Annotated in this window: 62 protein-coding genes and 1 pseudogene (2 of these 63 only partly in view); 10 read left to right on the forward strand and 53 right to left on the reverse strand. The window is 33.4% G+C overall.

Annotated elements, in window-relative coordinates; all coding sequences use genetic code 11:
• The 3 genes from ccoN to PWU04_RS04110 all read right to left on the reverse strand — a co-directional run.
• Positions 1–1,169, reverse strand: the 5' portion of a protein-coding gene (gene ccoN / locus PWU04_RS04100) for a cytochrome-c oxidase, cbb3-type subunit I (RefSeq protein ID WP_274474542.1). 1,033 nt of this gene lie to the left of the window's left edge; 1,169 of the gene's 2,202 nt are visible here — the first part of the coding sequence; its start codon is at positions 1,167–1,169; its stop codon lies beyond the left edge, outside the window.
• Between the two features lie 20 nt (positions 1,170–1,189).
• Positions 1,190–1,363 carry a cbb3-type cytochrome oxidase assembly protein CcoS gene (ccoS, locus tag PWU04_RS04105; protein WP_274474543.1) on the reverse strand — a complete coding sequence of 58 codons (174 nt, stop codon included), beginning with the start codon at positions 1,361–1,363 and terminating at the stop codon, positions 1,190–1,192.
• 79 nt (positions 1,364–1,442) lie between these two features.
• Positions 1,443–3,818 (reverse strand): heavy metal translocating P-type ATPase, encoded by a 2,376-nt coding sequence (locus PWU04_RS04110; RefSeq protein ID WP_274474544.1) that lies wholly within the window; start codon positions 3,816–3,818, stop codon positions 1,443–1,445.
• A gap of 324 nt (positions 3,819–4,142) precedes the next feature.
• Here PWU04_RS04110 and PWU04_RS04115 point away from each other — a divergent pair, with 324 nt between their 5' ends.
• Both PWU04_RS04115 and PWU04_RS04120 read left to right on the forward strand, forming a co-directional pair.
• Complete coding sequence (locus PWU04_RS04115) at positions 4,143–4,718, forward strand: pentapeptide repeat-containing protein (RefSeq protein WP_274474545.1); 576 nt, start codon at positions 4,143–4,145, stop codon at positions 4,716–4,718.
• A gap of 393 nt (positions 4,719–5,111) precedes the next feature.
• Entirely contained in the window at positions 5,112–5,663 is a 552-nt protein-coding gene (locus tag PWU04_RS04120) for a hypothetical protein (protein ID WP_274474546.1), read from the forward strand.
• A gap of 35 nt (positions 5,664–5,698) precedes the next feature.
• Here the strand turns inward: PWU04_RS04120 and PWU04_RS04125 are convergent, their stop codons facing one another.
• Together PWU04_RS04125 and PWU04_RS04130 are read right to left on the reverse strand one after the other, a co-directional pair.
• A complete protein-coding gene (locus tag PWU04_RS04125; protein WP_274474547.1) occupies positions 5,699–6,595 on the reverse strand; it encodes a cation diffusion facilitator family transporter in 897 nt (298 codons plus the stop codon).
• Positions 6,596–6,605: 10 nt separating this feature from the next.
• Positions 6,606–7,073, reverse strand: coding sequence for a hypothetical protein (locus PWU04_RS04130; RefSeq protein ID WP_274474548.1), 468 nt, complete (start codon positions 7,071–7,073; stop codon positions 6,606–6,608).
• Between the two features lie 370 nt (positions 7,074–7,443).
• On the opposite strand from PWU04_RS04130, the gene PWU04_RS04135 reads away from it, so the two are divergent.
• The 5 genes from PWU04_RS04135 (at position 7,444) to PWU04_RS04155 (ending at position 14,262) form a co-directional block, all read left to right on the forward strand.
• Positions 7,444–8,124, forward strand: a complete 681-nt coding sequence (locus tag PWU04_RS04135) for a TetR/AcrR family transcriptional regulator (RefSeq protein ID WP_274474549.1) — start codon at positions 7,444–7,446, stop codon at positions 8,122–8,124.
• Positions 8,114–9,781, forward strand: coding sequence for a peptidase domain-containing ABC transporter (locus tag PWU04_RS04140; RefSeq protein WP_274474550.1), 1,668 nt, complete (start codon positions 8,114–8,116; stop codon positions 9,779–9,781). The genes PWU04_RS04135 and PWU04_RS04140 overlap by 11 nt, the downstream gene beginning before the upstream one ends.
• 3 nt (positions 9,782–9,784) lie before the next feature.
• Positions 9,785–11,146 (forward strand): HlyD family secretion protein, encoded by a 1,362-nt coding sequence (locus PWU04_RS04145; protein ID WP_274474551.1) that lies wholly within the window; start codon positions 9,785–9,787, stop codon positions 11,144–11,146.
• Positions 11,146–12,543, forward strand: a complete 1,398-nt coding sequence (locus PWU04_RS04150) for a TolC family protein (RefSeq protein WP_274474552.1) — start codon at positions 11,146–11,148, stop codon at positions 12,541–12,543. Before PWU04_RS04145 ends, PWU04_RS04150 begins: the two co-directional genes overlap by 1 nt.
• 87 nt (positions 12,544–12,630) lie before the next feature.
• Complete coding sequence (locus PWU04_RS04155) at positions 12,631–14,262, forward strand: ABC-F family ATP-binding cassette domain-containing protein (protein ID WP_274474553.1); 1,632 nt, start codon at positions 12,631–12,633, stop codon at positions 14,260–14,262.
• A 350-nt stretch (positions 14,263–14,612) separates the two neighbouring features.
• On the opposite strand, the gene PWU04_RS04160 is transcribed toward PWU04_RS04155, so the two are convergent.
• From PWU04_RS04160 to PWU04_RS04175, 4 genes and pseudogenes are all read right to left on the reverse strand, one after another.
• Positions 14,613–15,239 carry an SGNH/GDSL hydrolase family protein gene (locus PWU04_RS04160; protein WP_274474554.1) on the reverse strand — a complete coding sequence of 209 codons (627 nt, stop codon included), beginning with the start codon at positions 15,237–15,239 and terminating at the stop codon, positions 14,613–14,615.
• A 77-nt stretch (positions 15,240–15,316) separates the two neighbouring features.
• A pseudogene (locus tag PWU04_RS04165) lies at positions 15,317–15,775 on the reverse strand (TspO/MBR family protein).
• Between the two features lie 101 nt (positions 15,776–15,876).
• On the reverse strand, positions 15,877–16,215 hold the full coding sequence (locus PWU04_RS04170; protein ID WP_274474555.1) for an MmcQ/YjbR family DNA-binding protein: 339 nt from the start codon (positions 16,213–16,215) through the stop codon (positions 15,877–15,879).
• A gap of 128 nt (positions 16,216–16,343) precedes the next feature.
• Positions 16,344–17,360 (reverse strand): Kelch repeat-containing protein, encoded by a 1,017-nt coding sequence (locus tag PWU04_RS04175; protein ID WP_455027766.1) that lies wholly within the window; start codon positions 17,358–17,360, stop codon positions 16,344–16,346.
• On the opposite strand from PWU04_RS04175, the gene PWU04_RS04180 reads away from it, so the two are divergent.
• Positions 17,314–17,520 carry a hypothetical protein gene (locus tag PWU04_RS04180; protein ID WP_274474557.1) on the forward strand — a complete coding sequence of 69 codons (207 nt, stop codon included), beginning with the start codon at positions 17,314–17,316 and terminating at the stop codon, positions 17,518–17,520. The genes PWU04_RS04175 and PWU04_RS04180 overlap by 47 nt on opposite strands.
• Here PWU04_RS04180 and PWU04_RS04185 read toward each other — a convergent pair.
• From PWU04_RS04185 to PWU04_RS04225, 9 genes are all read right to left on the reverse strand, one after another.
• Entirely contained in the window at positions 17,517–17,894 is a 378-nt protein-coding gene (locus PWU04_RS04185) for a nuclear transport factor 2 family protein (RefSeq protein ID WP_274474558.1), read from the reverse strand. The two genes, PWU04_RS04180 and PWU04_RS04185, sit on opposite strands and share 4 nt — an antisense overlap.
• A 151-nt stretch (positions 17,895–18,045) precedes the next feature.
• Positions 18,046–19,809, reverse strand: coding sequence for an amidohydrolase (locus PWU04_RS04190; protein WP_274474559.1), 1,764 nt, complete (start codon positions 19,807–19,809; stop codon positions 18,046–18,048).
• Between the two features lie 517 nt (positions 19,810–20,326).
• Positions 20,327–20,755 carry a VOC family protein gene (locus PWU04_RS04195; protein WP_274474560.1) on the reverse strand — a complete coding sequence of 143 codons (429 nt, stop codon included), beginning with the start codon at positions 20,753–20,755 and terminating at the stop codon, positions 20,327–20,329.
• Between the two features lie 69 nt (positions 20,756–20,824).
• On the reverse strand, positions 20,825–22,021 hold the full coding sequence (locus PWU04_RS04200) for an MFS transporter (protein ID WP_274474561.1): 1,197 nt from the start codon (positions 22,019–22,021) through the stop codon (positions 20,825–20,827).
• 617 nt (positions 22,022–22,638) lie between these two features.
• Positions 22,639–23,703 carry a ribosome small subunit-dependent GTPase A gene (gene rsgA, locus PWU04_RS04205; RefSeq protein WP_274474562.1) on the reverse strand — a complete coding sequence of 355 codons (1,065 nt, stop codon included), beginning with the start codon at positions 23,701–23,703 and terminating at the stop codon, positions 22,639–22,641.
• Between the two features lie 96 nt (positions 23,704–23,799).
• Complete coding sequence (locus PWU04_RS04210; RefSeq protein ID WP_274474563.1) at positions 23,800–24,126, reverse strand: DMT family transporter; 327 nt, start codon at positions 24,124–24,126, stop codon at positions 23,800–23,802.
• 70 nt (positions 24,127–24,196) lie between these two features.
• A complete protein-coding gene (locus PWU04_RS04215; protein WP_274474564.1) occupies positions 24,197–24,760 on the reverse strand; it encodes a Crp/Fnr family transcriptional regulator in 564 nt (187 codons plus the stop codon).
• 182 nt (positions 24,761–24,942) lie between these two features.
• Entirely contained in the window at positions 24,943–25,926 is a 984-nt protein-coding gene (locus PWU04_RS04220; RefSeq protein ID WP_274474565.1) for a hypothetical protein, read from the reverse strand.
• Between the two features lie 153 nt (positions 25,927–26,079).
• Positions 26,080–27,003, reverse strand: a complete 924-nt coding sequence (locus PWU04_RS04225; RefSeq protein ID WP_274474675.1) for a ClpXP adapter SpxH family protein — start codon at positions 27,001–27,003, stop codon at positions 26,080–26,082.
• A gap of 277 nt (positions 27,004–27,280) precedes the next feature.
• On the opposite strand from PWU04_RS04225, the gene PWU04_RS04230 reads away from it, so the two are divergent.
• Entirely contained in the window at positions 27,281–27,577 is a 297-nt protein-coding gene (locus tag PWU04_RS04230; protein ID WP_274474566.1) for a winged helix-turn-helix transcriptional regulator, read from the forward strand.
• Between the two features lie 182 nt (positions 27,578–27,759).
• Here the strand turns inward: PWU04_RS04230 and PWU04_RS04235 are convergent, their stop codons facing one another.
• The 35 genes from PWU04_RS04235 to xerA form a co-directional block, all read right to left on the reverse strand.
• Positions 27,760–28,776 (reverse strand): TQO small subunit DoxD, encoded by a 1,017-nt coding sequence (locus PWU04_RS04235; protein ID WP_274474567.1) that lies wholly within the window; start codon positions 28,774–28,776, stop codon positions 27,760–27,762.
• Between the two features lie 6 nt (positions 28,777–28,782).
• Positions 28,783–29,205, reverse strand: coding sequence for a sulfur reduction protein DsrE (locus tag PWU04_RS04240; protein ID WP_274474568.1), 423 nt, complete (start codon positions 29,203–29,205; stop codon positions 28,783–28,785).
• Positions 29,206–29,662: 457 nt separating this feature from the next.
• Positions 29,663–30,040 (reverse strand): hypothetical protein, encoded by a 378-nt coding sequence (locus PWU04_RS04245; protein ID WP_274474569.1) that lies wholly within the window; start codon positions 30,038–30,040, stop codon positions 29,663–29,665.
• A 1,226-nt stretch (positions 30,041–31,266) separates the two neighbouring features.
• The gene (locus tag PWU04_RS04250; protein ID WP_274474570.1) at positions 31,267–31,581 is read right to left on the reverse strand and encodes a hypothetical protein; all 315 of its coding nucleotides are present in this window, start codon (positions 31,579–31,581) and stop codon (positions 31,267–31,269) included.
• 131 nt (positions 31,582–31,712) lie between these two features.
• Positions 31,713–32,123, reverse strand: a complete 411-nt coding sequence (locus PWU04_RS04255; RefSeq protein WP_274474571.1) for a hypothetical protein — start codon at positions 32,121–32,123, stop codon at positions 31,713–31,715.
• A gap of 283 nt (positions 32,124–32,406) precedes the next feature.
• Positions 32,407–33,546, reverse strand: coding sequence for an alpha/beta hydrolase family protein (locus tag PWU04_RS04260; protein WP_274474572.1), 1,140 nt, complete (start codon positions 33,544–33,546; stop codon positions 32,407–32,409).
• Between the two features lie 63 nt (positions 33,547–33,609).
• Positions 33,610–34,458 (reverse strand): hypothetical protein, encoded by an 849-nt coding sequence (locus PWU04_RS04265; RefSeq protein WP_274474573.1) that lies wholly within the window; start codon positions 34,456–34,458, stop codon positions 33,610–33,612.
• Between the two features lie 136 nt (positions 34,459–34,594).
• The gene (locus PWU04_RS04270; RefSeq protein ID WP_274474574.1) at positions 34,595–35,143 is read right to left on the reverse strand and encodes a hypothetical protein; all 549 of its coding nucleotides are present in this window, start codon (positions 35,141–35,143) and stop codon (positions 34,595–34,597) included.
• 159 nt (positions 35,144–35,302) lie between these two features.
• Complete coding sequence (locus tag PWU04_RS04275) at positions 35,303–36,097, reverse strand: cation transporter (RefSeq protein ID WP_274474575.1); 795 nt, start codon at positions 36,095–36,097, stop codon at positions 35,303–35,305.
• A gap of 176 nt (positions 36,098–36,273) precedes the next feature.
• A complete protein-coding gene (locus tag PWU04_RS04280) occupies positions 36,274–37,317 on the reverse strand; it encodes a ligand-binding sensor domain-containing protein (RefSeq protein ID WP_274474576.1) in 1,044 nt (347 codons plus the stop codon).
• 259 nt (positions 37,318–37,576) lie between these two features.
• Entirely contained in the window at positions 37,577–38,662 is a 1,086-nt protein-coding gene (locus tag PWU04_RS04285) for a serine hydrolase domain-containing protein (RefSeq protein ID WP_274474577.1), read from the reverse strand.
• Between the two features lie 169 nt (positions 38,663–38,831).
• Positions 38,832–39,380 (reverse strand): hypothetical protein, encoded by a 549-nt coding sequence (locus PWU04_RS04290; RefSeq protein ID WP_274474578.1) that lies wholly within the window; start codon positions 39,378–39,380, stop codon positions 38,832–38,834.
• Between the two features lie 159 nt (positions 39,381–39,539).
• Complete coding sequence (locus PWU04_RS04295; RefSeq protein ID WP_274474579.1) at positions 39,540–40,016, reverse strand: hypothetical protein; 477 nt, start codon at positions 40,014–40,016, stop codon at positions 39,540–39,542.
• A gap of 137 nt (positions 40,017–40,153) precedes the next feature.
• Entirely contained in the window at positions 40,154–40,531 is a 378-nt protein-coding gene (locus PWU04_RS04300) for a hypothetical protein (protein WP_274474580.1), read from the reverse strand.
• A gap of 265 nt (positions 40,532–40,796) precedes the next feature.
• Positions 40,797–41,618, reverse strand: coding sequence for a hypothetical protein (locus PWU04_RS04305; protein WP_274474581.1), 822 nt, complete (start codon positions 41,616–41,618; stop codon positions 40,797–40,799).
• A gap of 154 nt (positions 41,619–41,772) precedes the next feature.
• A complete protein-coding gene (locus PWU04_RS04310) occupies positions 41,773–42,150 on the reverse strand; it encodes a hypothetical protein (RefSeq protein ID WP_274474580.1) in 378 nt (125 codons plus the stop codon).
• Between the two features lie 267 nt (positions 42,151–42,417).
• Complete coding sequence (locus tag PWU04_RS04315; protein WP_053989852.1) at positions 42,418–42,768, reverse strand: hypothetical protein; 351 nt, start codon at positions 42,766–42,768, stop codon at positions 42,418–42,420.
• A 159-nt stretch (positions 42,769–42,927) separates the two neighbouring features.
• The gene (locus PWU04_RS04320; protein WP_274474582.1) at positions 42,928–43,455 is read right to left on the reverse strand and encodes an STM3941 family protein; all 528 of its coding nucleotides are present in this window, start codon (positions 43,453–43,455) and stop codon (positions 42,928–42,930) included.
• 158 nt (positions 43,456–43,613) lie between these two features.
• Positions 43,614–44,447: a hypothetical protein gene (locus PWU04_RS04325; protein ID WP_274474583.1), complete on the reverse strand. Its 834-nt coding sequence runs from the start codon at positions 44,445–44,447 to the stop codon at positions 43,614–43,616.
• A 145-nt stretch (positions 44,448–44,592) separates the two neighbouring features.
• Entirely contained in the window at positions 44,593–45,063 is a 471-nt protein-coding gene (locus PWU04_RS04330) for a hypothetical protein (protein WP_274474584.1), read from the reverse strand.
• 151 nt (positions 45,064–45,214) lie between these two features.
• Positions 45,215–45,904: a toxin-antitoxin system YwqK family antitoxin gene (locus PWU04_RS04335; RefSeq protein ID WP_274474585.1), complete on the reverse strand. Its 690-nt coding sequence runs from the start codon at positions 45,902–45,904 to the stop codon at positions 45,215–45,217.
• 145 nt (positions 45,905–46,049) lie between these two features.
• On the reverse strand, positions 46,050–46,526 hold the full coding sequence (locus PWU04_RS04340; protein ID WP_274474586.1) for a hypothetical protein: 477 nt from the start codon (positions 46,524–46,526) through the stop codon (positions 46,050–46,052).
• A 269-nt stretch (positions 46,527–46,795) separates the two neighbouring features.
• Complete coding sequence (locus PWU04_RS04345) at positions 46,796–47,653, reverse strand: DUF2806 domain-containing protein (protein WP_274474587.1); 858 nt, start codon at positions 47,651–47,653, stop codon at positions 46,796–46,798.
• 158 nt (positions 47,654–47,811) lie between these two features.
• Complete coding sequence (locus PWU04_RS04350) at positions 47,812–48,507, reverse strand: hypothetical protein (RefSeq protein WP_274474588.1); 696 nt, start codon at positions 48,505–48,507, stop codon at positions 47,812–47,814.
• Between the two features lie 139 nt (positions 48,508–48,646).
• Positions 48,647–49,294 (reverse strand): SLATT domain-containing protein, encoded by a 648-nt coding sequence (locus PWU04_RS04355; protein ID WP_274474589.1) that lies wholly within the window; start codon positions 49,292–49,294, stop codon positions 48,647–48,649.
• Between the two features lie 7 nt (positions 49,295–49,301).
• Positions 49,302–49,487 (reverse strand): hypothetical protein, encoded by a 186-nt coding sequence (locus PWU04_RS04360; protein ID WP_274474590.1) that lies wholly within the window; start codon positions 49,485–49,487, stop codon positions 49,302–49,304.
• Between the two features lie 200 nt (positions 49,488–49,687).
• Positions 49,688–50,092, reverse strand: a complete 405-nt coding sequence (locus PWU04_RS04365; protein ID WP_274474591.1) for a hypothetical protein — start codon at positions 50,090–50,092, stop codon at positions 49,688–49,690.
• 165 nt (positions 50,093–50,257) lie between these two features.
• Entirely contained in the window at positions 50,258–51,028 is a 771-nt protein-coding gene (locus PWU04_RS04370) for a hypothetical protein (RefSeq protein ID WP_274474593.1), read from the reverse strand.
• Positions 51,029–51,183: 155 nt separating this feature from the next.
• Positions 51,184–51,669 (reverse strand): hypothetical protein, encoded by a 486-nt coding sequence (locus PWU04_RS04375; RefSeq protein ID WP_274474594.1) that lies wholly within the window; start codon positions 51,667–51,669, stop codon positions 51,184–51,186.
• 154 nt (positions 51,670–51,823) lie between these two features.
• Complete coding sequence (locus PWU04_RS04380; RefSeq protein WP_274474595.1) at positions 51,824–52,183, reverse strand: hypothetical protein; 360 nt, start codon at positions 52,181–52,183, stop codon at positions 51,824–51,826.
• A 153-nt stretch (positions 52,184–52,336) separates the two neighbouring features.
• Positions 52,337–52,786: an SgcJ/EcaC family oxidoreductase gene (locus tag PWU04_RS04385; RefSeq protein WP_274474596.1), complete on the reverse strand. Its 450-nt coding sequence runs from the start codon at positions 52,784–52,786 to the stop codon at positions 52,337–52,339.
• A gap of 79 nt (positions 52,787–52,865) precedes the next feature.
• Entirely contained in the window at positions 52,866–53,744 is an 879-nt protein-coding gene (locus PWU04_RS04390) for a helix-turn-helix domain-containing protein (protein WP_274474597.1), read from the reverse strand.
• A 95-nt stretch (positions 53,745–53,839) separates the two neighbouring features.
• On the reverse strand, positions 53,840–54,868 hold the full coding sequence (locus tag PWU04_RS04395; RefSeq protein WP_274474598.1) for a hypothetical protein: 1,029 nt from the start codon (positions 54,866–54,868) through the stop codon (positions 53,840–53,842).
• A 157-nt stretch (positions 54,869–55,025) separates the two neighbouring features.
• The gene (locus PWU04_RS04400; RefSeq protein ID WP_274474599.1) at positions 55,026–56,285 is read right to left on the reverse strand and encodes a TlpA disulfide reductase family protein; all 1,260 of its coding nucleotides are present in this window, start codon (positions 56,283–56,285) and stop codon (positions 55,026–55,028) included.
• A gap of 93 nt (positions 56,286–56,378) precedes the next feature.
• Positions 56,379–57,509, reverse strand: coding sequence for a site-specific tyrosine recombinase/integron integrase (gene xerA / locus PWU04_RS04405; RefSeq protein WP_274474600.1), 1,131 nt, complete (start codon positions 57,507–57,509; stop codon positions 56,379–56,381).
• 75 nt (positions 57,510–57,584) lie between these two features.
• Here xerA and PWU04_RS04410 point away from each other — a divergent pair, with 75 nt between their 5' ends.
• Positions 57,585–57,671 carry the 5' end (the start) of a hypothetical protein gene (locus tag PWU04_RS04410; protein ID WP_274474601.1) on the forward strand. The gene runs 288 nt beyond the window's last position, so only the first 87 of its 375 coding nucleotides appear in the window; its start codon is at positions 57,585–57,587; its stop codon lies beyond the right edge, outside the window.

Here is a 57,671-nt window from a genome sequence, read left to right on the forward strand (position 1 = left end):
ATACCTAATGTTCCAATCCAAAAGTGAGCGTTGGCAAGAGGTACAGAGTGTAGTTTGGATTTAAATAACCTAGGAACTAACCAATAAATCATTCCAAAGGTTAAGAAGCCGTTCCAGGCCAATGCTCCTACGTGAACGTGGGCAATAATCCAATCTGTAAAATGGGCAATTGCATTTACATTTTTTAATGATAGCATGGGGCCCTCAAAAGTGGCCATTCCGTAACCCGTTATAGCTACCACTAGAAATTTTAAAACAGGATCTGTTCTAACCTTATCCCAAGCGCCTCTTAAAGTTAACAGGCCATTAATCATCCCCCCCCAAGAAGGCATGATTAGCATGATTGAGAAGGCAACCCCAAGACTTTGAGCCCAATCTGGAAGAGCGGTATAGAGTAAGTGATGAGGGCCTGCCCAGATATAAATAAATATTAACGACCAGAAGTGAACTATAGATAATCTATAAGAGTAGATAGGTCTATTAGCTGCTTTGGGAACAAAATAATACATAAGCCCTAAGAAAGGGGTTGTTAAAAAGAAAGCCACAGCATTGTGACCATACCACCACTGTACCAGGGCATCTTGAACACCAGCATAAACAGAGTAACTTTTTAACCCACTAACAGGTAGTTCTAGACTGTTAAAAATATGTAGTACAGCAACGGTTATAAAAGTGGCAATGTAAAACCATATTGCTACATAAAGATGGCGTTGTCTCCTTTTGAATATAGTTCCTATTAAATTCCAACCGAAGGCTACCCAGATGATAGCAATTGCTATATCGATTGGCCATTCCAGTTCTGCATACTCCTTGGATGTAGTAAATCCCAAAGGAAGGGATATGGCTGCCGAAATAATAATAAGTTGCCACCCCCAAAAATTAATGTTACTCAAAGCATCGCTATACATTCTTGTTTTGAGTAAACGTTGAGTTGAGTAGTAAATACCGGCAAAAGTAGCATTTCCTACAAAAGCAAAAATCACAGCATTGGTATGAAGAGGTCTTAATCTACCAAAGCTAAGCCACGGAATTCCTTCGGTAAGGTTTGGAAAGAGGAACATGAAGGCTAGGAGCAGTCCTACCAACATACCCACTAAGCCCCAAATCATGGTAGCATAAATGAACTTCTTAACGATTTGGTTATCGTAATGAAACTGTTGTATTTCCATAGGGATTGTATTGATAAATATTAATTAGAGGTTTTGTTTTTTTTGTTTTCAACGAGTTCATCATCAAAAAGCATGCGTATAGAAGGAGTGTAACTGTCATCGTATTGGCCTTTTTTTACCGATATGATAAAGGCTACAAAAAAGATTACAGCAACCACGATACTAATACTTAATAAAACATAGATAGCGCTCATACCTATTGTATTGGTTGTCCAAATTTACATGTTCACGAAAGTGTGTAAAATGACAATTGTCAGTTTTGTTAATTAAGTGTTAATGAATTTTCTTGGCAATCATACTAGTTGCCAATGTGGTAAAAGCAACTACACTTATAGAACTTAAAGGCATAAGTATAGCAGCAATTACAGGTGATAATTGTCCTGTAACAGCAAAATAGAGTCCGATTAGGTTGTAAACAAGCGAAAGCATAAAACTCCATTTAATTATTTTAACACCCTTCTTTGAAATCTTAATGAATTCAGCCAGTTGATTCAATTGAGAAGCGTCTAAAATGGCATCGCAAGCAGGAGAAAAGACGTTAATGTTTTCTGAGATGGCAATACCAACATTACTTTGAGCCAAAGCCCCGGCATCGTTTAGTCCATCACCGACCATTGTTATGATGTCACCTTGATTTTGATGGTGCTTAATGTATTCTAATTTGTCTTCTGGTTTTTGGTTAAAAAGTAATTTGGTTATAGGCGGTAGCATTTTTTCTAAGTTTTGACGTTCACCATCATTATCACCAGAGAGTATTGTCAATTTATATTGTTTTGATAATTTATTAAACAGGTTGGTTATACCTTTTCTATAGTTGCTGTAAAAGCTAAACTTCCCCTTGTAGTCGTTGTTTGTACTAATATGGACAGAAGTGTTTCCATTAGGTTTGGTTATTTGGGTGTTAACAAAGCTTGCTGAACCAATTTTCATCTTATTGTTACCGCTTACAGCCTCAATACCTTTACCTGGAAATTCTTTAAAATCGTCTACAGTTACAATATTATTAGAATTTAAAACATTGTAAAGTGATCGACTTAAAGGATGGTTTGAGTTTTTAAGACTGGCTTTTAATAGGGATCGCTCTTCGGTGGTCAAGGTTTCACCAAAATAAGAGACTTTGGTTTTATGAGTAGTTGTGATGGTTCCTGTTTTATCGAATATAATCGAATTTACAGAGGCTAATTGTTCTATAACAGAAATGTTTTTGAGATAAAATTTTGCTTTACCAAAAATTCTAAGAATATTTCCTAAAGTAAAGGGCGCTGCCAATGCTATAGCGCAGGGGCATGCAATAATCAATACAGCTGTGAATACTTGTATAGCTTTGGAAGTGTCTACCAATATCCAATATAAGGTAGATAATATGGCAATACTTAATACTACAATTGTAAAGTGCTTACTAATGGAATTGGTTATATTGGAGAATTGGTCAGTTTTATCATTGTTAAAAATATCATTGCTCCATAACTGAGTTAAATAACTTTGCTCAACAGATTTAGTAACTTCCATTTCAATAAGCGATCCCATTTGTTTTCCACCAGCAAAAATTTTATCACCGGAATACTTATTAACAGGGTCCGACTCGCCAGTAACAAAACTATAGTCAATCTCGGCATTACCATTAATCAATATTCCGTCTACAGGGATTAGTTCTTCATTTCGAATAATAATTCTATCTCCCTTTTTTATTTCCTGTACAGCAGCGGGAGTTTCATTACCGTCATTATTCACTTTAGTTACAGCAATAGGGAAATAAGATTTGTAGTCGCGTTCAAACGATAGGAATGCATAGGTTTTTCGTTGGAAAAACTTTCCTAGTAATAAAAAGAACACCAAGCCTGTTAAGCTATCAAAAAATCCTGATCCAAGATCGAATATTATTTCAACTGTACTCCTAATGAATAGAACCAGAATTCCCAAGGCAATAGGAACATCGATGTTAAGTAGTTTAGAGCTTAGTCCCTTATATGCAGAAATAAAATAGTCGTTTGCAGCGTAAACTACAACGGGAATTGAAAAAGCAAACATAAGCCATCTAAAAAGATGCTTGTATTGTTCGAGCCAAAACTCATTAACTTCAAAATATTCAGGAAAAGAAAGGAACATAACATTACCAAAAGCAAACCCTGCTATTCCCAATTTATAAATTAAGCTTCGATCTGTTCTTTTTTTTATTTGATTGTAACTTTCCAAACTAATATACGGTTCGTAACCAATTTTGTTTAGCAGTAAAACAACTTCTTTTAAAGAGAGTTTTTCAGGTTTAAAAGTTACCCTTACAGATTTTTTATTAAAATCAACCTGAGATGAAATAATGGCATTGTTTAATCTGTTAAGGTTTTCTAATATCCAAATGCAAGAACTACAGTGAATATGTGGAATAGAAAGATTTACAATTTGAGTTGAATTATCACTAAACTCAAGTAGTTTGTCTTGAAATTCCTTTAAGTTCAAAAAATCGTATTTACCCTCAACGTGTTTTGGAGTAGCTCCTGGGGAATCTTGTAAATCGTAATAACAGGTTAATTCACTTTCAGATAGAATTTCATAAACTGTTTTACAGCCATTACAGCAAAAAGATTTGTCTTCAACGAAGTGAATTGTCGAAGTACAAACAGTGCCACAGTGATAGCAGGGAATATTGCTCATAGTTTAATTTAAACCAACGCTACAAATTTGTGTATTGTATGGAAGGTAAACCATGATAATTGTCATTCTAGAATCTTTCTTATATGATTTAAAAAGTTATTTAAAAGGTGTTTAATCATATGATATCAATAATATTTGAAGTTATATGTATCAAAAACACCAAATTGGCTTTTTGAAATTCATTTGAATTTGTATAGTGAGAATTAAATTAACTAAATATTATTTTAAAAGGGTTAAAGATTTCATGTTGGTATTTTAGTTTTATTCTTTTTAGTTTTGGTGGTGAATTAAGAGTAAATAAAACCTATAGATATAACTCTGGAAATGAAACCGCGATACTTCGAAGATCAAACCTTTAGAAACCTAGACTGTACTAAAACCCCTTTACCAATAGGTGAGTACGAGTATTGTACGTTTATGAATTGTAATTTTTCAGGAGTAAATCTTTCTAAAGTGGAATTTCTTGAAACCGAGTTCATCGATTGTAATTTCAGCAATGCCGATTTATCGCATGCAATAATACAGGAAGTCGATTTTAAAAACTGTAAAATGTTAGGCATGCGGTTCGAAAAGTGTAACGATATTGGGTTTTCTGCTAATTTTGAATCTTGCTTGTTAAGCCATAGTTCTTTTTATGGAATGCAATTAGGTAATACAACCTTTTGGGATTCGCAACTAGAAGCAGTTGATTTTGTTGAAGCAGATTTAAAGAGGGTGTCTTTAAGAAACTGTAATCTTCAAAATGCTTTATTTGAAAACACCAATCTAGAGCAAGCTGATTTAAGAGGCGCTAAAAATTACAACTTAGATCCTAATATTAATAGGTTAAGAGGAGCCAAATTTTCAATGCCGGATGTTATTCGTCTATTAGATAAATACAAACTTAAAATCGAAAAGTAGAGGTTAAGGTAGGTGGAAATTTTTTATCTAATTTAGTCCTAACTGTTAGTCATGTAGGCTGTTTCTTCTTTTTGGCTTGCCGATAATCTGCAAAATATCGGGTTGAATTGCTGTGGGTTTTGCGCTTTACCTATAAAAAAAGTGATTTTAACAAAAAATTAATTTCATGGCTGTATTCCCTACAGGCATTTTATACTATTGCATAAGAATTACATGTTTTTTTAATGTTAAAAACCAATTAAGATCTTTCATTGATTGAAGACTTAAACTATTGGGTAAAAACTAAATTTTACAATAGCAAAAGAAACCTGTTTTTTATAAAAAACCCACTGCGCCAACAGTGGGTGAGGATTCCTTGAAAAGGAACCCTAAAATTGATTAATAGCCAAATTTATGAAAAAAATGCTTATGCTATTGCTGGTGGTAACATCCACTAGCTTGGCACAACGAACCGTATTCATTGATTTTGTAAATGAAGAATATACTCAAATGTCCATTTGGACAGAACCCACAGCATGGGAGGATTCTGGAGCCCAATTTGGTGTTGAGATTAAAAAAGTAATGCTATGGGGATGGGTATCTGCTTCTTTCTCTCACTATTCGTCCTTAGATCCATCTTATACTGATCTTGTAGGGGCAGGAGGAGTCAATTTTAATATGCTCGGATATGACCAAGTGGTATATTATGCAGGAATGCGCTTGGGTCCAATGTGGCGTGAAACTAGCCCGTATCCTATGGTAGGTGGAATTGTAGGGTTTGACTGGAGGTTAAGTAGAAAGTACTCTTCGACTAAATTCCATGTAGGCATAAAGGCTTGGATTGATTACCGTGAAGATCAGAAAGAACAATTTTTTGGAGATTATCAGACCTATGAACCGGGTCTTGTGACAAACAATCCGCTTTTGGTAGAAAATGGAGCAGTTGCTTTATCTTGGAGTTGGTAGCACCAATTAAATTTTCTTTTAAAAGAAGCAAGGTTTTATTTTTTGCTTTTTATAGAAAAGAGCTCTTCTTCAGGCTCAATATGGATGATAATATGCCCTAAATTAGGGATATGCTCTAATAAGTAGTCTTCCAGATTGTGAGCAATATTATGCCCTTCGCGAACCGAAATGTCACCACTAACAACTGCATGTAAATCCACATGGTATTTAATGCCTGATTTTCTAACAAAACACTTTTCTGTACCCATAATACCGTCAACTTCAATGGCCTTTTTTCTAATCACTTCAATTAAATCATCATAAAAATGTTCATCCATGATTTCTCCCAATGCCGGTCTGAAAATTAAGTAGCTGTTATAAACAATAAAAGCAGAGGCAAATAGTGCAGCCCAATCATCTGCAGTTTCATAACCATCACCAAATATTATCGCAATTGAAATGCCTACAAAAGCCATTACAGAAGTTATGGCATCGCTGCGATGATGCCACGCGTCTGCTTTTAATGAAGAACTATTGGTTTCCTTACTTTTTTTAATAACGATTTGAAAGGAAATTTCTTTCCAAATAATGATGCCTCCGAGTACAATTAAAGTCCATGGTTTTGGCACTTTGTGCGGTGTTTGAATATGTTGTATACTTTCGTATGCAATCACGGTAGCCGAGGTAACCAAAAAGGCAACAACAATAAATGTAATTAGTGGTTCAATTTTACCATGACCGTAGGGATGATTATCATCAGCGGGGCGCTTGGCATATTTTAGTCCTAAAAGCACTAAAAAGGATGAGAATATATCTGTTGTCGACTCAATGGCATCGGCAATCAAGGCATAAGAATTGCCAAAAATACCGGCAAGCCCCTTAATAATGGCTAAGCCGGTATTTCCAACAATACTAAAATAAGCTGTTTTTATGGCTGTTTGTTCACTACTCAATATATATTAATTAGTTTTTTTCAAAAGTAAGGTAATCTGTGCCACCATTACCACCACTGATATCGATTAATTCGATTTTTGTTGGAGACTCCGATATGAAATGCCAATCATCATTAAGTTCTTCAAAGTCATTAGTCAGATCAAAAAATATATTAAAATTTACATCTAGTGGATTGTCATCATTGCTACTACTATTGGTTACGCTCCATATACCTTCATAATTAGTTGTTCCATTAGATGCACTCAATACACCGGAATTATGAAAGGTAAAATTATAGCCATTAAAATGATTTGTTTCATCATCTCCAGAGTCTATAAATTTTGTAATTCGCCATGTACCACTTTCAACATTGTCCTCTATTTGGTTAACCAAATCAGAGTCTGATGAGTTATTATCATCATCACTACTACATGAACTAAAACTTAAGATTGTGACTGAAATTATTGTTAGGGCTAATTTTAAATGATTTGATTTCATGATAATTGGTTTTATTGATTAAGGTGTTTTTTACTGCTGCTTTTGTTTACTCCTAAGTATGTGAGTAATATACGTTATTGAAAATACATAAAATTCTTTTAATATGAGTTTGTTTCAGCTAGGTTAGTCGTTAAATAATAGTAATTGTAAATTATTGTTTTTTTAATGATTTTTGGTTTTTAATAATGAAGTTATGTGAGTTGTTTTTGTTACTCTAGAATTTGATTTGTGCAAATCAAGAACGACTGACCTTTTCATGCTTCACCATTGCCTAAAGCAAAATTTCTAGGATATCTATTATATTATTTTAACGTTTATTTTATAACTGTTGATAGTTTTACTATTATTTTTGCAGGTAAATATTTCATTGATGGATAAGCTACTTTCAAATATTAAAATTCAAATCCCTGAAGGCGTTTACTTAAAGGACCCAGAATCTTCAACTCTGGGAAAGAAAATTTTAGAGAAAAGTATAGAAATGATTGCTGAAATTGGTTTCGAGGAATTCAATTTTAAAAAATTGGGATTAGCAATTTCTTCTAATGAGAGCTCCATATATCGTTATTTCGAAAATAAGCATATGCTATTGATTTATCTTGTTTCATGGTATTGGGGGTGGATAGAATACAAGTTAGTTATAGAGACTTTTAGCATAAAAGAAACAAATGCAAAATTGTTGAAGGCAATAAATATCATAACGGGCACAATAACAAATGATGGAAAGTTTGAGCATATAAACGAAGTATTGCTCAACCAAATTGTTATCCATGAGAACCCAAAATCATACTTAACAAAGGAGGTTGACTCAGAAAACGTAAAAGGTTTTTTTCTTCCCTTTAAGCGCGTAGTATTGAGGTTGAGTGAAATAATATCGGAAGGTAAGCCTGAATATAAATTCCCCGAAAGTTTAGCTAGTACAATAGTGGAGGGGTCAATACATCAGCACTACTCAAGACTTCATTTAAAATCCATTACCAGCTGTAATAATTCGGCTACTGTGAATGATTTTTTTATTGATTTAATTTTAAAAGTTATTGGCAATGAAAAATAAACCACTAACACCTTGGAAGCGTTTTTTAGGGTTACTAAAACTTGAAAGAAAAGATGTTTTTCATATAGCTTATTATGCTGTTTTTGAAGGGGTTGTTGCCTTGTCGTTACCTTTGGGAATCCAATATATTATCAATTTACTACAGAATGCACAAATTTCTACTTCTTGGATCGTTTTGGTGATTTTAGTATCTATTGGTGTTGCCTTTTCAGGCGTTTTAAAGTTTATGCAAATGCGTATTATTGAAGCTATGCAACAACGTATATTTACAAGGGCATCGTTTGAATTGACTTATCGTTTTCCTAAAATTAAAATGGATGAATTGAAGGATTACTACCTTCCCGAATTAGCAAATCGATTCTTCGATACATTAACAATTCAAAAAAGCTTATCAAAGATATTGATTGACGTTCCTTCAGCTTTTCTTCAAATTGTATTTGCTTTAGTTTTACTGTCGTTTTATCATCCATTCTTTATAGTTTTTGGTATTCTTCTATTGTTACTTGTCTTTACCTTATTTAGGTTTACTGCTCAAGAGGGACTAAATACCAGTTTAAAAGAATCTAAATACAAGTATAAAGTTGCACATTGGCTTCAGGAAATAGCTCGTTCCGTAATAAGTTTTAAAGCTTCCGGAAAAACAACATTAGCCCTTGAAAAAAATGATGAGTTGGTAGGAGAGTACCTTAAATCAAGGGAGAGTCATTTTAAAGTATTAACTACCCAATTTGGACTAATGATAGGGTTCAAGGTGCTTGTTACTGCTGGGCTTTTAGTTGTTGGTGGAGTTTTGGTTTTTAATCAGCAAATGAATATTGGTCAATTTGTCGCTTCAGAGATTATTATACTTCTTGTTATTGCTTCTGTTGAAAAGCTAATTAGTGGTCTGCAATGGTTTTACGATGTATTGACAGCCATAGAAAAGTTAGGATTGGTAGTTGATAATTCTCTGGAATCCCAAGAAGGTGAGACTTTACCAAAGGATTTACCGCTTAAATTAGAGTTAAATAATGTAGGGTATTCAGTGGATAGTCAAAGTCCCCCTATCCTAAGTAACATCAGTTTTAGCATTTTACCCAAAGATAGAGTTTTAATAACAGGTGAAAGCGGGGCAGGGAAGTCTAGCTTATTGCAGATACTTGCGGGGATTTTAGAACCAACATTAGGACGGATAAATGTAAATAATCTAGATCTAAAAAGTTTTCTCATTAACGACTATAGGTCGAATTTAGGGCTGTCACTTTCAGAAGAAAGTCCTTTTGAAGGGACCATTAGAGAAAATGTCACTTTTGGAAATTCAGAAGTTACAGATGGACAGATCTATAAGGTGTTCGATCAAATTAATTTAACGGGTTTTTTAAGAGAGCAAACTAAGGGATTAAATACATTTTTAAAACCTGAAGGAAAGCAAATACCATTTACAATAGCCAAAAAGCTGGTTCTAGCAAGATCCATTATAAAACAACCTAAACTATTAATTCTCGAAGATCCATTAGACCAATTTAATAATGAAGAAACCCAGAAAATAATAAGCTTCCTAGCTAGTCCCGAACAACCTTGGAGTTTAGTTGTGGTAAGCAACAATCCTATATGGAAGCAAAAATGTAATAAACATATTTCATTAGTTAACGGTAAAATAGATAAAATCACTCAATAAACGATGTTGAATATCTCAAATAATAGTATTTCAAAATATCTGGATGTAAAGTCATTTAAATCTGGAGAATATGTAATGTCTAAAACATATTATCCATGGTTTAAACGCTTTTTATTGGCGATTTTCATTGTGTTGCTTGTTGCATTGTTTTTACCATGGACTCAAAATGTACGTAGTGATGGATATGTTACAACACTTTATCCAGACCAAAGGCCTCAAACCATTCAGTCTCCAATTCCTGGACGAATAGAACAATGGTATGTTCGAGAAGGGGAATTTGTGAAAAAAGGTGATACTATTTTAAGAGTTTCTGAGATAAAAAGTGAGTATTTTGATGAAAGATTAGCCGAAAGGACAAGTGATCAGGTTGATGCAAAATCATTTTCTGTTGGAGCTTATAAAAATAAAGTAGCGGCTTTAAGAAATCAAATAAAGGCTTTAAAGGAAGAACAGAAGTATAAACTGGAACAGGCTAGGAACAAGCTTGAACAGGCTCATTTTAAAGTTAAGAGCGACAGTATGGATTTGGTGGCTATGAAAACCAATGCCCAAATTGCCGATTCGCAATTTAAGCGGACTCAAACACTACAGAACGAAGGTCTCAAATCGGTAAGGGAGTTAGAAGACAAGCAAGCCAAACTTCAAGAAGCCAAGGCTAAACTGGTAGCCCAACAAAATAAATTACTATCCTCTAAAAATGACTTGATAAATGCAGAATTGAACATTTCAACAATTAAGGCAACCTATTCTGATAAATTGGCAAAGGCAGAGAGTGATCTTTTTTCCGCACAATCAAGTGCCTTTGATACTGAGGCACAAGTATTGAAATTACAGACTAATTTAGCTAATTACCAGAGGCGGAGTAGTTTACAGTATATTACGGCTCCTCAAGATGGGTTTATCAACAAAGCAATAGTAGCTGGTATAGGAGAAACAATCAAAGAAGGTCAAAAACTCGTTGGGATTATGCCTTCAAATTACCAATTAGCAGTTGAAATATTTGTTAAGCCAATCGATTTACCTCTAATACATAATGGAGAAAAGGTGAGGGTTCAGTTTGACGGTTGGCCTGCAATAGTTTTCAGTGGCTGGCCTAATGCTTCTTACGGAACCTATGGAGCTGAAATTGTAGCTATTGAAAACTACACGAGTGATAATGGGTACTATAGAGTTTTAGTTGCACCAGATCCGAGTTCAGAACCTTGGCCTAAGGAAATTCGTGTAGGATCTGGAGCAAAGACAATGGCTCTTCTAAATGATGTTCCAATTTGGTTTGAACTTTGGCGCCAAATAAATAGTTTCCCTCCAAATTACTATAAACCAAAGATAGAAGAATCCAATAAAAACAGTAAAGACAAAGAATAATGAAAAAGAAGCTATTAATATGTTTTGTGCTTTACTTTAATTATGGGTTCTCTCAAGATATTGGAAATGTCTTAACGCTAGAGGAGTATATAGGCTTTGTAAAAAACTATCATCCAATTGTAAAACAGGCCAGACTTTTGGTTAATACTGCAGAGGCTGATTTATTGCGAGCTCGTGGCGCTTTTGATCCCAAGTTGGAAGTGAACCATGATGTTAAAGATTTTGACGATACAAACTACTATGATAAGTTTAAAGCAACTTTTAAAGTGCCTACTTGGTATGGGGTAACCCTAAAAGCTAACTTAGAAGACAATCAAGGATATTATCTAAACCCAGAGGCAAAAACTCCAGATGATGGACTTTATAGTGCAGGTATATCTCTATCCTTAGCCAAAGGATTGTTGATGAACGATCGTATGGCAACCCTAAAGCAGGCTAAGTATTTTACTCGCGAAGCTAAAGCAAAACAAGAACTTCTTGTTAACGATATTCTTTATGATGCATTAGAAGCGTATTTTAATTGGTTTAGGAATTACCAAAAACAAAACGTTCAACAAGCTTATGTTGACAATGCTGCATTCCGTTTGAATAATGTAAAAAAGAGCTTTGTTGCTGGTGATAAGCCAGCAATTGATACTCTTGAAGCATCTATCAATCTTAAAAGCAGAAAACTAGATTTTGAAAAAGCTAATATCGCCTTATTAAAATCTCAATTAGAACTATCCAATTATTTATGGATTGAGGATAATATACCTTTGGAACTGAAAGAAGACGTTATACCTGAATTAACTGTCAATAATTCAATTGATCGAGTGCTTGGTACTTCAATTTTGAACTTAGATTCCCTAGATTTAAAGTCACACCCAAAAATATTGGCATTGCAATATAAAAGCCAGCGATTAAAATTAGAAAAGCGGCTTAAAGCTAACAATTTGCTACCCAGAATAGATTTGGAATATAATTTTATCAGTTCAGACTATAAATACATTAACAGCTTTAATACAGAAAACTATAAAGGCCTTTTGCGAATTGAGTTTCCTTTGTTTCTTCGTAAAGAAAGAGGAGATTTAAAGTTAGCTAAACTAAAAATACAAGATCTTGAATTCGATTTATCCACAACCCAAGTTACTTTAAGAAATAAAGTGGATGCCATTTTAGGTGAACTTGATGCTTACCAAAATCAAATTGATATTTTAGACGAATTAATAGAAGATTATGAGCAATTTGTTGCCAGCGAAGAGAGAAGATTTTTTTTGGGTGATGGTTCTGTGTTTCTAATTAATTATAGGGAGGTTAAGCTAATTGAGAGTCAGATAAAATTTTTAGACACTCAATACGAACTTCTAACTTCCAAATCTAATTTACTTAGGGTCCTTGCTGGTTTAACCAATTTGTAAACAAAGTGTGAAATCTAATTATTTACCGCTTAAACGAGTAACACTCTCGCATCAAAACTCTACTTTTGCAGACTTAAAATTTTTGTTATGATTTCAGTGAATGGGCTTACAGTAGAGTTTAGTGCAAGAACTTTATTCAAGGATGTAAACTTTGTTATCAATCCCAATGATAAGATTGCACTTATGGGAAAAAATGGTGCCGGAAAGTCGACGATGATGAAAATCATAGCAGGGGAGAAGGAACCAAATAGAGGAGGTATTCATTGTGCTCCAGATACAGTAATTGCATATCTTCCACAACACTTGCTTACCCAAGATAACTGTACCGTTTTTGAAGAAACAGCCAAGGCCTTTGGTCATATCTTTGAAATGAAGAGGGAAATGGATGAGCTTAACACTCAACTTGAAACACGAACAGATTACGAGTCTGAAGAATATATGAAAATCATTGAGCGTGTCAGTGAATTGGGTGAAAAGTTCTATTCTATAGAAGATACAAATTACGATGCCGAAGTAGAAAAGGCATTGCTGGGTTTGGGGTTTAAGCGTTCTGATTTTACACGTAATACATCAGAGTTTAGTGGTGGATGGCGGATGCGTATTGAGCTGGCAAAAATACTTTTGAAGAAACCTGATTTAGTGCTTTTGGATGAGCCAACAAACCATATCGATATCGAATCGGTTATCTGGTTGGAGGACTTTTTGAAAAACAAAGCCAAAGCTGTTATTGTAATTTCTCACGATAAAACCTTTATCGACAATATTACCAACAGAACCATTGAAGTAACTATGGGAAGAATTTATGATTATAAAGCCAATTACTCCCATTACCTGACACTTCGTGAAGAACGCCGTGCACAGCAAATCAAGGAATATAACGAGCAACAAAAGCTGATTAAGGAAACCAAGCGTTTTATAGAGCAGTTTAAGGGAACATACTCTAAAACAAACCAGGTGAGTTCACGTCAGCGGATGTTGGAAAAAATGGAAATCGTAGAAATTGACGAAATAGACAATTCGGCATTGCATCTGCGTTTTCCTCCATCCGAACGTTCAGGCGATTATCCTGTAACAGTTAAAGAAATGAGTAAGTCGTATGGTGATCATGTGGTTTTTAAAGATGCTAATATGTCAATTGCGCGTGGTGAGAAAGTTTCTTTTGTCGGTAGAAACGGTGAAGGTAAATCAACTATGATAAAAGCGATTATGGGTGAGATTGATTTTGAAGGTCATTGTCAGTTAGGACATAATGCAAAGGTTGGTTATTTCGCACAAAATCAAGCATCATTATTGGATAATGAATTAACGGTTTTTGAGACAGTAGATTTAGTAGCTGAAGGAGAAATAAGAAAAGAAATTAAAAACATACTTGGAGCATTTATGTTCTCGGGCGATGCTATTGATAAAAAAGTACAATTTCTATCAGGTGGAGAAAAAACACGATTGGCAATGGTTAAGTTGCTACTAGAGCCAGTAAATGTGCTTATTCTCGATGAGCCAACCAACCATTTGGACTTGAAGTCAAAAGATGTTCTTAAGGAAGCGTTACGAAAATTTGACGGGACGCTGATTTTGGTATCCCATGACCGAGCGTTTTTAGAAGGATTGTCCCAAAAAGTGTTTGAGTTTAAAGATCAGCGTGTTATAGAGCATTTTGAGACCATTGATGAGTTTTTGGAAAGAAACCGCGTAGAGCAATTAAAACACCTTGATCTGTAAGGGAGTCTTAAATTATATGTAGTAGTTATAAAGGTAAATAAAAGGGGTTAGTGAAAACTAAGCCCTTTTTTGTGGATATGATTTTATCTTTGTCGCTAAAATTTGAACTCGTTATCTCCGGGTTATGAATTCCAAGAAAAACGTTTTGACAACGTATTTACTGGGGTTCCCAGACTACAATTTTATAAAATCGTATGCAAAACCGTATGCAGTTTTTGGCTTTGGGTTAAAAACAATACTTGTTCGAATATAGTCAAAAAGAATTGAATAATTTAGTGTTGAAATAAAAAGAATTTATAGCGAGTAATTAATACTGTTACAGTCTAGGATTGTTGGTATCTCAATAGTTTTTATTTGTAAAACAAGTACTCAACAATTACTTGTGCGGCTATTTTACTACCTTTTAATGATGGATGGAAACCATCTGAGCTGTAATATTGAAAATCATTAGTTTCATCGAAATAATCTTTCCATACTTTACCCACTGGCAGCAAAATTGAGTTATTGATTGATGCTGCATCGGTATAATTTTTTACGACATTATCAAAAGTATTATAGTAGGTCAAGGATGGCCAAACCATAAAGAAGCATAGTTTGGTATCAGTTAATTCACATAAACTCCTATATTCTTTACCATTTTCAATTAAAATTTTCCTGCCCTCATTTTGAGACGAAGGTCCTTGTTGAATAATTACAAAATCAAAATTTTTACTACCTATTAATTCTATGACTTGTCCATCATTCCAATGATCTACTATGGCATAGTTAGGAAATGCAATCGTTTTTGATTTAACTTTTATACCTTTCTTTTTGGCAGCTTTTTTTACAAGGTCTGGTAGGTTATTTGTATATGTGAGACTGTTACCAATAAATAGAATATTGAATGTGCTATTCTTATTCTTACTAAGTTTTTGTTGACTGTATAAACTAAAAGATGAAACTAGTAATGCAAAAAGGAAGAGTGAAAATTTATTCATAATCTAAGAATTATTGCCAACTGTTGGGCTAAACTCCGTTTTAATACAGTTTAGGTTATGTTAGGTATAGTTTTGATTCAATTTTTGAATAATATGTAGCCATTCAAAGAAGTCGCAATTAATAACCAAATAAAATAGGGAAGTATTAGTGCGGATTTATATTTCATTTCTGGCCAGTATTGTAAAAATATAAAACCTATTACTAATGTGAGTCCAGTAATAATAATTAATCCTAACAAAACATTATGATAATAAAAGAATGTTGGATTCCAGCTAACATTTAGTATTCATTGAATGATGAAAAGAGTAATCAAGATTTTTCTATTTGTAACTTCTTGCCATACATAGGTCATATAAATACTAAAGCAAATCATTATCGTGGTCCAAGCAACACCAAACATCCATCCTGGAGGAGTCCATGGAGCTTTATTTAGATTTAAGTACCAATCCGATGGCACTCCTTTTCCTGTGAATAGTCCACCAATTGCAAGTGCCCCGAAATTAATAGTTAGGAAAATGATGAGTCTAAATATCATATGAGTTGTTTTAGTTTGAATTTAATCTTATTCAATACCTTTTCGTATTATTGAAATCCGAAGCAATACATGTTACATATTGTTGAGGTTCGCTTTTATTTTTAGTTCTTTCTTATCTGTTCCCAAAGCTTTTTTGGTGCAACTTTACAATATGCAGCTATTAATGTCTTGGTCAGCAAATCTTGATTGACTTCACTCAAATCTATAAATGTCCAGCCTTGTTTTCCCCATTTGTTGTCTACTGGATAAATTTGGGAACTTAATGATGAAAAAATATCTTGTTCTTTTTCAGATAGTTTAACCGTAGCGCGATTATTTTTTTCATCATAGGTTGCAAAAATTTTCTTTTTAACCCGAAACGATATTTTTTCAAAATGGGGTTCGACTGTAACTTCGGGAAAGTTCAGTATTATTTTTTCCAATGTTCCAAAAGTCGTCATTAGCTATTTTTACAGGTGTTAAATGGGTAATACAAAAAGCCACTTTTCATTTTCTTAGAAGATGTTAATAGTGTTGTTATTTTTAACAAACTAATGCTATTATTAAACTGACGTTTTAATGCTCTTTATTAATTTTTAGAGATATTTTTATATTCTATCCTTTTCCATTTTTCACCATCCCATTTCCAAAAATCACTTAATGCGACTTGTTCCCCATTAACATACTCCTTTCCTCCGTATAGATAAACTAAGTTTTTATCACCATTATAGGTGAACCCAAAACTATGACGCTCGGAGGGACCTTCATCACTTATGACAATTATCTTACCATTTTCGATTGTAAAGGTCTTCTTTTGGAATTGGTAGCGATAGTCTTTTCCTCCAAATCCGATTATACACTCTGATTTGGAGTTATAAATCATTGAGTGGTGGTCTATAGATGAATTATCATACATACCACTCAAGCTTTTCCATTTATTATTTGACCATTCCCAGATATCAGCATACTGTCCGTTGACCCATAAACCACCGTAGAGAACGACCCTATCTTTTTTGTTGTCCTTCACCATAGCAAATGAAGCTCTTTTAGGTGGAGAACTAATATTTAATTTTTTCCATTCTCCATCCCATGTCCAAGTATCTCCCATCACGTCATTACCGTTCCATCCTCCAAAGGCAAGTAATGTTTTTTTGTTATTTAAGTAAATTAGTTGATGGTGATCAGCTTTGAATTGGGATTCATTTTCAAGTTGAATCCACTTTTTTCCATTCCATTCCCATAAATCTGAATAAGTAATACCTTTATTTCCCCTGCCACCATGCAGGATAATTGTTTTTCTTTCTTCATTATACGCATAGGCACAAAATCCTCGCGGTGAAGGACCTTGAACATCCATTTTCTCCCATAATTCATTCTTCCAGATCCATGTATCATTTAAGTATGTTGTGCCTCCTTGTTGACTGGTTCCTCCAAAAAGTAAGATCTGTTGTTGATTTTGGTCATAGATAAAAACATGTCCCCATCTTGCCCCTGGAGTATTTTCTTTTTCGATATTTTGACTTTTGAGACTGAAACTAATAAATAGGCATAAAATTAATATGATTTTGATTGATAGGGCTCTATTGAATGTTGAATTTGATATCATAATTTTGGAATTATCTCTAATGGTTCATCTAATAGTGCCGTTACGTTTGGTTTTAGGATTAAAGATAGCTAAATGGAAACAACAATTAGTGCATGGAGGACTTTCCAAAGGAAACGTCCGAATCAAAGAACTATATAAGTTATTGGCAACAGTTTTTTAATACATTGTATTTAGGTTCATTGACTTTTTAGGTATCTGTTGTATAGAATCCCAGTGTTCACATATTTTTCCATTTTCATCAAATCGAAAAAAATCCATCGTTACATATTGGTCATTGTTAGGCCAAATTTGATGTGTATGTAACGCAACCAAATCATCTTCCGCAATACATCTTACAAATTTGATTGATTTTTCTGGGTACTCGGTTTGCATTCTTTCGAAATATTCAATGAAGCCTGAAGTTCCATCTGATACATAAGGATTGTGTTGTACGTATTGTTCACCTACGTAAAGTTTCACAGCTTTATTCGAGTTTCCTTTATAAGCCATTCTATAAAATGCTATAGCATTTTCTTTATTTTTTGATAAACCCATTTATAGTGCAATTTTAATTTTTTCTAACGGTTAGTATAAAGATAGTGCGGTTTTTGTCAGAGTGCTATCCGTAGGAAAATAAGTACAAACATAGGAGTGCAATCCCTTAACTAAACATCATTTTTGTAATGACAACAGTTTTCTAAATTTACTACTTCAAATTAGCTGCTTTATTGATATGAAATTGGCCTTTATGTACCACACCTTTTACTTGAATATCTTTAATTTCCATAGGGTCTACATTAAAGGGGTTTTTTGCCAAGATTGTAAAGTCTGCTTGCTTGCCTTCTTCTATAGAACCAATCTTGTCTTCCAAACTTAAGGTACGTGCAGCATCTATGGTAATGCCTTTCATTCCTTCAAAAACACTAAGACGTTGGTCTTGGGAAAATTTGCTGCCCTGTGAGGTTTCACGATTAATCGCAGTCCATGCCAAAGTGAGAGGTTCCACAGGTGCCATTGCAAAATCAGAATGAAATGATACGGGAACATCTCGGGAGACTAAAGATTTTATTCTAACTAAATTTTCTCCTCTTTCCTTTCCCAGTCCTATTTCAGAATATTTATCAGCTAAAGCCCACAGATAATATGGGTTCACTGAACCTTCTATTCCTAGGTTGGCTATTTGCTCTGCCATGGCATCTGTAAAATACCCCATATGATGTAGAGTCAATTGATGGTTTTCAAGTGGATGTTTCATTTGTAATTCTTCTACATTATCCACTACCATTTGAATTCCCAAATCTCCATTAGCATGAACATGAATTTTATAGCCATCATCCCAATAGAGTTCCATTTGCTCTTTAAATAAATTCAATGGGGTCATCCACTCTCCATGATGACCATCGGTATAGTTATCCTTCATCTGCATCAATTGTGAGTAAATAGCGCCATCGGAAAATAGTTTGATTTGTTTTGGTAAAAACTTAATGTTTTCGGTATTGAAGCTATCAGCTAATGTCTCGGCGTATAGTTTTGCTTTTTCGTTACTATTTCCTTGCATGCCATACAATTGTGTGCCATTCGGAATTAAATAAATATCATATGGAGGATTCTTATCCATCTCAGTTTTTAAGTAGTTGTACTCCAAATCAAAATTTGAACTAGGAAAACCTGGTTCTGCAATAGTTGTGATACCATTTTTTAGTAACAATTGAGTCATTTGTTCCAATCCGCTCTGATACTTTTCTTTTTCAAAGAATAGGTTTCCTATTTTGGGTACCAGAGCCAACCAACCCCCTTCATAGAAATGCCCTTTTTCCCAATTCACTTGGGGATTGTCTTTAAACTCTACTTCGTTTATACCCATCATTTTAATGGCGGCATCGTTAACAAAAATCTCATGGAAGGAACGGTGTATGATCCCTACTGGTTTATTACCTGCTATTTTGTTTAACATCTCCCTATTCAATTCTCCATGCCAGAGCTGATGATATCCCCAAATAAAATAAATAGCCTCTTTTGTGGCATTTTTGTTAATTGACTCTGTGATACGCGCCATGTAATTTTCATGCCCCGAAACTCCCTTTTTGGTTTCAGTAGGTAAGATCCAATCATAAGGAGCAACAATATCATTGGGCAAGACAGTTGCAGCAATGGAAGGGTGGAGATGGGGTTCTATAAAACCAGGCATCATGGTTTCACCATTTAGGTCGTGTTTTTTTGCTTTTCCCTCAAATTGTTTTAATGCTTCATCTTTACTCCCCACAAAGATGATCTTACCTTCTCTTTGTACTACGGCTTCTACATATTGAGGTTCGTCACCTTCCATGGTAATGATGTCCCCATTGTAAAATATGGTTTGTTGTAGTTGGTATGGTTCAGCTACGGCTTCTACGTCACCTTTTTTGGATTTGCTGTTGCATGATATTAGCAGTAGACTAATTACGAATACAAAAACAATTACGTTTTTCATCTTGTTTGTTTTTAATTTTTGTCAATGGCTAGGTTATGATTCCGTTGTGACTAAAATCTGCTGAGATTTTTGTTTTAACTATCTAATATAGTGAATATTATGATGTTTCTGGGGGGGGTAATAAGCGATAAAGTTTAAAGGTATTGGCAAAAGACTATTTAATCAGATGGCTAATATCATCTGTTGCGGAAATTACTAAGGATTGAGGCTGTGGCCTCTTATATCTTTATCATAAAAAGGAGCCATTTTTTAATTGAGTGATATATCAATGTTTTGTACCTCTTGATTAGTCTTATCGTAAACAGAAATGAGACATATGAAAAATGAGTGATTGACTATTGTTAATTGTTGCCAACTGTTTATCTGTGATTTCGTAGCGGAGAAAAATCAGAGATTTAACGGAGTAGGGGGGCGAGCCAAGTTAAAGTTACTGTTTTTAGTTTATTGCATGACAAGTAATGAATTATAGCCTTTGTTTGCTGTAGATGTTTTTTTTGATTATTTACTTGTAATCTTTTTATTCAGTAAGTAGAAATTGCCACGAGATACCGTATTTATCTTGACACCATCCGAATTTCTTGCCGAACCCGTAATCTCCGTTACCTTCGTAGCTATCTAAAGGAACCATCACTTGACCACCATCTGAAGAAAGCTTATCGAAAAGTGTTCGTATCAAATCATTAGAATTGTCGCTGATCAAAAGTGAAACGGCATGTGTAAATGTCCAAGCATGATTATAATTACTTTCAGAAACCATATAATCAGTTCCATTTAATGTAAATACTCCATATTTAATAAGTTCAGGTGTGCCTCCTGGCTCTCCTTCTGAGTAGTTTGTTATGTTTTTAATTTCCGAATTAGGAAAGATAGAAGTGTAAAACTTTATTGCTTCCTCAGCCTTTCCGCATTGGTCGCCTACAAATGTTAGGAATGTCGTTGTTGTCATTCTTTTTCAATTTTCAATAATGCTTATTCGATTTTGTCTAATTACTGCCAACTATAGGCTAAGCTGCGTTTAATTCAGCTTAGTTTTTCCTGTTTTTAGTTTATTTGTTTTCAATAACGCAATTAATCCCATTATAGGGCCTAATGCCAAAACAATATAAATACTATTTGAATTTGTCAAGGTATGCATTTTACTTAACAATTGAATGCTAATAATTGTAATAGAAAACCCTATACAATTAACTATAGTAAGCGCTGTTCCTTTTAACTCTGCAGAAGCATTTTGAGCTACTAGCGTGGAGAATAACGGAGAATCTGCTATAACCGCCATACTCCAAAATAGAAGCAAAGAGATAAAAATAAATTCTGAATTAAAAGCAAACATCCAAGGAGACACGAGGCAGCAAATACAAGACAATAATAAAGCTGTGAATGCTATTTTTTTTGTGCCAAAGGCTTGTGCTAAATATCCGCCAACTACACATGCTATTCCGCCTATTCCAATTATTAGAAAGGACAGTGATGGAATATTAAACGTTGTTGATGGATGTAGTTTTGTGTAGGTTTCTAAAATTATTGGTACGAATGTCCAAAACGCATATAATTCCCACATATGTCCAAAATACCCAAAGGCAGCAGAACGAAAATTTTGTTTTCGAAATACACTAAAAAATGCTGACAAATGAATTTTTGGATTTGGTTTTCTAAAGGGACCATCAGAGATTAACAGAGCCATTAATAAGCCTCCCATTAATGCTAATGAAGATGTTGAAATTAATACAAACTTCCATGAAAGAACATTTGGTATCCCTTTTAGCAAATGGGGAAATGCAGTACCAATTACTAATGCACCAACCAAATAACCAAGTGATTTCCCAAGTCCCTCCTCATAATAATCTGAAGCAATTTTCATTCCTACAGGATAGATGCCAGCAAGAAAAAATCCTGTAAAAAAGCGCATCAAAAGGATGCTAGTAAAACCATTGCCCTCCCAGATTATCCCTAGGTTAAACACAGCTCCTAAAATAGCACAAACAAGAAAGACTTTTGATGGCGAGAATCGGTCGGATATTGTTAATACAGCAAATGTTAAGGTGCCAATAATAAATCCGAATTGAACCGATGATGTTAAGTGTGCTAAAGCATTTTCTTCAAGATTGAAATTGGTAATTAATTCCTTTATAATTCCATTTCCTGCAAACCATAATGAAGTACAAAAGAACTGGGAAAGAACAATTATTGGAAGTACATATTTGGGTGGACGCATATACATTACAAACAAAGATTCATATATGGTTTTGTTGCTAAATGTAAAGATAGCGATTAGTCTAGACCCATAGTTCAGACGCAAAGACTTTCCGAAGGAAACGTCCGAATCAATGAACTAACAGTGTGTTGTGCTCAGTTATTTTTTTATTATCCGTTTAATAAGGTTTAAAAGTTTATTAGAAAATAGAACTGGCGTATTGTGTTGGAGATCAAATTTAAATTCTTCTTTTAATTTATACATTAATTCAGGATTGCATTTTATTTCACCTTCCACCCAATTATCCCACGCGAATTTTATTTTTTCATTATTAAGTTTTAAAGTATAGGAATCATGATCAATCCCTTTGTCGAACAGTTTGTATTCAGAGGTTATTTCCCAACCTTTTTAACGTAATGTCTTAATAATATAATACCATTGTTCAGTTGAAATGTCTGTAGCAATTACTTTAGCTATTATTTATAAAAATCAGATGTTGGAAATTGTGCACAGCGGTTTGTGTTTGAATAGTAGCGGGTTTCTAATCACGAAATTTTCGGTTTTGTACTGACCTTTATTTTATTTTTATACTTTCGTTTTATCACTTAAACTGCTATTACTTGTAAAACCTATTGTGCTTAGGATTTTTTATAATTACTCTTTTTGTAATTCTTTATCATTTTGCCAAAATCCTTATCCTTCTTACGTTTTTCGGCAACTGTTGATTCAAAGTGTTCTTTTTCTCTCTCCATTTTCAAGAAGTTTTCATAGGAGAATTTATCTATTATTTTATTTTCAACCGCTTTTAAAACTGCACAGTCAACTTCAATCGTGTGCGTACAATCTTTAAATTTACAGTCTTTAGAAAGTTTAACTATTTCATTAAATGTAATTTCTAATCCTCCTTTTGAGTCTGCTATCCCAACTTCTCTCATTCCAGGATTGTCAATTAGAATCCCACCATTTTCTAGAACGATTAGTTCACGATGACTTGTAGCGTGCCGACCTTTATTTGTGCTGGAGCTAACCGTATTGGTTTTCATCAACTCTCTACCTGATAAATTATTCAATAAGGTAGATTTTCCCACTCCTGATGAGCCTAACAAACAATAAGTTTCCCCTTTTTTAATATTCTCTTTGAGTTGTATTAGTCCTTTTTTAGACTCATTACTTATGGAAAGTATCGGGACTTTTTTAATTCTTTCTTGAATTTTGCTAACCAATATTGATAACTCATTGTCCGTAATCAAGTCGATTTTATTGAGAACAATAATTGGATTTACTTTGGAAGTATGGCAAATAGTTAAATATCGTTCAATTCTATTAATGTTGAAGTCTCTATCAACTGCTTGAACAATAAACGCATAATCAATATTTGTTGCGATAATCTGTTTTTCTCCTTTTTTTCCGACTGCTTGTCTTTCAATTATGGTTTTCCTTGGAAAGACAGAGTGAATAAGAACTTTATTATTGTCATATTCAGATATTGCGACCCAATCTCCAACAGCTGGAAAATCAGACCTGTTATGAGCTGTAAAACGTAAATTCCCGATTATTTCACCATCATATTCTCCTTTATCGGTTTTCACAACATATCTTTCTTTATGTTCTGAAATAATCCGACCTACTTCAAAAACATCAAGATTCTGGCTTTTTCTGTATTTTTCCAGTTCTATGTCATATCCTAAATCATCTAGTGTCATCTGTTTCTTCTAGTATTATGCACAACGGTTTGTTTATGGTTTATTGCGTTGAAAACCAGAATCAATGAACACTATACCGTGTAGTGTGCTGTGCTTTTAATGTGAAATTACTTTTAATCCAACTACAGAACAAATTAAGGTCGATATAAAAAATATTCTCCAAAAATTAACTGGCTCTTTAAATAATACTATTCCAACTAGCACAGTTCCTACAGCACCAATTCCAGTCCAGACTGCGTAAGCTGTTCCTATTGGTAAAGTTTGAGTAGCTTTAATTAAAAGTCCCATACTAATACTTAGATTTACTATAAATCCTGTGTACCATAAATACATTTCTGTATCTAAAGTTTCCTTAGCTTTACCTAAACACAAAGCAAATCCTACTTCAAATAATCCTGCTAATACTAATAATATCCAATTCATCTTTTTTTTTTTTTGACAAATTTCCTCATTGTGGTTGAAGAAAAATTTAACAAATGTTAAAAAATGAATTTTAGTTTTTCTCGGCTCGAATTCGACTCAGGCTAACTTGAGTAATACCTAAGTAAGATGCTATATGCCCCAATTGTACCCGCTTTATCAAATTGGGGTTATCTTCTAATAGTTCTTTATATCGATCTTTCGCAGTTTTGAATTGTCTTGAAATAAGTCTTTCTTCTGTTTTTATTAATTCTTGTTCTGCAAATTTTCTGCCCCAATTGGCAATATAAATATCGTCATTAAAAAGTTGTCTTAAGTAACTTATATCTATTTTATAAAATTCTGAATCTTCAAGAAGTTCGATGTCTTCATATCCTTTTTGATCAGCAACATAACTTCTCATCGAAATTATAGTATCACCTTCTTTACCAAACCAGAATGTAATATCATTATTATCAGTTTTAGTATAAGCTCGTACTATTCCTTTTTTTATGAAAAATATTTCTTTGACTATTTGATCTGCCTGGAATAATCTCTCTCCTTTTTTATAATTTACCTCATCAATGTATTCTACGACCTTAAGTTTTGATTGGTCGGGGAGTTGATAAACTTTATTTAAAATCTCATCAATTTTCATATAAGTAAAGCATTTGTTGAAGCATTGCATACAACGGTCTTGTATATGAAAAGTAGATGATTTTAAGCACTAACTTTTCGGATTATAAATGACCTTTAGTTTGTTTATTATCATTTGTTTAATTAAGCACTTAAGCCGCTATTTTTTTATATTTGTTGTTTTCGAAAGCAATTGTTTCATGGTCATTTAACGACCTCAAAGGTTTTTAAAAGGTTCTTTTTTGAGGCCATTGGCACTTCGGAAATAAGGGCATACTTACCTGGTTTTAGAATTGCTTTAAAATAACCCCTACTGCCACTTGGCATATCATTTACACCTCCTAAAAATGTCAAACCTTTCGGTGCAGGCTCTTTCATACCTTCCATAAAATCAACCCATTTTTCCAATGCCAACAGATCGGCTTCGTTACGATATTTTACAAGGTGTACGTCAAGTCCTACGATTGAAGTTTCTAATGAATATTCAATCTGGTCAACAAATTTCACCAAAAATGTGTAGGTACCAGCAGATGTGGGTGGTTCCCAGACCATACCTTTTTCGGTGGAAATATCAATCGCATAGTCAGCTGTTGGCTCATTGAGGTTTGAAGTCTCTCCCAATACTACAAATTCCTTTATCATCCCCATAATATGATGCATCATTCCATTTTCCATTCGTATATAGCATTCGGCATAATATTTTCCTGGATTCAAATTCATGGTCGTCTCAGCGGTGAGACCTGGGGAAATCATACCAACACCGCCTGGAAATTTAACTTGGTTAAGCCACACCGGTAATTTGCTGAATTCTGCCTGCCCTTCTTTTACTTTTCCTTCGTCAAAGAGTAGCATTCCATCATTGATGGGCTTCAATATTTTTTGTCGGATGGTATCGATGTTGTGTTTGTCGTCTGGCCAATCATCTATAAGAATAAAGTGAGTTTGGTTTGATTTGTTGTGATACCGCCAGGTCGTCCAACCTGATGGTATGGTATCCGGCATTTGGAATTCCATAGTTTCGGTAACGATTTCAACGACATTTCTATCTGCTACCTCCTCGATTTCAACTTCTGTTTTATCTTTTGGTTTTTGGTTATCCTTGCAGGATTGTATAAAAGAAATCGTTACTAAAGCCATTACAAAAAGTAGAACTGGTACTTTGCTTAATTTGATTTTTTGGACTTTCATAATATTATGCTTTTAGTTAATCGTTATTTTCGCCAACGGTTTGTATATAGTTTCGTTGCGTGAAAATCTGCAGGATTTTCAGAGTTAAGAAACTAAGTTAGCAAAATTGCGAGGACTTTCCACAGGAAATATCTATAGGAACTATACATGGTGTTAGCGGCTGGTTTCTTTCAAAGTCCAAATTGCACCGTTTTTTGTTGTCATTTTTTCTAATTTTCCACTATTAGTTAAACCGTCCAAATATTTTTCACATTCTTTATGTGGTGTTTCTGTGAGTTCTGAAAACTCTTTTGCTGTCAATGAATGATATTTAGAAAACACTGAACTCCAAGTTTTGTTATAAGCTGTTTTGGTAGCAGTAGGATACAATTTAAGTAAAGTACCCTCAAAAGTATTGTATGGTTTTGAACCATATACTATTTCTTTATGTCCTGTTGTGTCAGTAAAAAACATTGTTGGAAATCCTCTTACGCCTAATTCTCGACCTAATCTCAAGTCTTCTTCAAAAAGTTCCTTTGCTTTTCCATTATAATCTTGTTTGAAATTAACAACGTCAAGTCCAACTTTCTTTGCTGCCAATTCTAAATGCTCCCATTTTGTTATATTCTTTTTTTGAAGAAAAACCATTTCCCTAATTTCCCGAAGAAATAAAATGGCCCTAGCGTTATCTTGTATTTGTGCTGCTTTAAATGCAATTGAAGGTGGATAAGAAGAAGATAAAGGGTCTTCTAGCCAGACATCTCCTTCAATTGGCATGTCATAATAGACACTTACTTCGTCCCAATGATGTGCTACATCTGAAGGTTTGCTGATGCCACCACTGTTGTAATTCCAGTTAGGAAGTAAACCACCCATTCTATATTCAATTTCTATATTATCTCCATACTCCAATTTTAGTTTTCGTAGTTGTGGTTCAATGACCCAACAAGAGGAACAAATAGGGTCGGTATAATAGATTATTTTAACAGGTTTTTGGTTCGTCTTTGCTGAACTGCTATCTGTTAAGCTTGAATTATTAATGGGCATTTCGCAAATACCACTTTTAAGGTTACATTGTAAAACGTTGTTTTCCTTCATTTTTCTTTTCGTTTGAGCTTGGCAACCAAAATAGCCAAGCAGAATTAATATTGATACTAACTTGAGTATTCTCATTTTTACTGTTTATTATGATGTTCCAAATGTACAGTACATCAGCTGTACTTTTTATATGGGTTTCCTTTAGGAAAGTACTTTCCTTTTGGATCCTTTTAGATAGATTTATACTTTTACAGGAAGTAAAAAAGAAATGAGAAAAAAAGCTGAAATCAACGCAACACCCGTTTGTCAGGTTAGGATGCAAGCCATAACTGATGCTATGAGTCTCTTATCAGGCAAATGGAAGTTTCATATTCTTGGGACACTTATAGAAGGCAACGAATTAGGTTTTATGGATTTACTACGAGAAGTTGATGGAATTGGTACTAAAATGCTTTCCAAGGAACTTCAAGATTTAGAAGTCAACAATTTGATTAGTCGAACTGTAATGAATACAAAACCAATAACTGTTAAATACTCAATTGCAGAAAAGGGGAGGACGCTTTCGCCTCTTATAGATGAGTTAACAAAATGGGGCATTGAATACAGAAATTCAGTCTTTGAAAAAAATCAGTAGTTCTTGGGGTAAATATTTTTAGGAAATGAACCTGTTCTTTCACTTGACTCTAGAGGTCTCGGCTATTCGTAGTGCGGGATTTCAAGGCACTTAATTTTCGGTTACAATATAATTAATTAAACACAAAAACGGTTCGAGTTTACACCCAAACCGCTATTGTTTTTATACATTGTTGGCTTTTGTTATTTTTTAATTTGATGTTCCCAATAAGCGCCACTAATGTCTGTGATTTTAAGAGTATATGTACCTTTAAACAAACTTGATAAAACTTCATTATCCAAATTTAGCTTTGCTTTTGCCCCTAATGGAATAATTAAACTATGCTTACCTGGTTTTATTTTGGCTACATAGTAGTTAGAAATACTTTCATTTTTTAAAGTTGCCAAATCTTCCTGAGTATATTCTATAATCGTATTATTTTTGTTGTCAAACAATTCAATGCTAATAACCCAAGAGCCATAAACATCAACACCTTCCGTCCTATAAACATCAAAACTTAATCTATTTCCGGTGATTTTTCCATCTGTAATTTCCAGTTTTGGCTTTACCGATTTATTATGAAGTGTTCCCCAAACGCCACCGTGAAATACCTGGTTTGTCATTAAGGTCATTCCTAAAATAAATATAGAACCTATTAAAACAACTTTTGGAAAAACACTTTCTTTTATTGGTAAGATACCTGAACCCAACCAAGCAAACCATTTCTTTTTTGTGATTGCAAAATTATTTTTCATTAAATAATTGTCCACAGAGTATTTTCCGCTTCCCGTCAAAAACAAGACAAAACCTGTGGCGATCCCTAGGATTCCTATTTGCCATTCGTCAAGGCAAGTTGTGCCAATCCAACCAGAACCTAAAAGGATTCCCATAGCTAACCCAAAAACACCAATGCTCATTATTCGAGTAAACAAACCGAACATGATAAACAAGCCAACAATACCTTCAACAATAGTGAAAATCACCATATTAATCCAAAGTACATCTGGATTTTCTACCAAGTATTGTATCATTGGTTTTATACCCAAGGCGTTGGTTAAGAAGGCATTAAATTTTTCACCAATATAACCCGTTACTTCAGGGTCAAGTTTATCGGCTAATACGGTTCTTCTCCAAAATGCCGAGAAATAGGTCCAGCCAACTATTAATCTTAATGAGAGAGCTAAAAGCCCTGAATCATTTTTTAAACTGATATTTTTCATAGTTTATTAGATTGTATGTGTGATAAATCCTTTCTTAACAAGTTGAAAACCGTATAAAATACCATTGGGTGTAATTTCAAGGTTACTTGGCAATGTTTCTGGATTTATATTAAATTTTGAAAGTGAAATTCCACAGACAAAAACTTTTAATTTTTGGGCTTTTGCTTTTTCCAATAGTTCATTAAAATCTGGATTATCTACAATGTCATTAACTGTTTTACCACAGATGATTACATGAAAATCTCCATATTTTCTCCCATCTTCTTTTGCTAATGCATTTGCGGTGAGCAGAACAGGTTTAAGTTGTTGTATGTTTTTTGTTAGCACTAAATAATTATTCTTTTTTGGATTAATCTCATGTGCTTGTAATTGGGTTGTTCCCAATAACAAAAGGAACATCGTTGTTATGTGTATAATTGAATTTTTCATTGTTTTTGAATTAATAATTAAAAAGAAATCCGTCAAGTATGGCTGTATTCTAAAAAAATCGCTCCTAATGTTGTCATTTACCTAACTTGGATTGTTAGTGTAATTGGAATTAAAACAGTTATTACCACTATTGCAGATATCTGATTTTTGAATCCAATAAGCAATGAAATGCCCTTATTTAGCAGTATAATACCTGATAGAACAATGGCTGTCTAAGGTGTTCCTTGAATATTTCCAATAAGTCCGATAGGAGTATTTTCTATCCTACTAACGGTTTTTTCTGTGTTAAAAAAATGACTGATACTAGCTACTATAAAAATTAAGCTAAGTATTATGGGAAGTATAACTACAGACTTGTAGTTAACCTCAATTTTTTTCTTGAAATTACATTTGAACTATTTGTAATTGATAAAGATGTAGCTGTAGTAACTACATAAATTTTATTTTAAAAAATCAATTACGAATGAATCTTGAGGTTTTGATATAAAATATACAGCGGAACATTAGTTGCCTGCTGTTTATTTAATATTGTAAGGTTAAGAGGATGCTTGGTTGAATAGCTTGTAAAATCAAGCCAAAAAATTTCTGAAATTAGTAAATCAAATTGCTGAAATGTTGGTTTTGAATTATTTTGGTTGATTTCAGAAAACTGAAAAGTCTGGCAATTTGATTGAGAAATTGTAGATTGGCTCTTGTTTAAGACTTTAGTTAGAGGAATACCTATTTCCGCTTGAATAAAATTCCTAACCTTACAAGGTGAAAGTAAAAGCAATACTACAATTCCAAAAATTGACAAAATTGTAATTATTTTATTTGCTTTGAGATTTCCTTTCATTTATGCAAAAATAGGTTTAATTTTTATTGATGGTAATTTTTTCTTAATAAAAACTAAAGTTGTAGCTATGAGTAGCTGAGTGTTTTAGCGGTTAACTTAGCAAGTATGTACCAAGTTGGAAATTACGCAGTAATTTACAAAGTAGGTGAGGGCAAGCAATTAATTATTGCTATTGTTGTAAGGCGTTATTTATACAGAGCAATAAATAAAGAATGAAAACCGTAGACTTTCTACTTACAAAGAAGGTTAAAGGATGTCAGCACAATCATTTTTAATTTCAGTAAAAATGGCTGATAAAGGTCTGTTCAAATAATCTTTCAGGTAGATGTTAGCCAGGGAGGCAGTGAAAGTCTTGGTCACAGAACCTATTTCAAAAAGGGTTAAACTGTCTGGTTGATTATTACTGCCATCGAACTAACCAAACCCATAAAAATCCGTGCTTCCGTCAGGGAATAAAATTCCGATGGCAAGGCTTGGATTTAATTCCAGATCTATTCGTCTCTTAATTTCAGCTTCTAACCCTTCGGTTATTGCTTGCCCGACAAGACTATTTGAAGTAAAGATTAACAAAAGACAGTAAATATATTTCATTGTTTTCGTTCTAATGTTGCACAACACATCAGCTATGAATGGTTGCCAGTAGTTTTACTTAAATTTGAAAGTACGCAAAAAGTTAAAATCCGCAATGATTTTTTAGAAGCAGGTGAAAACAATAAATTGCTTATAGACACTGTTGGCTGTTCGTTTTTATTCCTTTTTGATTTCAAATATTTTGTCCGAAAGTCAATAAGTTACTGTCTGGGGTAAGCTCTTTAAATTCAAAAAAATGGATTTGGATCTTGTCTTTTCCATCATCAATTATCCGTAAAAATCAGCAATACCATATTCTTTAAATCCTAGCTGGTTTGAGTAAAATTCCTGTGTCACATTTTTGTCATGCATCGGTAATTTTGGATAGATGTCAATGAGCATAGTATTCTATTAAGTTATTAAATTCAATATTTTAATTGTCCAGATTAGTTCAAGTTCAATTATTATACTTGATTCAGACGACTTTTCTTAAATGATCGCAAACGGTTAGTCTATAATACCGTTGTTAGGAAAAATCGGAAATTTTTCAGAGTAGGAATTGTTGTTAGTTAAAGGTAGGTCTTTTAGTATAGAGTAGGTGTAGCCTTCCCTAAAAAGGGTAAGGCTACAGATAGTTTAGTATTCATTTTTAAAAGCTAAACATGTGGAACAGCAACTTCTAAATTTCCTTTTCCTAAGGAGAAAGAAATGTTTAAAAAAATTGTTCTTTCACGAATTGAACTTGAATCTAATTTATCAAAATCATCCATTTCAATATAATTTTGTAAGTCTAAATAAAGTTTATCGATTTTTTGCTCTTCAAGTTCAATTTTTAATGACATTGAGAGGTCAGAAAACTGTTTAACATCAACTACATCACCTGAATTATTTATAATTTCATTTATTTTCTCAAGAGCTGTATACTTACTTTCTTTAGAATATCCTTTCCAGAAAATATATTTGTTTGCCATCTTGCACGATTATTTTTCAATGTAGTTTAGGCTTAATTATCCACATCGGTCAGGCTAAATGCAGTAGTTGCGCATAGCCTCTATTGTCGATTTAGCTATTGTTGGGCGCTGGCCGAACAACCCTCATCGAATCATTTGTCGCAATTACTTCCCTTTGTCACTGAAGTACCAGTCGTAGTCCATCTGTCACCGTATATAGATTCATAACACACCTTAAATTCAAAGTTACTAGAATCAAGTTTTACGAATATTTTATCGGCCCATTCTGGATCTGCTATCTGAAACGGTCTAATTGAATTTTGAGATGACAATACCCTATTTTCTATCCTGTTGGTCAAATGTGGGAAATAGCCTGTCCCTAATAGTTCAATAAAGAGTGAGTCCGGCTTTATCTCTTTTCCATTTAATTTCATGTTAACGTCTTTTATCAATGCGGGTCCCACCCCATTATTTGTCACCTCAAGTTGGAGTCCAGTTTCTTCATTAAACACAAGTATCCATTCTAGATGTGGCCATGATGAAGCATGGAGCTGTTCTCTCATTATACTTGCTTGATAAATGTAAACTGATACGGTGATTAAGTTTATTAGTATTGCAATGAGTCCAATTACGACTCCGGTGTCTAGTTTGTTTTTCTGTCTCGCAGGTTTTATTTCATCAATTTCTTCCATAGATTAATATTTAACAAGGTTTGAGCCCAACTGTTTGTGTATGGTTTGTTGCTTAAGCGTAAAGATAGGATTTTGTCGACACCCATAGTTCAGCCGCAAGGACTTTCCGCAGGAAACGTCCGAAGCAATGAACCATACAAGGTGTTGGCGATAGTTATCTTTTCTTATTTATCCATTCCGTTATATCCATCATTACTTGAGTATCTATTGTTTCAGAAATCTCACTAACCTCTTCTGGTAATCCCGTCTTACAGTTCTGAAATAGGTGATTTAATCCTGGGTAAATTTTAAAAGTACTTTCTATTTTGTTATTGGATTCAAGAAGTGATTTTACTTGGTTAAAATCATTAGGGTATACAACATATAGATCTTTGTCTCCAGTAACTGCATAAACATCGCAATTAAGTTTAGATAAAAAGTTTGTATCATTATAGTTTCTCATTTCGTCAAGGTTTATTGAATTTACAAACCAATTCAAATTCTCTTCAATAGCCTTTTCGATATCTTCTTCATTTTTATCATTTATATATAAGTAATCTTCAAGATTATTTTCAATAATTTTTTTAGCCTTTTCTCTTATTTGGCCAATATCATGACTTGTTTTAATTAATTCCCAGATTTGTGACTCAATTTCAATTTGTTTTTGAATTTTTTCTTTTTCTATACCTCTTGCTTTAAGCATTGCTTGTGTTTGAAGTAAAAGACCTTGGTCTGAAGGAAGAGCATAGGGAGCCATTAAGACTAAAAAGTCACAATCTTCATTTTTTAAAGCTGCCATAGAAGCTACTTTAGTTCCTTCACTCTGGCCAATAAACCCCACCTTACTTATTTTTAAATTCATTTTAAGAGCTTTCAAAGCCACGTTAGCATCCGAAGCAAATGTTTCAAGTGTGGCTGTGTTGAAATCACCAGTTGATTTTCCTACTCCTCTTTTGTCATACCTGTAAGAAGCAATACCATTTTCGGCAAGATAATTAGAAAGTACACTGAAGAATTTATGACCTTCATAAGTTTGGTCACGATCCATTTTACCGGATCCAGCAACTAATACAACCCCTAAAAATGGGCCATCTCCTTCAGGTAAGGTTAAAGTCCCTGAGAGAACTACACCTTCCGATTCATTTTGCACATTAAGCTCCTTAATTAAAATCGATTGAGCATTAATTATACGGCAAAAAAGAAAGAGTAGAAATGTGATATATAGTTTCATTTTCATAATCGCCAAAGGTTTGTATAATTTAGTTGCGTGTATTTGCTTTAAGTCAGCAAACAACAGAGAAGCAGAAAAATCCATTTGGATTTTTCCAAATGGGCAATGACCCTGCAATTAATTTTATAAATTGTTGGCAGCAGTAATTTAGTTTTTCTCAAATGTTAAATAGTCAGTACCACCATTTCCACCACTAATATCAATCAATTCAATTTTAGTTGCAGTTTGAGAAATGAAATCCCAATCATCGTTTAAATCTTCAAAGTCATTAGTCAGATTGAAGTTGATGTTGAAGTCTAAATCATCTAGGCTATCATCATTACTGTTACTATCGGTTATACTCCAAGTACCATCATAATTATTTGTTCCATTATTAGCATTTAGAACTCCAGAACTATTAAATGTGAAATCATAACCTGTAAAATGATTTGTATCATCCGTTCCTGAATCGATAAAACTTGTAATACGCCAAGTTCCGCTTGAAACATTATCCTGTATTGTAGATTGAGTTGACGAAGTACAGTTTCCGCTTGGTGTTCCAATTTCAAAAGTCAAGTTATCTGTTCCTCCATTTCCTCCACTAACATCAATTAGTACAATTGAATTTGAGGTATAACTGACTATATCCCAATCGTCATTTAAATCTTCAAATTCGTTTGTGAGATTAAAGTTAATGTTAAAATCAAGGTCGTCGGAACTATCATCATTACTATTACTATCAGTTATACTCCAAGTGCCATTATATGTATTGTTTTGGCTTGTTGCTGTTAGAGTTCCATTAGAATTAAATTCAAAGGAATAGCAAAGAAAATGTCCAGTTTCGTTATTCCCAGAGTCAACAAAATTAGTTATAATCCAAGTTCCAGATTGTACTGTGTTTTCTATCTGATTTTGAGTGTTTGAATTTGATGAATCATCATCAGATGAACAAGAAATCATGAAAGAAAATAATCCTAAAAATAAAAAGCAGCGAGAAATAATTTGTGTTGGTTTCATAATTTTATAGTTTTCCATTTTAACGTACTATCTTGGTTCTTATTGCTACTAACGGTTTGCAGATATACTATCGCCGCATTTTGAATATAGGGAATTTTGCGGTGGAGTATAGGTGCTGTTGTGCATAGTCTTTAGTTTAGAGAATTCTAATATGAAGTAATTGATCTGATAATATCAAGATAGAACTAGCGAACATTATTAATATGGTTGTCCACGTATTAAATTTCCAACCCAATTTATACCTATTTGAGATCTTATAAACCAAATAAAATAAGATGACACTAACAAGAATAGATAACGTAAAAACTCCTAATCCAAAGTATTCACTTATTCTTCCTTCATCATTTGGATTAATAAAATTCATCCCCCCGGCAAGCAGCCTCATGTATAGTGGAGTGAACAAGAAAGGATAAACCAACTTATTCCAGTTTCTCTTAATAAGAAATATATAAACAATTACTGCTTGCATAATAGTGATTAAAGGTCCCGAAGCCGAAACATAGACATTATGCAGTTCAGTATATTTTTGCCCAGATATTGGTGATACTTTGTTTAGTGTCAGTAATGAATCATATCCAAGTGATTCACTTGTAAACCAATGAGTTAATTCATGGGTAATCCAAGTAAAAAATACGGCACCTATACAAACTAAAAGATATTTCCAAGTTATTTTCTGATCAGTCATATTTCATAAATTATGCAAAACGGTCTCCGCTATGAGTAGTTGCATGGTTTAGCAGTTGACTTTGCAAGTACGCACCGAACTGAAAATCCGCTAGGATTTTCAGAAGTAGGCGAGAACAAGCAATTACTTATAGCAATTGTTGTGGTTAGTTTTTTTTATTTATTTACTCAATTTTAAAATTCTAAAAGCTCCTTGAATTACTAAAACAAAAACTATTGATCCGATAATCAAATCAGGTTTGCTTGAACTCAACCAATTTACCAAAAGTCCCGCAATAATAACTCCCAAATTGATAATCACGTCATTTGAAGTGAAAATCATACTTGCTTTCATATGAGCTTCTTCTTTACTTTTTGACTTTTGTAAAATATAAAGACAAATTCCGTTTGCAATAAGTGCAAAAATCGACACAATTATCATTGTCGAAAAGTTGGGAAGTTTCTCGTCTCCTAAAAATCTCCTTAAAACTTCGACAAATCCAATTATCGCAAGTGTTATTTGAAAATATCCAGCAAGTTTCGCAATTCGTTTTTTTCTTGTCAGAGTTCCTCCAACTGCAAAAAGACTGATTCCGTAAACAAAACTGTCGGCAAGCATATCCAAACTATCAGCAACTAATCCCATTGACTTTGAGATTATTCCAGTTGTCATTTCGATTAGGAAAAAGGCGAAATTGATTCCGAGTACAGTCCAGAGTAGTTTTTTCTGGTTTGCATTTTCATTAAATTCCGTTTGGTCAGTTTGTTCAGTCGAGATTTTCTTTCCGCCTAAATTCAGTTCAATAACTGACTTTTCGATTTGGTCGATTTGTCCGCTGTGAAAAACGGTCAGTTTTCGGTTTGGAATGTCAAAGACCAAATTCGCAATACTTGAGATTCCGTCCAATTTCATTCGGATTAGATTTTCCTCTGAAGGACAGTCCATTTTGGTAATCTCAAATATTGTTTTATTCATTTAGTTTCTCGGTTTTTTTGACATTAACCACAACGGTTTGCGTATAGTTTCATTGCGTGAAAATCCGCAGGATTTTCGGGGTTAAGAAACTAAGATAGCAAAATTGCGAGGATTTTCCGAGAGGAAAATCGGACGCAATGAATTATACACGCTATTAGCAGCTGCTCTTTTTTTTGTTATGGTTTAAACTTCTCAAATTCTTGACCGTTAAACTTATATGCTCCGTTATCGTGTGTTCCAAGCCAAAGGTCACCATTGTTGTCTTTGTAAATGCTAAATAGTATAATGTCTTGTGAGTTTTCTTGAACGGCATAATGAGTAATTTTCGTCCCATCGTATTTCCAAACGCCATTTCGATAAGTTACAAACCATAAATTATTATTGTTGTCTTTTACTGTTGATAGATACTCATTTAGGCCACTTGTATTTTTCCCATCTAAACTACCTATGCTTTCGTGTCTTGTATAAAACTTATTGCTTTTTAATGTTAAGCTGTCATAAATACTATAACGGTTTTCGGTATTGAACCAAAAGTCACCATTTTTATCTTCCGTAATTGAACGCACTCCGTTAGCACCTTCGTTACGAAATTCGGTCACATCTTCTTCGGTTATCCAATCAAACGATTTCCCATCATATCGGCAAACACCAACAGGGTTTGTACCAAACCAAATATTTCCTTTTGTGTCTTTATAAATACTGTAGACTCCAAAAGGATTGGGCAGACTTGGTGGTTCAGGCAACTTCAATTTATGTAAAGTTGTACCGTCATACCGATAAACGTAATTTTCTAAATCGTACGTATGTTTAAACCATAAATCTGTGGATTTAAGTTGCCAAACATTGCTGGGGACTGAAGCTAATGTTGTAAATGTATTTCCGTTAAACTTAACAATGGTCGGCTTTGGATAAAAACTGGTGAAGTATATATTACCAGATTCATCTTGTTTTATTTCATCAACTCTATTGTTTGGCAAACCGTGCTTTGTTGTGTAATTAATCAATTTCTTTCCATCATATCTATAAACTCCTGTTTCCCAACTTCCAAACCAATAAACATTTTTCTTGTCTTGGTAAACAACCATTATACTGCTTCCAAGTTCCATTACTGTATCGCCATTTATAAATGGGTTTGAGTTATTTTTCTTATCAGTTGTCTGACCATTGCACGAAGTCAACAGAGATAAAAAGCTAAGAAATAAAAGTATGTTTAGTTTCATTGTCGTTCTGTTTAATCTTTGCAAGGTCGTTTCAGAGTTACTGCTAACGGTCGTGGCTATGAGTAGTGCGGGCGCAAATTTGTACTTTCCTTTCGGTTGGACACAGAGCCAAAACCTTGTTTCTGGGTTTTTATCTTATCATTTCAAAAGCCAAAACAAGGTTTTGGCGGTCGTTGCAAAATATCAATTTATTTTTGGTAAAGCACCTAATCCCGCATTACTTATAGCCGTTGTTATGTACAGGACTTTAAGCATTATTTCATTCAATTAATTTTTTAATCATTGTCAATGCATAAGATGTCAATTGACGGTCTGAACTGTTGTTCGATAAAATTGCAATTCCGACTGATTTTTCTGGAACTATTATAACTATACTGGAACTTCCGTAAGTTCCACCATTATGGAAATAAACGGTTTCGTTTTCCACTTTGTAAATTCCCCAACCCAGACCAACAGTCTGTTCTGGTCCATTTAGCTGGTCCTGAAGGACAATGTCAATCACATTCGCAACATTTTTGGGTTTTCTGATATGTAATTCCAAGAATTCCAATAAATCTGGCATCGATGTTTTGATGCTACCCGATGGACTTAAACTTGCTAATTGAATCAAAGGCATTTTCTCGGATTTTCTATGCGGTATTGCAATATCAGTAAGCTCGTTCTCCGTCAATTTTAAAAAGGTGTTTTCAAGATTATGTTTGTCAATCAAGTATATTTCAAACAACTGCTCGAAAGATAAGTTTTGAGATTTCTCGAGTGCATAGGCTAAAAGTCCAATGCCAAAGTTGGAATAGTTAATTTGTCCATAGTTATTTAGAGTGTCAGTTTCTTTAAGAACTCTCATCATAAAACTTTCAGTAAAAATGCCATAGGGATTGTTCTCGTCGAAACCTTCTAAATTCATAAGACTTTTTGTACTCTCGAATTGTGGAAGTCCAGATATGTGAGTAGCTAAATCCACTAACCTTATTTTTGACGACCATTTCTTATCAATATAAACACTATCGGGCAGGTACTTTGACAAAAGGTCAAATCGGTCTATCTTTTCTTCGGTTTCAAGAGAGGCAAGAATATAAGCGGTATATAATTTTGTAACAGAACCAATTTCGAATAGAGTGGTGCTGTCAATATCTTTTTGTTCTCTGACGTATTTCCCACCGTAATAATATGTATCAACAAAATCGTTCTTAATTATTCCGATGCTCAAACCAATGTTTGTAGAATCCTTAAAATGCTCCATAGCAATGCTGTCGGCAATTATTTTTGAATTTTGTGAAAAAACAGTTTGACTTATTGTACATAGGAATAAGAAGGACGTCAATTTTATAATTGCTGAAATTTTCATTAATCTAATAGGTTTATTGAAATACACGATGTTTTTTCGTCTTGCACATAACGGTTTGTGTATGGTTTGTTGCTTAAGCGTAAAGATAGGATTTTGACGCCACCCGTAGTTCAGCCGCAAGGACTTTCCGCAGCAATGATACTATACATGGTGTTGGCAAATGTTATTTTTAATAAAGCTCCTTTATTTGTCTGACAATTTTACCACGAGATAAAAGAAGAAATCTCCCATTTGCAGGATCATATTTCTGATTTGTCTCTACAAGTAAGTCTTCGGTAAACTTCTTATTTAAGCTGTTTGCGTAGTATTTGCCATAATATTTGTGATTGGGTATTAAAATAGGTAAATCGGCAGTATTCTGTCCGTACATTATTTGCATATCATAATATTCTGCTACAACAGCAAGTTTATAATTTTTGGAATTACAGTATTCTTGGCATGCTGAGATTAAAATGCATGATTCGGCTGAACAGTGTGGTCCCCACCTGTATATTAAAAGTGAATCGACTTCTTTCGAATAGGTCTTTAGTTGTTTACCATTTATAGCAACTACTCGCCCTTCATTACTCAAATTACTTATACTAGAGCTGTCTTCTAGAAAGATTACATTCTCCTTTTCGGTTACAGAAAGTTTTTTGTAACCGTTATAAAATCCTGGCGTATTCGTAATTACACATCCGTTCAAGATTAGAACTAAAATCAGGAATAAGTATCTCATTATTAAATTTTGGGGTGTTTTCTAATGTTTGCCAACGGTTTGTGTATGGTTTGTTGCTAAGCGTAAAGATAGGTTATTGTCGACACCCATAGTTCAGCCGCAAGGACTTTCCGCAGGAAATGTCCGAAGGAACTATAGGCGGTGTTGTAAAACGTTTTTTTATTCAGTTCCAAGTCCGTTAACAGTATAAGATTCAGCCAACAATTTTATTTGCTCAGAATTTAGTTCAGTTGGTTTTCGGTCAATTTGTTTAATTAATTTCCCCTTTTTATAATATAATTCGCTGTTTATAATTGTATCCAATTCGGTTGAGTTATTTTTAAATTGTAGGACTTTAACAAACACCAATTCTTTGTCTTTATAATAAAATTCGAAGTTTGCAGTCGAGTCATTTGGTTGAGCAGTTTCGGTTATTATTCGGTAAAGATTATTTTTCTTATCAGTCAGTTCATAAATTGAAGTTCCGCCCACTATTTCTCCGTTTAAGTCTTCTGTATTAAACTCTGTTATGGATTCATTTAAGTCAGTCCGAGCTTCAATTCCGTTAACATAGTTTTGGATTTCAGATATTGTTTTGTTTTCCGAACAACTAATCAGAATCCCAAATATTAATGTTATGTAAAATGCTCTTTTCAAATGTTTTACAACGGTTTGTGTATGGTTTGTTGCTTAAGCGTAAAGATAGGATTTTGTCGATACCCATAGTTCAGCCGCGAGGACTTTCCGCAGGAAATGTCCGAAGCAATGAACTGTACACGGTGTTGTAAAACGTTTTATTTAATAGCAATTTGAATATATTGTTTTTCTGCAGGTAGTGTAATTAATCTGGTAATAAATGGTAAACCAGAAATAAAAGGTAATTCTGATGTCCAAACTTTTAGGCTATCTTGATTTTTGAATTCAATTGAATAATTTCCACTTTCAGGAATGTCTAAAACCATAATTTTTTTGGCTTTTTCTCCAAATTCATAAGACTGCACTTTCCATCGAGTAACCTTTGGTTTTATTACTCTACCACTTTTTGTATTAGTTAAAGAAAAAGTAAAATCTCCCATGTCTATGTCCCATCCTCCGAGAACATAAACACTAAATATTCCAGTATAAAGTTCAACTTCAGCCCCAGAATCAACAATTCTAATAGGTGATATCATTTTAGGATACTGTCTTTAGTTAATTTGAAAATAATACGGATAATGCTCCAATCAATACTGAAATAAGAACAATGATTATTACCAATGTCCATCTTTTTTTATCTGTCATATAGGTTTTGATAATGTTTTACAACGGTCTCGGCTATGAGTAGTTGCGTGGGCTGGCACGAAACTTTGCAAGTACACACAAAACTGAAAATCCGCTAGGATTTTCAGAAGTAGGCGAGAAGAAGCAATTACTTATAGCCATTGTTGTGTAGCGTTTTTAATATTCTTTTCTGTTAATAATTTCCCCTGAATCAATTTCAAATACAGTTTTATGTTCAATCCGTTCTGAGTCAAAGTAAATAATCTCTACTGTTAATCCGTTTAATTCTTCTGGAATCCAAGGTTTTAATATTTCATCAGCTTCTTCACTTTTTCCATGAAAATATCTTGCATAATTTGCCTGAACTTCTGTCGATTTAAATGGCTGTATATTATTGATTTTTGGTAATTTTTCTAAATAATTAAATCTTAATTTATCGTTCTCAATTAATCTAAGGTTATAAGCTGGAACTTCTGAATTATTATGAATTACAAAGCTAAAATTCCAGCGTAAATTCCAATGAGCATACAAATCAGTACCTGCTGGAATAGGCTGCTCCATTTCTAGATTTTTTGAACTAAATCCATTATGCATTCTTCCTCCGTGTGTCCAAATCAAGTCAACTTCTATGAAAGGTGTAGTCGTATTATTTGAAATTCCTTCAATTTTTTGTTGCATTTCCTTTTCCGCATCTTCTTTCCACTTTTCTAAAGTTTCCTCTTTATATGTGTCTTCATCTCTGTCAATTAGTACAGAACAAGTATGACAAAGCCAAATTCCGTTAGTAATACTTGTCCTTTCGTCAGGTGTCAAGCTAGTGTTGTATCTTGGTCCTCCAACCGAAGCCGCAGTAATATGAGCAGCTACTCCAATATTCGTAGATTTATTTTGGTCAGAATTTGGTCCACTTGTCGGTTTTCTACATTTGGGATTTGAACATAACAATCCAACTCTTTTGGCTAAAATTTCTTTAGTTTTTTTTGTAAAATCGTCTCTCATATTCTGTTTTGGTTCAAATGCTACACAACGGTTTGTGTATGGTTTGTTGCTTAAGCGTAAAGATAGGATTTTGTCGATACCCATAGTTCAGCCGCGAGGACTTTCCGCAGGAAATGTCCGAAGCAATGAACTGTACACGGTGTTGTAAAACGTTTTATTTAATAGCAATTTGAATATATTGTTTTTCTGCAGGTAGTGTAATTAATCTGGTAATAAATGGTAAACCAGAAATAAAAGGTAATTCTGATGTCCAAACTTTTAGGCTATCTTGATTTTTGAATTCAATTGAATAATTTCCACTTTCAGGAATGTCTAAAACCATAATTTTTTTGGCTTTTTCTCCAAATTCATAAGACTGCACTTTCCATCGAGTAACCTTTGGTTTTATTACTCTACCACTTTTTGTATTAGTTAAAGAAAAAGTAAAATCTCCCATGTCTATGTCCCATCCTCCGAGAACATAAACACTAAATATTCCAGTATAAAGTTCAACTTCAGCCCCAGAATCAACAATTCTAATAGGTGATATCATTTTAGGATACTGTCTTTAGTTAATTTGAAAATAATACGGATAATGCTCCAATCAATACTGAAATAAGAACAATGATTATTACCAATGTCCATCTTTTTTTATCTGTCATATAGGTTTTGATAATGTTTTACAACGGTTTGTGTATAGTTTCGTTGCGTGAAAATCCGCTAGGATTTTCGGGTTAAGAAACTAAGATAGTAAAGTTGCGAGGATTTTCCGTGAGGAAAATCAGAAGCAATGAATTATACACTGTGTTGTGCATAGTTTTTATTTAGATTTATAGTCAGCTCTTAAGTTTGCATAATAGTTATATTCTTTCTCAAATAAACTTTCCTCAAACTTATATTTTAAATAGTCCATATCCAATTCAGATAGAGAAACGGTTTTTTTTCCGTTTATAAAGTTATCAATTGACTTTTTGTGATAAGCACAGAAAATTCCCCAAACCATTAATTTTATAAAGTCAGATTCATTTGCGGTTTTCAATTCTGCGTTGTTCCAACACTGTGATAACGTTTTAAATTTTCCACTACTTTTTTCAACCAATTTTCCGTCAGAAATATCAATTTTAGATGGATAATATTGTTTTGTCTGGTCGAAAATTTCTCTAAATGTCAATTTCACTCTTTTTTGGTAATTATGCACAACGGTTTGTGTATAGTTTCGTTGCGTGAAAATCCGCAGGATTTTCGGGTTAAGAAACTAAGATAATAAAGTTGCGAGGATTTTCCGTGAGGAAAATCAGAAGCAATGAATTATACACGGTGTTGTAAGTAGTTATTTTCGTTTATTAAATTCTTCCGTTATTAATTCGTACAATTCGTTAAATCCAATTTTCAAGCCATTTGCAGATATTTGAATAGGTGAACCAAATTTTTTAAAATTAGTTTCTACATTTTTTCTTTTCAGCAAGCTAGTCTGTCTTCCAATAAATTCGTTTGGATTATTAACAATAACTCTTATAAAATTCTGATTAACAACTTTGCTTTTTTCAATTCGTTCAATATTCTCCCACCTTATCAAGCCTGAATTTATAGAAGTTGAGTTATCATATATTCCATTATCATTAATTTTTATTCCATACTTGTTTTCAAATAGTTTTTTTGAAATTATAATTCCAATTATTCCAAAGAAAATAATTGAAAGAAACCCAATTGATTTACGAAAAATATTGTTGTTTAATATTTCGATTTCAACAATTGGAGCATAATATGCAATCCATATTCCTAATAAGACGAAGATTAGAGATAGTCCAATTAATCCAATTATTTTAATCTTACTTATTTCTATTATTTTTTCTTCCATTTTCGATTTTTGGTTTAATTACTTACAACGGTTTGTGTAAGGATAGTTGCGTGTGCAAGCAACTAACTTACTAAAAATGGAACGAACCAGAGGAAAATCAGTAGGATTTTCCGAGTAGGCGAGAACCAAGCAATTATTTTTACACGGTGTTAGCCACTTTATTTATTTAAATAGCCTATTCCTTTCAACATCTTATAGCTCTTAGGGATGTCCTTAATTGCTTTCTTCGAAAGAAGGTCAGCGATTGGTGTTTCGTAAAACTTATAGGAACCCATATTGCCACAGGTTCTTATTGTTGTTCGACTATCTCTAAATTCGAAGATGGATTGCCAATCTTTATCGGTTAGGATATTTGATTGATTGTCCAAGTAAATTAAAGCATCAATAGCGTATAATTTGATTTGTGGATTCGAATGATTCATCAGTTTTCTAAGTAAGTCAATTCGATTGTTCTCAATTAAGGAAATTACTCCTTGTCTTCGCTTAGGTGGCATCCCAACTGTAGAGTATTCACAAATCCATCCATATTCATCTACAGCATCGACACCAAGTAATCTGTAAAATCCTTTCAATAAATCTGTTGGTTCGTCTTCAGTTAGCAAAAGACTATCGGGCAGCTCAGGAATCATTTCGTTCACGTACTGAAGCCATAATTTTTTGTCGAAGAAATGTTCATTTGTTCTTTTCGATTGAGGTATATCAAAATAGAATTCCAAAACGTACCCATTGAAGCTTATGATTTCAAATGATTCTACTCGACCCTGCTTCACATACTCATACTCAGTTAGTAACCCATTATTTCTTTCATACGAATAAAAGCCATCATTGCTTTTACAGAATTCTTTGATTGATTGCCAATTTAATTTCTTCAAGAGCTCATCAGTAGTGATTGATTTTTCAATCCTTTCGGGAGTCTTACCAAAGTTGTTAAGTGTCTGGGCATTTACCAGTCCAACAGAAAGCAGATATATTATGACTATTGTGATTCTCATATTGTGGCTAACGGTTTGTATAAAGATAGTGCGGTTTTGAGTCCGAGGATTTTCCGCAGGAAAATCAGAGTGACCAAAGACGCACGAACTCTCTGTCAAACCTAAAACTAAGCATTATTTTTATACGGTGTTGTAGCACGTTTTTTTATTTGCAATTATTTAATTCCGAGTAATATTTGATAGGATTATGTTTAGCGTATTCCTTGTCCTTTATTGATTTGCAGAATTTTTCATTATCCATTTCTATTATCAATTCCAAATATTCAATAAATTCCTCAGCAAATTCTCCGTCAGCGAAACTTATTAGCTTTAAACAAGGTAAATAGAAGTCATTATTTTTTTCAGAAGTTACTTTTTCAAAAATCAGTCGAGATGTGTCATAGAAAAAGTCCTTTTCCGCTAGTTTATGATCTGGTTCAGTTGTCCCATAATAGATTCCGAATTCTGTATTATTTTCAGGAACTAGCTTTAATAAAATCGACTCAGGGATTTTCTTTTTTTCTAAGTACAACTTAGATGCAGTTTTTAGGTTTTTTTCATATTCGACTTGAGTTAAATTTCCCAAGCTAAGAGAAGAAATGATAATCAACAGCGGTAATATCAAAATTTTACTCATAGATTTTCTTGAATGTGCTACAACGGTTTGTGTATGGTTTGTTGCTTAAGCATAAAGATAGGATTTTGTCGACACCCATAGTTCAGCCGCAAGGACTTTCCGAAGGAAACGTCCGAAGCAATAAACTATACATGGTGTTGCCAGTAGTATTTTATTCAAATACTTTTATGTTTTCAAATTCAGCTGTCGAAATCATTCCTGTTGGACTGTCTTCTTGGATTAGCCTATAGTGGATCCCTAGTCGTTTATTGCCACTTGCAGTAAAGCCTACTTTTATTCTGTTATTATTTTTAGGATTAGAAATTACTTTAAGCTCTTCATTTGAATCCAAATCTAGGACAACTAATTCAGTCATAAAATATGGAGGTGTTGCAAGTAATACGCTTAATTGTAAAGAATCTTTTAATTGTATTTCTGTTTGCTCTAAATCCCAATTAATGATTGCTTTGCCAGAATAATCTTTTTGTTTTCCTATAGAATCATATTCTAAAATATAATGCGCAGACGGAAGGTCATGACATTCTCCGCAATCGTCGAAAATAAAGCTGTATTCTTTTAATCGTTCTTTGCTATCGTATTCATATAAGTTTCCGTAAATTTTCCCGTCTTTAAATTCTCCTTCATGGTTTATAGTTCCATTTTTATTAAATACTTCAAAAAAACCGTTCAAAGTGTCATTTAGGCTAACAACTCTGTCAATCCTTGTCCAATCATGCTTATATGGGGAAATTGTTTTTTGGTAGTATCCTTTTTCTGTCTTCTTCCAATTCTTAAAAGAATTGTCTTGACAACTGTATATGAATACTAATACTGAAAATAGGAGGATTGTGGTCTGTTTCATATTACTGGCAACGGTTTGTATAAAGATAGTGCGGTTTTGTGTCCGAGGATTTTCCGTAGGAAAATCAGAGTGACCAAAGACGCACGAACTCTGGGTTAAGGACTAAACTACGCATTATTTTTATACGGTGTTGGCAGTAGTATTTTTATTCCACATTGATTTTTTGTTCTAAATAGGTTTTTAATTCATAAAATCTAAGTGGTTCATTTTCTATTATAGTATCTCTTGGATTTATGGGGTATCTTTCTAAAACAAAACCTCTAAGTATTTTTGAGCCTCCTGTCTGAAAGATAATTGGAAATTTGCCGTTTTTAATGGGGATTGTATCAAATTCAATTTTGTCTATATTACTAAAATCCGCTTTTACATCTGTAGATAAGCATATATAAATAAAGCTATTCTTATTAATTTCTGGGTAATAGGTTAGTGTAGCATCATACGTTCTTTCTTTTTGAGTTTTTTTAAAGTCAATCGTGGCTAGATTGTAAGGAAGATTATCTTGAACAATTGAATTATCAGGCTCATTAACCGATGAATTATTTGTTTTGGATTCGCTATTACAACTTTGAAAAATTAAAGTAATGGTAAAGCAAATAAAGCATAATAAATAATTCTTCTTCATAATTAACATGAATAGCTCTAATGTTAAATTGATTTTTTTTGTAACAATTTGTAATTTTTAAAATTACTGCCAACGGTTAGTATATGGCAAGTAGGGCAGTAGAAAGCGATAAACATTCAAGCTTGCACTGAGCCAAAGCGTTGTATTTTGTTTTTAATTTATTCATTCTTAAAAGCCAAATCAACGATTTGGCGGTGTTTGTAAATGGCACTGAACATTCGTAAACCACCGAATGCCCTATTTGATATATACAGTGTTAGAGCACGTTTTTATTGTTTCAAGTACTTAAATTCTAGCTTGTTGTTTTTGTTTTGAGACTCTATAAACTTCTCTAGAAATTTATAATTCTTTTCTGTTGATACTGTTCTCATTAGTTCTACTCCAGAGGGCGTGAATAGTACTTGATTAAATTTATAGTCCTTCGAATTTTCTTTGCTACACAATATTATTTTATTTCCGTATTGCAACACTGTACCTCCTAATTGGTCAATATGACTGTATGTTACATTGAGAGTATCACTATCATAGATTAACCCTGCAGACCTTAAAACAAGTAGGCTTGAATAGTCTACACCATAGTCATCAAATGAGTTTTCAGAATTCATTTTCAATATCTTACCATCATTGAACGCTATTTTGCAAGCTGTTTCAAAAAGCTTTGCTTCGGTTTTAGATAAATTACTAATCACCTCTAGTGTTCTAAAGCTTATTTTTCCAGGTTGAGTGACTTCTTCTGCTAATATTTTACCCCATATTTCCTGCATTTCTTCGTTTGTAACGTCTTGGGCTTTATTAAAAAATCTTGTTCTCCAATCTTCATCAACGGGCTGTTCAGAGACTGTTTCACCAAGATGTTTCGTTGATTTCTCAACGATATTTTCCAAGTTTATTTGTCTATTGATTTCTCGATGAGCAAACCTTTCTTTGGCACGTTCAATTATTTCTATTTCAGCATCAGCCTTTAATATCAACCCCTTGGCCTTAGCTTCTTCTAGCTTTTCTACACGATAGGCCTCAGCATCTGCTTTTTTCTTTATTCTCTTAGGTTCGTAAAGAATTCCTATTCCTTTACTAACAGTATCAATCAGTTTTTCAATAGGTTTTCCTGAAAATTTTACTATTGCCATAGTGGTTTTGTTTAATGTGCTCTAACGGTTTGGCTATGGTTTGGTTGCGTGAAAATCCGCTAGGATTTTCCGCCATAAACCGAAGACAGCAAATTTGCGAGGACTTTCCGAGAGGAAAGTCAGCAGCAATGAACTATAGCCGGTGTTGTACAACGTACTTATTTTTCCGTATCTATTAACCAAGCGTTTTTGTATTCAAGTGTTTTAGTTAATTCTTGTTTTAATTTTTCTCGGTCTAAATCCAATTCGGAATATTCTGCTCGCTCATAGAGTAGGTTATAAGCCGATTGATGAAGTCCGTATTTTTTTAATTTATAAAAGTCCGATTTTGCTTTTTCCGAATTCAGATTGTCGTTATCAAACTCAATTTTTAATAAGTCAACCAAAGTGTCATTTACAAACTTATTTTGGTAATTCAGTCGTTTTTTATCCGATTTCACAGAGTTAAATTCTCGGATAATTTCATAAACGATTGAGTCATTTTGCTCCGCTTTTCTGCGATTCCAAAATTCAGCATAATATTTGTTTTGGATTTCGGGTTTGTTGTAAGTCAATTGCAAACTGTCCATTAGATTCTCAAAATTCCGTTTTATATAAATTCCTTCGATTAGGAAATGACTTTCGCTTTTTGAAATCAGATTCTCAAGTTTTCCATATCCAAACTTTTTGAACGATTCGTGAACCATTTTTAAGTTTTCGGGTTTTCTAATCCAAGAGTTTTTTGTCCAATCTCCATTTCTCAAATCAAAAAATGAAGTTTGATTTTCTGTATAAAATTCCAATTCAGATTTCTTGTCGTTTTTACAAGACAGAAATAAAAAAATCAGAAGTGAAATTGTTAGTAGTTTGTTCATTTTGGGTATGTTGTACAACGGTTTGTATATGGAAAGTTGCGGTTTTGTATGCGAGGATTTTCCGTAGGAAAATCAGAGTGAGCAAAACAAGCAACCACCATCGGTTTAGAACTAAAATAGCAATTTTTTATATACGTTGTTACCACACGTTTTTTATTAAAAGTCCAATTATAATTATTGGTGGCAAAATTATCAGTGCGTGATAAATCAATCCAGTTTTCAAATAGTAATCTGCTTTTATTTTGAAAACATCAAGCTTGTCCAATTCATGATATTCAGCTTTCGAAGCTTTAAACATATTATGGTCGATTGGCTGATGATTTTCGTGTCTTTCTAAAATTCTTTCGTATTTACTCGATATTTTTTCGGCAAATTCTCTTTTCTCATTCAGTTTGGGTTTGTCGTTTAAAGTTTTAAATATTCTTAATTCGTTATATAAACTCGAAAGTTCAAGTCCGCAATTGTGATATTGTTTTGCTTTTGTACTAAAGTCTTTAGCGTTCTCTATTTGCCCGAAAACGAGTAATAATATAGAAAGGCAAGTGATTGAATAGGCAATTAAATTTTCGTCAATTGTTTCAGTCGAATAGATGTTATAAACAGATAAAAGTCCAACAGCAATAAGATAGACAGACAACATACTCAAACATAAGTTGGATAAGTCAGCTACTTTTAGAAGTCTCTTATTTGCGTTAAAACGGCTCCCTTTAGTCGACCATATTTTATAATTTAATTCCTCAAGAAATGTTTTATCTAAATAGTCTTTGTGTGATTTTTTCTTTTCCAATTTTGGTTTATTTCTTTTCAATCCTTTTTAATCTTTCTGTAATATCCATTTCATATTGTTCAAGCAATTGTTGATTGTTTATTGCAGTATTTACATCTTTTTTGATGACTTTCAATTCGTTTATTATTCCGTCAAGTTTTTTGTCTAATATTATTTGGTTGTCTATAATTCTTTGATATTCTTCTGGTGTCATAGTGGTTGGTTTAAATGTGTGGTAACGGCTCTTGTAACACTGCTGTTGCGTTTGGTTTTGGGATTAAAGATAGATAAACGGAAACAACAAATGGTGCTTGCGAGGATTTTCCGTAGGAAAATCAGAAGCAATGCATGTTACAAATTGTTGTAATTAGTTGTTATTATTAATATTTCAATAGCCAATTATACATTTATTGATTATTGGGATTCAATTGTGCCTGGAATTTTGCTTTTAATTTTATCGAATATTTCGCTTGTAATAAGGCGGTTAGATATAACTAATCTTTTCCATCTAGGGTCAGTGTTTTCAGTATACCTAATAATTATTTTTGGGTTTTTAATTGCAAAGTCAGTTGGGTAAGCCCCAGAGTTTAGAAGCGTAAAAAAGAGATTTTTAATAATATTTGACTTAGTTTTTTTGAGGTCAACCTGTTTATCTTCAAATTTTATTTCTTTGATGCTCTCAAATGGAATTGCTATCTCTTCTAGATTATCACTGTAATTAAGCTCTTTATAGAAAAGAGTTTTGTCTAAAAATTTTAAAGTGATTCTATTATCAATTTTGATTTGGTCAAAATTTTTTGAGTGGGAATCGTTGTCCATATTCTTAGATGTTCGACAATTAATTACAACGTGTTTGTGTATGAGCCGTTGCGTGATTTAGCACGAACCAAACCAAGTACAAAACTAAACAGGAAAATCCGCGAGGATTTTCCGAAGTAACACAGACCAAGCAATGGCTTATACACGGTGTTGGCAACTGGCTTTTTATGGTCGAATAAAGTCATAATTTCCGTTTATTTCGTCCACATTCCAAGTCAGTTTTGGCAGCTCAATATTTTTATTAAATTCTATTAATGTTAATGATTTTAGTTGGTCAAATTTGTAATTTGTTCTAATTCGAGTGTTTGATAAAAAATAACTCCCTTGCACAAATTCTCCTTTTTCCTTTATTATTTTTTCTAATTCTTTCGAGTTTGTTTTTACATAAAATTCTCTTGAATCTCCAAATCCAGGTTTTAGTTTTAATTCCATAATTCCGTTATTTTTTAAAACTGCGTCCACAAAAACCGTTCTAGAATAATCTTTGTCCATTCGGTCAAAAATTATGAAAGCAAAAAATCCAAGAGCAAACAGAATAGAAGTCGATTGAAATTTTATTCTATTCTCCGTTTTGTCTGTTAAATAAATAATTGACAATGGAATTAAACTCAAAAATATTAAATAGGGAAGAAGCAGAACTAAAATCAAAATACTGTTCTGAAAATCAAAAGTCAAATATTTTCCGACTTCGTTTGTTAGTAAAATGCTATATGAAATTGAAGTCAGTAAAGTCAATAAAATTCCGAATTTCGGTTTTGAGAATACCAAAATTAGAGAAACAAATAACATTGGATAAAGCAACAAATAAAAGTCCGTTGTTTTATCAATTCCATATGCAAAAACTGTTACGGTTTGAGACAGAAAGCTAATCAGTCCGACAATTGTCAGAATGATTATTATTAATCGGATTTTTTTCTGTTTTTCCGTCTGTTTCATTTTTTTAGCTTGTTGCCAACGGCTCATGTAACACTGCCGTTGCGTTTGGTTTTGGGATTAAAGATAGCTAAACAGAAACAACAATTAGTGCATGCGAGGATTTTCCGTAGGAAAATCAGAAGCAATGCATGTTACATATTGTTGTAAAACGTTTCTTATTTTAATTTCTCCAATATTTTTCTGCCAAATAAAGTGTCATTTCTTTTATCAAGAAATAAATGAGGAGGGTTAAGAGGTCCAGTTATTGCTAAAATTCCATAATCGACGTTAAACATTATAGGATCTATTCCATCAACAATAGGAGAGACCATTTCATAATTGTCAAACCATATTTTTGGCTTTTCTTCATTTTGTAAAACGTTTTTAGTAAAGGCTCTATACCTGTCAAAATTAAACAGCAGTGTTTTAGTGTCTATTTCGTAACTAATTTCAAAGTTTCTAGTGGAGTCAGCCACGTTTATATATTTGTACAAAATAATAGAATCGTTAACATCTTTAATCAACTCATATTCTGTTCTAAGCCTTAATGAGTCTGATGAAAATGAACAGACATATCTAGTTTTTGAGCTTGCATTTTCTTTTTTAGGGTTTAAGCAAGCTGTAAAAATTAGAGAAATTAATATTATTAATTTAAGATTCAATTAGGTTTTGATAATGTTTTACAACGGTTTGTGTATGGTTTGTTGCTTAAGCGTAAAGATAGGGTTTTGTCGACACCCATAGTTCAGCCGCGAGGACTTTCCGCAGGAAACGTCCGAAGCAATGAACTATACATGGTGTTGGCAGTAGTTGTTTTTAAAATTCTGCAAGCTTCTTTTCCGTCAGGTCAACTAAGCTTTCGTCTATGTGAATTTGATTTATTCCAAGTGTAGAAAATAGCTCAAATAAAACCCGTTTTTCCACCTCCGATAGCCCGCCTTCTGACATTTCCATTTGTTGAATTATTCCAACCGAATTTCTTGTTGAAAGACCAAACTTTTCAAAAGTAGTTTTGACAAAATTTTCCGCTTTTGCAAAATCTGCGATTAAAAGCCTTTGATTGTTAAAGTTCATTTGAGAGTTTTCAGATAAAGTTTTTCCGTTTATTAAATCTTTAATTTCAATCCGATTAACGTAAAGTTTAATATAATATCTGTTTTTACTAAAAAGTCTCATTATGGTTTCTTAATTACTGCCAACGGTTCAGGCTACACACCGTGCGGCGGATCACCTTTTAATTTGTTTCGAAGTTAAAATTTAGATCTTAAACCAAGTTTCGTTTTTTGAAGCTTAAGTGCCGGATGGTGTGTAGCCGATGTTAGTGGTATTTCATTCGATGAACTTCTCTTGTTTCTCGTAAGGCAAAGCATTATCACTGTTGTGAACTAGTTTGATTAGGAATGAAGTTTCCTTTTTTTCTACGACAATTTGTAATACACCATTACGATCAGGGAGAGCTAGTCCCTTTGGTGTGACACTGCCCGTTACTTTCCATAGTGCTGATACAATAATTAAGTCTTCTGTTAACTCACGTATGTAGCTGTCTTTAATTTCGAAAGTTGCAAACTTCATTACATTTTCAAATGGATAAACATGTTGCTCAATAATCGTATCTTTTCCGATCGCAGTCTGGCCGACGACATCTGTGAATTCAGCATCCTCGGTGAACAAACTCCCAAAAGATACAAGGTCTTTGTTGTTCCAGCTCACGACAAATTGATCCAGAACATTGAGAACTATAGATGTTTTTCCTTCATCGAGTCTTGTTTTTGTAATCATATCAAACTTTTTTGGTGATTTAAATTAAGACAAAATTAGTTTTATGAAGCCGTGATGGCTTTTAAAAATCCTGCGTGGATTAGGACAAACCCTGCTTAATTTTATTTCTGAATGAAGAGGGCGTTTCACCGGTAAGCGATTTGAAAAGTCGTGAAAAATAAGAGGCATCTTCGAAGCCCATTTCCATTGCGATTTCAATTATGTCTTTGTTTGTATCAAGCATTAAAATCTGACTTTGAACAATGGCGGTTTCCCGGATCAATTGTTTACAGGTCTTATTGAATTTGACTTTAACACAGCGATTCAGGTAGTTTGTAGAAATGTTTAATTGTTGTGCATAGAAATCGACAGACTTGTTTTCAGCAATGCGTTTGTTCAGCAATTGCTTAAAATTGATCGCAATCTCACTTTGTCGTGTAATCGCTTTTTCTCCTGGGTTTAGGGAAATAAGCTTGTGGAACAGGGATTGCAAAAGTCCATCTCCTATTTTACGATTGGGTCTTGCATTGTTCATTTCCTGAAGAAGTAAATTGCACAAGGTATCAATCCATTGACTGTCATCCCTATTTAAGTAGTTGACACTGTTTAATGAAAGCAGATCAGTAAGCTCTACTTTTTGAATAAGCGAAGAAAGAACCTTGTCCTCCAGCAGCATAAAAAAACCCTTCAATTTACCTTTCACAGACTTTATTGAAAATATTTCACCAGCAGGAACAAATAGGATGGAGTCGTTTGATAGTTCGAATTGTTCAATTCCAACTTGTTGCGAAAATTTACCCTGACTTAAGTAAACGAGAAAGTGATAATCTGCCTGAAGTAAGGCGGTTGGGATCTTTAGTGAGTTGGCAATGGATTCCAATGCGTAAATTTGAAATGGAGTGGTCTGCCAGTTGAAGTTTGGTGAAGTTGATCGAAAATAATTTTCAATGAAATTGCTGTATGTGATGTTTTCTGCCAAAAGTCTTTCAATTACCACTAACGGTTTGCAGCTACGCTTTCGCGCCGCCTTTCAAATATAATCGTTTAAGGCGTGAAGTGTAGGTGATGTTAGAGCTATTTTGGAATTATAACAGATTCTTTTTTCACGTATTTGGACGGTTTTTGATATACAAATTTTTTTTCCGTTTTAAATCTTGGATAGTATTCGCCCGTTGATAATTTAATTGGTTCAAAAAAGAATGGACAACTCCAAAACTCTCGGGTTAGCACATGTGGATGAGTTCTATGTTGGTCATCAATTAAATTTGTACTCAGATAAGAAAACGTACCTAGAACGCTATACAAAACGGATTTTCTTTTATAGAAACCATGTTGATACATGGTTCGTGAATAATTGAACAAATCTATTTGTGATTTAGACTTCTCCCCAATAAAAATAAAACCTTCGTATTTGTATAAATCATCATAGTTATACGTGTCATCTCTATAGGAAAACGTTACAACAAAACGAGTGTAATCTGGAGAATAGGTAATAAAATCTAACTCTATAGAGTTTTTTATATCCTTAAACAATTCTTGATCAAATTGGTCGTAATTTTTATTTAAAAAGGAATTAATCTTTTTTAAATGTATCGAATCGCTTATTTCGTTTTGACCTACTGAATCAGTCATGAAAAGCTCCTTTATAGATGAAAGAATTCTTTTTTTATCTTCATCGACAACGTTTGCTTGAGGTGAAAATCTAATCCCTTTTGCTAAAAAATTATCAGCCTTTTTCCTTTCTAATTTGAATTTGCTTTCAGCTACTTCAATCATTTCTTCGGTAGTTTGCTTATGAGGAAAAAGAATAGAATGATTTATTTTATTCAAAATCCAAAAATTGATAGGTGCAATTAATAATACAAACAATACTGTATGAAATACTTTGGACCTTTTCATAAGAAACCAAGCTATTAGGGTTGTAATGGATGTAAAAAAGACACTAAAAAAAATAAGCTTGATTTTGGTGCCAAGGTTGGTCAGGGAACCTGCAAATTCAGAAGTATATTCGATGTATTTAAAATAATGAATTGCATTGCAAAGGAACAGAGTCAAAACAGTGAAGAAGACTGTAAAAAGTAAAATAGTTGATTTTTTTTTCATAAAGTGTTGTTCACTTAGCTCTAACGTCTCGGCTATGAGTAGTTGCGTGGTTAAGCACTTAACTTTGCAAGTACACACCAAACAGAAAATCTGCTAGAATTTTCAGAAGTAGGCGAGAACAAGCAATTACTTATAGCCATTGTTGTGCAAAGTTTTTTCAATTCAGACGAGATTCTAATTCATTTCTAACCTCTTCTGCTGTTGGGTCTTTAGCTAAAATAACTCCTTTTTCGTCAATTAGGAATATTCCACCACCTCCGCCGTCTACATTATATTTTTGCCAAATATTATTTTGTTTGTCAAGTTCAACTAAATTTAACCAAGGCCATTTTTCTTTTTCAAGAAACTTGACCAATCTATCAGTGTTTTTTCGTTCTCCTGCTACCCCTACAATTGTAAAGCCTTTGTTTTTGAACTCATCGTATAGTGGAATCATTGTTCTGCTTTTAGCTATGCAAGGTCCACACCAAGTTGCCCATAAATCCAATAAGGCAATTTTTCCATCTATTTTATCGGAAAGTTTGATTTCATTTCCATTTAAATCAGGTGCAGAGAAATCCGTATATTTTTTTCCGACTTTAATGTTAGCAATTGCATTTACTAAATTTGAAGCTAATTCATTGTATGGATGATTAGGGTTTGCCTCTGATAGAATCTGAAGATTATTTTTAACTAAATTAATATCCAAATTCTCTTGATTGTACATAAGGTCTTTTATAAAGAATGAATATGATACAATAGAGGGATTATTTTCTATGTATTCTTGCTGATAGTTTTTTTGCTCGTCGTAAAGAGGTTTTAATTTATTTTCTATCGTTTCTGCTTTTGGGCTTAAATGCTGATTGGCTTCTTTTAAATCTCCAAGTTTTTCATAAATAATAATTTTTTCATCGTGGCTTTTAGTCTTTCTTAATTCTGCATAAAGTGATTTTGCCTTATCACTATTATATTGGTCATTTTCAAATAGTAAACTTATACTATCTTGTAATGGCTTTATTCTTGAGTTGAATTTATTGTCATAATTTTCTTTATATTTTTTATATTCGGAATTTAGTTTGCCACCTACAACTTGGTTTTTGTTAAACTCCTCTTCAGGGTATATAGTTAAGTCGATTTTTTCATTGTTCAAAAATAATGGCATATATCTACCACCACCTTGAGTTTTAGCTGTTCCCAAGAACAATTCAGCAGATTCAGGGAAATCTAATTTTGTTTTATAATGAAATTTTCCATCCGTAACCGGTATTTCAATTATTGAATCAGAATCCAAATATTGACCTGCTTTTACTAAAAGAATTGATTTTGAGTCTATTCCAATTGTTTTTCCTTTAATTTCAAGGGATTGGTCTTTTTCAGCCGAACAGTTGAAGAAAAATACAATTGTTAAAAACGGGATTAGTTTTGTAATTAATTTCATTAAAGATTTCGGTTTTAAATTTTGCACAACATATGGCTAAAGGTATTGTTTTTAGCCCCATTATATCTATTCCGCCAAATATAAGCTAAATTCCTACGAATCCAATGGGTTGGTTATTGAACTGAAGCTGTTTTTTGCTACATGGGTGTATATCTCTGTGGTCTTAGTTGAATTATGGCCCAATAGCTTTTGGATGTACCTAAGGTCTGTACCATCCTCCAAAAGGTGAGTGGCGAAGCTATGACGGAGCGTATGTGCGGTAACATGTTTTTTTATTCCCGTCCTTTTCACTGTATAGTTCAATATTCTGGCAATGCTTGTTGCGCTGTATTTTTCCTTTGTCTGTCCTTCAAATAAATATGTTGACGGCTTATACTCGATATAGTATTTTCTCAGATCTTCAAGCGTAGATTTAGCCAAAAGGGTGTATCGGTCTTTATTGCCCTTGGCATCATTAACCTTTATCAGCATTCTTGAGCTGTCTATGTCTGTGGGTTTTAGGTTAAGTAATTCACTTCGTCTTAGCCCAGCAGAGTAGAGTAGTGATAATATGCATTTATGTTTTATATTGTTTGTGGCTTCTATAAGAGCCTTTATTTCCTTTTTGGACAAGACAATGGGTAGCTTTTTTTGTTTCCTTGGGCGCTCTACCTCATAAAATCTATTGGGCATGCCCAATACCATTTCATAATAGAACTTGATGCTGTTGATACTTTGGTTTATATAAGAGTGTGACCAATCGTACTGTACTAAATGCTTTAGGTAATTTCTAACGTCAAGCTCATCGAGTTGATCAATGTCTTTATTTGGGTAATGATTAATGAACTTCTCAAAGCATGAAACGTAGGTTCGTACCGTATTGTTGGCATAATGCTTAAGCTCCAACTTATCAAGATAAGACTCTGGGCACACTTTATAGCTGTCTGGTTTTTTTCTGTTCCTGAACCATTGTACATCAAATTCCTCATCCAACATCTTTGCATTGGACCTTTGAAAAAAATAATTGGTATTGATCCAAGCAACTCCCCTAAAGAGATTGAAAATAGCATCTAGGTTTTGCTTATTGTTGTCCAGATAGTACATGCCAAATTCATTGTTCCAGCTTATTCCCTCAAGCTCTTTTATCATGCTGTTAAGAACCTTGTCTGAACCGAACTTTAGGCCAATGTATTTTTTGTTGTCAATCAATAAGTGTTTTAGGGTTATGTGCTTGTTTGGTCTCATATATCAATATTATAAATATTAATTCATTTAATGGAATTATATGTGTATATTATTCGTATAAACATATGGTAATCAATGGGTGAAAGGACGTGCTTGCATTGTGGAAAGCTGTTGAAAGGTAGATCGGATAAGAAATTTTGTGATGTCCATTGCAAGAGTTCG

Origin of the sequence: Mangrovimonas aestuarii (assembly GCF_028767185.1) — a bacterium.
GTDB lineage: Bacteria > Bacteroidota > Bacteroidia > Flavobacteriales > Flavobacteriaceae > Mangrovimonas_B > Mangrovimonas_B aestuarii.

Excerpts from the sequence above, each read along its gene's own strand:
- ccoS (WP_274474543.1), bottom strand. The coding sequence starts at position 1,363 with ATGAGCGCTATCTATGTTTTATTAAGTATTAGTATCGTGGTTGCTGTA.
- PWU04_RS04110 (WP_274474544.1), bottom strand. The coding sequence starts at position 3,818 with ATGAGCAATATTCCCTGCTATCACTGTGGCACTGTTTGTACTTCGACA.
- PWU04_RS04115 (WP_274474545.1), top strand. The coding sequence starts at position 4,143 with ATGAAACCGCGATACTTCGAAGATCAAACCTTTAGAAACCTAGACTGT.
- PWU04_RS04120 (WP_274474546.1), top strand. The coding sequence starts at position 5,112 with ATGAAAAAAATGCTTATGCTATTGCTGGTGGTAACATCCACTAGCTTG.
- PWU04_RS04130 (WP_274474548.1), bottom strand. The coding sequence starts at position 7,073 with ATGAAATCAAATCATTTAAAATTAGCCCTAACAATAATTTCAGTCACA.
- PWU04_RS04135 (WP_274474549.1), top strand. The coding sequence starts at position 7,444 with ATGGATAAGCTACTTTCAAATATTAAAATTCAAATCCCTGAAGGCGTT.
- PWU04_RS04140 (WP_274474550.1), top strand. The coding sequence starts at position 8,114 with ATGAAAAATAAACCACTAACACCTTGGAAGCGTTTTTTAGGGTTACTA.
- PWU04_RS04145 (WP_274474551.1), top strand. The coding sequence starts at position 9,785 with ATGTTGAATATCTCAAATAATAGTATTTCAAAATATCTGGATGTAAAG.
- PWU04_RS04150 (WP_274474552.1), top strand. The coding sequence starts at position 11,146 with ATGAAAAAGAAGCTATTAATATGTTTTGTGCTTTACTTTAATTATGGG.
- PWU04_RS04155 (WP_274474553.1), top strand. The coding sequence starts at position 12,631 with ATGATTTCAGTGAATGGGCTTACAGTAGAGTTTAGTGCAAGAACTTTA.
- PWU04_RS04160 (WP_274474554.1), bottom strand. The coding sequence starts at position 15,239 with ATGAATAAATTTTCACTCTTCCTTTTTGCATTACTAGTTTCATCTTTT.
- PWU04_RS04170 (WP_274474555.1), bottom strand. The coding sequence starts at position 16,215 with ATGACGACTTTTGGAACATTGGAAAAAATAATACTGAACTTTCCCGAA.
- PWU04_RS04180 (WP_274474557.1), top strand. The coding sequence starts at position 17,314 with ATGATTTTGATTGATAGGGCTCTATTGAATGTTGAATTTGATATCATA.
- PWU04_RS04175 (WP_455027766.1), bottom strand. The coding sequence starts at position 17,360 with ATGATATCAAATTCAACATTCAATAGAGCCCTATCAATCAAAATCATA.
- PWU04_RS04185 (WP_274474558.1), bottom strand. The coding sequence starts at position 17,894 with ATGGGTTTATCAAAAAATAAAGAAAATGCTATAGCATTTTATAGAATG.
- PWU04_RS04190 (WP_274474559.1), bottom strand. The coding sequence starts at position 19,809 with ATGAAAAACGTAATTGTTTTTGTATTCGTAATTAGTCTACTGCTAATA.
- PWU04_RS04195 (WP_274474560.1), bottom strand. The coding sequence starts at position 20,755 with ATGACAACAACGACATTCCTAACATTTGTAGGCGACCAATGCGGAAAG.
- PWU04_RS04200 (WP_274474561.1), bottom strand. The coding sequence starts at position 22,021 with ATGCGTCCACCCAAATATGTACTTCCAATAATTGTTCTTTCCCAGTTC.
- rsgA (WP_274474562.1), bottom strand. The coding sequence starts at position 23,703 with ATGACACTAGATGATTTAGGATATGACATAGAACTGGAAAAATACAGA.
- PWU04_RS04210 (WP_274474563.1), bottom strand. The coding sequence starts at position 24,126 with ATGAATTGGATATTATTAGTATTAGCAGGATTATTTGAAGTAGGATTT.
- PWU04_RS04215 (WP_274474564.1), bottom strand. The coding sequence starts at position 24,760 with ATGAAAATTGATGAGATTTTAAATAAAGTTTATCAACTCCCCGACCAA.
- PWU04_RS04220 (WP_274474565.1), bottom strand. The coding sequence starts at position 25,926 with ATGAAAGTCCAAAAAATCAAATTAAGCAAAGTACCAGTTCTACTTTTT.
- PWU04_RS04225 (WP_274474675.1), bottom strand. The coding sequence starts at position 27,003 with ATGAAGGAAAACAACGTTTTACAATGTAACCTTAAAAGTGGTATTTGC.
- PWU04_RS04230 (WP_274474566.1), top strand. The coding sequence starts at position 27,281 with ATGAGTCTCTTATCAGGCAAATGGAAGTTTCATATTCTTGGGACACTT.
- PWU04_RS04235 (WP_274474567.1), bottom strand. The coding sequence starts at position 28,776 with ATGAAAAATATCAGTTTAAAAAATGATTCAGGGCTTTTAGCTCTCTCA.
- PWU04_RS04240 (WP_274474568.1), bottom strand. The coding sequence starts at position 29,205 with ATGAAAAATTCAATTATACACATAACAACGATGTTCCTTTTGTTATTG.
- PWU04_RS04245 (WP_274474569.1), bottom strand. The coding sequence starts at position 30,040 with ATGAAAGGAAATCTCAAAGCAAATAAAATAATTACAATTTTGTCAATT.
- PWU04_RS04250 (WP_274474570.1), bottom strand. The coding sequence starts at position 31,581 with ATGGCAAACAAATATATTTTCTGGAAAGGATATTCTAAAGAAAGTAAG.
- PWU04_RS04255 (WP_274474571.1), bottom strand. The coding sequence starts at position 32,123 with ATGAGAGAACAGCTCCATGCTTCATCATGGCCACATCTAGAATGGATA.
- PWU04_RS04260 (WP_274474572.1), bottom strand. The coding sequence starts at position 33,546 with ATGGATTTTTCTGCTTCTCTGTTGTTTGCTGACTTAAAGCAAATACAC.
- PWU04_RS04265 (WP_274474573.1), bottom strand. The coding sequence starts at position 34,458 with ATGAAACCAACACAAATTATTTCTCGCTGCTTTTTATTTTTAGGATTA.
- PWU04_RS04270 (WP_274474574.1), bottom strand. The coding sequence starts at position 35,143 with ATGACTGATCAGAAAATAACTTGGAAATATCTTTTAGTTTGTATAGGT.
- PWU04_RS04275 (WP_274474575.1), bottom strand. The coding sequence starts at position 36,097 with ATGAATAAAACAATATTTGAGATTACCAAAATGGACTGTCCTTCAGAG.
- PWU04_RS04280 (WP_274474576.1), bottom strand. The coding sequence starts at position 37,317 with ATGAAACTAAACATACTTTTATTTCTTAGCTTTTTATCTCTGTTGACT.
- PWU04_RS04285 (WP_274474577.1), bottom strand. The coding sequence starts at position 38,662 with ATGAAAATTTCAGCAATTATAAAATTGACGTCCTTCTTATTCCTATGT.
- PWU04_RS04290 (WP_274474578.1), bottom strand. The coding sequence starts at position 39,380 with ATGAGATACTTATTCCTGATTTTAGTTCTAATCTTGAACGGATGTGTA.
- PWU04_RS04300 (WP_274474580.1), bottom strand. The coding sequence starts at position 40,531 with ATGATATCACCTATTAGAATTGTTGATTCTGGGGCTGAAGTTGAACTT.
- PWU04_RS04305 (WP_274474581.1), bottom strand. The coding sequence starts at position 41,618 with ATGAGAGACGATTTTACAAAAAAAACTAAAGAAATTTTAGCCAAAAGA.
- PWU04_RS04310 (WP_274474580.1), bottom strand. The coding sequence starts at position 42,150 with ATGATATCACCTATTAGAATTGTTGATTCTGGGGCTGAAGTTGAACTT.
- PWU04_RS04320 (WP_274474582.1), bottom strand. The coding sequence starts at position 43,455 with ATGGAAGAAAAAATAATAGAAATAAGTAAGATTAAAATAATTGGATTA.
- PWU04_RS04325 (WP_274474583.1), bottom strand. The coding sequence starts at position 44,447 with ATGAGAATCACAATAGTCATAATATATCTGCTTTCTGTTGGACTGGTA.
- PWU04_RS04330 (WP_274474584.1), bottom strand. The coding sequence starts at position 45,063 with ATGAGTAAAATTTTGATATTACCGCTGTTGATTATCATTTCTTCTCTT.
- PWU04_RS04335 (WP_274474585.1), bottom strand. The coding sequence starts at position 45,904 with ATGAAACAGACCACAATCCTCCTATTTTCAGTATTAGTATTCATATAC.
- PWU04_RS04340 (WP_274474586.1), bottom strand. The coding sequence starts at position 46,526 with ATGAAGAAGAATTATTTATTATGCTTTATTTGCTTTACCATTACTTTA.
- PWU04_RS04345 (WP_274474587.1), bottom strand. The coding sequence starts at position 47,653 with ATGGCAATAGTAAAATTTTCAGGAAAACCTATTGAAAAACTGATTGAT.
- PWU04_RS04350 (WP_274474588.1), bottom strand. The coding sequence starts at position 48,507 with ATGAACAAACTACTAACAATTTCACTTCTGATTTTTTTATTTCTGTCT.
- PWU04_RS04360 (WP_274474590.1), bottom strand. The coding sequence starts at position 49,487 with ATGACACCAGAAGAATATCAAAGAATTATAGACAACCAAATAATATTA.
- PWU04_RS04365 (WP_274474591.1), bottom strand. The coding sequence starts at position 50,092 with ATGGACAACGATTCCCACTCAAAAAATTTTGACCAAATCAAAATTGAT.
- PWU04_RS04370 (WP_274474593.1), bottom strand. The coding sequence starts at position 51,028 with ATGAAACAGACGGAAAAACAGAAAAAAATCCGATTAATAATAATCATT.
- PWU04_RS04380 (WP_274474595.1), bottom strand. The coding sequence starts at position 52,183 with ATGAGACTTTTTAGTAAAAACAGATATTATATTAAACTTTACGTTAAT.
- PWU04_RS04385 (WP_274474596.1), bottom strand. The coding sequence starts at position 52,786 with ATGATTACAAAAACAAGACTCGATGAAGGAAAAACATCTATAGTTCTC.
- PWU04_RS04395 (WP_274474598.1), bottom strand. The coding sequence starts at position 54,868 with ATGAAAAAAAAATCAACTATTTTACTTTTTACAGTCTTCTTCACTGTT.
- PWU04_RS04400 (WP_274474599.1), bottom strand. The coding sequence starts at position 56,285 with ATGAAATTAATTACAAAACTAATCCCGTTTTTAACAATTGTATTTTTC.
- xerA (WP_274474600.1), bottom strand. The coding sequence starts at position 57,509 with ATGAGACCAAACAAGCACATAACCCTAAAACACTTATTGATTGACAAC.